General features: G+C 67.0%; 61 protein-coding genes, 1 tRNA gene and 1 pseudogene (1 of these 63 only partly in view). 11 read left to right on the forward strand and 52 right to left on the reverse strand.

Annotated features, from left to right (window positions below):
* The 19 genes from Q0Z66_RS04585 to Q0Z66_RS04675 all read right to left on the reverse strand — a co-directional run.
* Window positions 1-278: hypothetical protein (locus tag Q0Z66_RS04585; RefSeq protein WP_298038315.1), on the reverse strand; the 278-nt coding region annotated here is incomplete at its 3' end.
* Entirely contained in the window at window positions 275-634 is a 360-nt protein-coding gene (locus Q0Z66_RS04590) for a hypothetical protein (RefSeq protein ID WP_298038318.1), read from the reverse strand. The genes Q0Z66_RS04590 and Q0Z66_RS04585, both read right to left, overlap by 4 nt.
* A gap of 1 nt (window position 635) precedes the next feature.
* Window positions 636-1,919 carry a hypothetical protein gene (locus Q0Z66_RS04595; RefSeq protein ID WP_298038321.1) on the reverse strand — a complete coding sequence of 428 codons (1,284 nt, stop codon included), beginning with the start codon at window positions 1,917-1,919 and terminating at the stop codon, window positions 636-638.
* Complete coding sequence (locus tag Q0Z66_RS04600; protein WP_298038323.1) at window positions 1,912-2,427, reverse strand: hypothetical protein; 516 nt, start codon at window positions 2,425-2,427, stop codon at window positions 1,912-1,914. Before Q0Z66_RS04600 ends, Q0Z66_RS04595 begins: the two co-directional genes overlap by 8 nt.
* A gap of 15 nt (window positions 2,428-2,442) precedes the next feature.
* Entirely contained in the window at window positions 2,443-2,853 is a 411-nt protein-coding gene (locus Q0Z66_RS04605; RefSeq protein ID WP_298038326.1) for a hypothetical protein, read from the reverse strand.
* A gap of 2 nt (window positions 2,854-2,855) precedes the next feature.
* A complete protein-coding gene (locus Q0Z66_RS04610; protein WP_298038329.1) occupies window positions 2,856-3,245 on the reverse strand; it encodes a hypothetical protein in 390 nt (129 codons plus the stop codon).
* The gene (locus Q0Z66_RS04615) at window positions 3,245-3,598 is read right to left on the reverse strand and encodes a hypothetical protein (RefSeq protein WP_298038330.1); all 354 of its coding nucleotides are present in this window, start codon (window positions 3,596-3,598) and stop codon (window positions 3,245-3,247) included. The genes Q0Z66_RS04610 and Q0Z66_RS04615 overlap by 1 nt, the downstream gene beginning before the upstream one ends.
* A 69-nt stretch (window positions 3,599-3,667) precedes the next feature.
* Window positions 3,668-5,347 carry a hypothetical protein gene (locus tag Q0Z66_RS04620; protein WP_298038333.1) on the reverse strand — a complete coding sequence of 560 codons (1,680 nt, stop codon included), beginning with the start codon at window positions 5,345-5,347 and terminating at the stop codon, window positions 3,668-3,670.
* Window positions 5,348-5,351: 4 nt separating this feature from the next.
* Window positions 5,352-6,410 (reverse strand): hypothetical protein, encoded by a 1,059-nt coding sequence (locus Q0Z66_RS04625; RefSeq protein ID WP_298038336.1) that lies wholly within the window; start codon window positions 6,408-6,410, stop codon window positions 5,352-5,354.
* 28 nt (window positions 6,411-6,438) lie between these two features.
* Entirely contained in the window at window positions 6,439-6,663 is a 225-nt protein-coding gene (locus Q0Z66_RS04630) for a hypothetical protein (RefSeq protein ID WP_298038337.1), read from the reverse strand.
* Entirely contained in the window at window positions 6,660-8,288 is a 1,629-nt protein-coding gene (locus tag Q0Z66_RS04635) for a hypothetical protein (RefSeq protein WP_298038339.1), read from the reverse strand. The genes Q0Z66_RS04630 and Q0Z66_RS04635 overlap by 4 nt, the downstream gene beginning before the upstream one ends.
* 86 nt (window positions 8,289-8,374) lie before the next feature.
* A complete protein-coding gene (locus tag Q0Z66_RS04640; protein ID WP_298038340.1) occupies window positions 8,375-8,671 on the reverse strand; it encodes an HNH endonuclease in 297 nt (98 codons plus the stop codon).
* A complete protein-coding gene (locus Q0Z66_RS04645) occupies window positions 8,668-9,105 on the reverse strand; it encodes a hypothetical protein (protein ID WP_298038341.1) in 438 nt (145 codons plus the stop codon). Before Q0Z66_RS04645 ends, Q0Z66_RS04640 begins: the two co-directional genes overlap by 4 nt.
* 4 nt (window positions 9,106-9,109) lie before the next feature.
* Window positions 9,110-9,418: a hypothetical protein gene (locus Q0Z66_RS04650; protein WP_298038343.1), complete on the reverse strand. Its 309-nt coding sequence runs from the start codon at window positions 9,416-9,418 to the stop codon at window positions 9,110-9,112.
* Entirely contained in the window at window positions 9,418-9,663 is a 246-nt protein-coding gene (locus tag Q0Z66_RS04655; RefSeq protein WP_298038346.1) for a hypothetical protein, read from the reverse strand. The genes Q0Z66_RS04650 and Q0Z66_RS04655 overlap by 1 nt, the downstream gene beginning before the upstream one ends.
* Window positions 9,660-9,836: a hypothetical protein gene (locus tag Q0Z66_RS04660; protein ID WP_298038348.1), complete on the reverse strand. Its 177-nt coding sequence runs from the start codon at window positions 9,834-9,836 to the stop codon at window positions 9,660-9,662. Before Q0Z66_RS04660 ends, Q0Z66_RS04655 begins: the two co-directional genes overlap by 4 nt.
* A complete protein-coding gene (locus Q0Z66_RS04665; protein WP_298038350.1) occupies window positions 9,833-10,153 on the reverse strand; it encodes a hypothetical protein in 321 nt (106 codons plus the stop codon). The genes Q0Z66_RS04660 and Q0Z66_RS04665 overlap by 4 nt, the downstream gene beginning before the upstream one ends.
* The gene (locus Q0Z66_RS04670) at window positions 10,150-10,716 is read right to left on the reverse strand and encodes a helix-turn-helix domain-containing protein (protein WP_298038353.1); all 567 of its coding nucleotides are present in this window, start codon (window positions 10,714-10,716) and stop codon (window positions 10,150-10,152) included. Before Q0Z66_RS04670 ends, Q0Z66_RS04665 begins: the two co-directional genes overlap by 4 nt.
* The gene (locus Q0Z66_RS04675; RefSeq protein ID WP_298038354.1) at window positions 10,713-10,868 is read right to left on the reverse strand and encodes a hypothetical protein; all 156 of its coding nucleotides are present in this window, start codon (window positions 10,866-10,868) and stop codon (window positions 10,713-10,715) included. The genes Q0Z66_RS04670 and Q0Z66_RS04675 overlap by 4 nt, the downstream gene beginning before the upstream one ends.
* A 107-nt stretch (window positions 10,869-10,975) precedes the next feature.
* On the opposite strand from Q0Z66_RS04675, the gene Q0Z66_RS12495 reads away from it, so the two are divergent.
* Window positions 10,976-11,275: a helix-turn-helix transcriptional regulator gene (locus tag Q0Z66_RS12495; RefSeq protein ID WP_366938970.1), complete on the forward strand. Its 300-nt coding sequence runs from the start codon at window positions 10,976-10,978 to the stop codon at window positions 11,273-11,275.
* On the opposite strand, the gene Q0Z66_RS04680 is transcribed toward Q0Z66_RS12495, so the two are convergent.
* The 5 genes from Q0Z66_RS04680 to dusB form a co-directional block, all read right to left on the reverse strand.
* Window positions 11,237-11,309, reverse strand: a tRNA-Asn gene (locus tag Q0Z66_RS04680). The genes Q0Z66_RS12495 and Q0Z66_RS04680 overlap by 39 nt on opposite strands.
* A 97-nt stretch (window positions 11,310-11,406) precedes the next feature.
* Window positions 11,407-12,183, reverse strand: coding sequence for an ATP-binding cassette domain-containing protein (locus tag Q0Z66_RS04685; RefSeq protein WP_298038356.1), 777 nt, complete (start codon window positions 12,181-12,183; stop codon window positions 11,407-11,409).
* A 37-nt stretch (window positions 12,184-12,220) separates the two neighbouring features.
* Window positions 12,221-14,080, reverse strand: coding sequence for a DNA primase (dnaG, locus tag Q0Z66_RS04690; protein WP_298038358.1), 1,860 nt, complete (start codon window positions 14,078-14,080; stop codon window positions 12,221-12,223).
* Window positions 14,080-15,462 (reverse strand): deoxyguanosinetriphosphate triphosphohydrolase, encoded by a 1,383-nt coding sequence (locus Q0Z66_RS04695; protein ID WP_298038359.1) that lies wholly within the window; start codon window positions 15,460-15,462, stop codon window positions 14,080-14,082. Before Q0Z66_RS04695 ends, dnaG begins: the two co-directional genes overlap by 1 nt.
* Entirely contained in the window at window positions 15,452-16,606 is a 1,155-nt protein-coding gene (gene dusB / locus Q0Z66_RS04700; protein WP_298038361.1) for a tRNA dihydrouridine synthase DusB, read from the reverse strand. Before dusB ends, Q0Z66_RS04695 begins: the two co-directional genes overlap by 11 nt.
* A gap of 60 nt (window positions 16,607-16,666) precedes the next feature.
* On the opposite strand from dusB, the gene Q0Z66_RS04705 reads away from it, so the two are divergent.
* Window positions 16,667-17,161, forward strand: coding sequence for a glutathione peroxidase (locus Q0Z66_RS04705; RefSeq protein WP_298038363.1), 495 nt, complete (start codon window positions 16,667-16,669; stop codon window positions 17,159-17,161).
* 12 nt (window positions 17,162-17,173) lie between these two features.
* On the opposite strand, the gene Q0Z66_RS04710 is transcribed toward Q0Z66_RS04705, so the two are convergent.
* Window positions 17,174-17,848 carry a DsbA family oxidoreductase gene (locus tag Q0Z66_RS04710; protein WP_298038366.1) on the reverse strand — a complete coding sequence of 225 codons (675 nt, stop codon included), beginning with the start codon at window positions 17,846-17,848 and terminating at the stop codon, window positions 17,174-17,176.
* A gap of 53 nt (window positions 17,849-17,901) precedes the next feature.
* On the opposite strand from Q0Z66_RS04710, the gene Q0Z66_RS04715 reads away from it, so the two are divergent.
* The gene (locus Q0Z66_RS04715) at window positions 17,902-18,453 is read left to right on the forward strand and encodes an AAA family ATPase (RefSeq protein WP_298038367.1); all 552 of its coding nucleotides are present in this window, start codon (window positions 17,902-17,904) and stop codon (window positions 18,451-18,453) included.
* 7 nt (window positions 18,454-18,460) lie between these two features.
* Here the strand turns inward: Q0Z66_RS04715 and Q0Z66_RS04720 are convergent, their stop codons facing one another.
* From Q0Z66_RS04720 to lepA, 19 genes and pseudogenes are all read right to left on the reverse strand, one after another.
* On the reverse strand, window positions 18,461-19,258 hold the full coding sequence (locus tag Q0Z66_RS04720; protein ID WP_298038370.1) for an isoprenyl transferase: 798 nt from the start codon (window positions 19,256-19,258) through the stop codon (window positions 18,461-18,463).
* The gene (gene recO, locus Q0Z66_RS04725) at window positions 19,255-19,998 is read right to left on the reverse strand and encodes a DNA repair protein RecO (protein ID WP_298038373.1); all 744 of its coding nucleotides are present in this window, start codon (window positions 19,996-19,998) and stop codon (window positions 19,255-19,257) included. Before recO ends, Q0Z66_RS04720 begins: the two co-directional genes overlap by 4 nt.
* 99 nt (window positions 19,999-20,097) lie before the next feature.
* Entirely contained in the window at window positions 20,098-21,852 is a 1,755-nt protein-coding gene (gene leuA, locus Q0Z66_RS04730; RefSeq protein WP_298038375.1) for a 2-isopropylmalate synthase, read from the reverse strand.
* 179 nt (window positions 21,853-22,031) lie between these two features.
* Window positions 22,032-22,493, reverse strand: coding sequence for a zinc-binding dehydrogenase (locus Q0Z66_RS04735; protein WP_298038377.1), 462 nt, complete (start codon window positions 22,491-22,493; stop codon window positions 22,032-22,034).
* Between the two features lie 250 nt (window positions 22,494-22,743).
* Window positions 22,744-22,839: pseudogene (locus Q0Z66_RS04740) on the reverse strand (NADP-dependent oxidoreductase); the annotation flags it as partial.
* Window positions 22,840-22,957: 118 nt separating this feature from the next.
* The gene (era, locus tag Q0Z66_RS04745; protein WP_298038380.1) at window positions 22,958-23,854 is read right to left on the reverse strand and encodes a GTPase Era; all 897 of its coding nucleotides are present in this window, start codon (window positions 23,852-23,854) and stop codon (window positions 22,958-22,960) included.
* Window positions 23,844-25,124, reverse strand: a complete 1,281-nt coding sequence (locus tag Q0Z66_RS04750) for a hemolysin family protein (RefSeq protein ID WP_298038382.1) — start codon at window positions 25,122-25,124, stop codon at window positions 23,844-23,846. Before Q0Z66_RS04750 ends, era begins: the two co-directional genes overlap by 11 nt.
* The gene (ybeY, locus tag Q0Z66_RS04755) at window positions 25,121-25,582 is read right to left on the reverse strand and encodes an rRNA maturation RNase YbeY (protein ID WP_298038448.1); all 462 of its coding nucleotides are present in this window, start codon (window positions 25,580-25,582) and stop codon (window positions 25,121-25,123) included. Before ybeY ends, Q0Z66_RS04750 begins: the two co-directional genes overlap by 4 nt.
* Window positions 25,576-26,595, reverse strand: coding sequence for a PhoH family protein (locus Q0Z66_RS04760; RefSeq protein ID WP_298038450.1), 1,020 nt, complete (start codon window positions 26,593-26,595; stop codon window positions 25,576-25,578). The genes ybeY and Q0Z66_RS04760 overlap by 7 nt, the downstream gene beginning before the upstream one ends.
* Window positions 26,596-26,641: 46 nt before the next feature.
* Window positions 26,642-26,989, reverse strand: coding sequence for an HIT domain-containing protein (locus Q0Z66_RS04765; RefSeq protein WP_298038385.1), 348 nt, complete (start codon window positions 26,987-26,989; stop codon window positions 26,642-26,644).
* A gap of 202 nt (window positions 26,990-27,191) precedes the next feature.
* Window positions 27,192-28,211 (reverse strand): transglutaminase-like domain-containing protein, encoded by a 1,020-nt coding sequence (locus Q0Z66_RS04770; protein ID WP_298038387.1) that lies wholly within the window; start codon window positions 28,209-28,211, stop codon window positions 27,192-27,194.
* Window positions 28,208-29,116, reverse strand: coding sequence for a hypothetical protein (locus Q0Z66_RS04775; protein WP_298038390.1), 909 nt, complete (start codon window positions 29,114-29,116; stop codon window positions 28,208-28,210). Before Q0Z66_RS04775 ends, Q0Z66_RS04770 begins: the two co-directional genes overlap by 4 nt.
* A complete protein-coding gene (locus Q0Z66_RS04780) occupies window positions 29,043-29,270 on the reverse strand; it encodes a DUF2510 domain-containing protein (protein ID WP_298038393.1) in 228 nt (75 codons plus the stop codon). Before Q0Z66_RS04780 ends, Q0Z66_RS04775 begins: the two co-directional genes overlap by 74 nt.
* A 58-nt stretch (window positions 29,271-29,328) precedes the next feature.
* Window positions 29,329-30,057, reverse strand: coding sequence for a 16S rRNA (uracil(1498)-N(3))-methyltransferase (locus Q0Z66_RS04785; protein ID WP_298038396.1), 729 nt, complete (start codon window positions 30,055-30,057; stop codon window positions 29,329-29,331).
* A complete protein-coding gene (gene dnaJ, locus Q0Z66_RS04790) occupies window positions 30,057-31,166 on the reverse strand; it encodes a molecular chaperone DnaJ (RefSeq protein WP_298038399.1) in 1,110 nt (369 codons plus the stop codon). Before dnaJ ends, Q0Z66_RS04785 begins: the two co-directional genes overlap by 1 nt.
* Window positions 31,167-31,206: 40 nt before the next feature.
* Window positions 31,207-32,241 (reverse strand): heat-inducible transcriptional repressor HrcA, encoded by a 1,035-nt coding sequence (gene hrcA / locus Q0Z66_RS04795; protein WP_298038400.1) that lies wholly within the window; start codon window positions 32,239-32,241, stop codon window positions 31,207-31,209.
* A 55-nt stretch (window positions 32,242-32,296) separates the two neighbouring features.
* Window positions 32,297-33,523 carry a radical SAM family heme chaperone HemW gene (gene hemW / locus Q0Z66_RS04800; RefSeq protein ID WP_298038403.1) on the reverse strand — a complete coding sequence of 409 codons (1,227 nt, stop codon included), beginning with the start codon at window positions 33,521-33,523 and terminating at the stop codon, window positions 32,297-32,299.
* Complete coding sequence (locus tag Q0Z66_RS04805; protein ID WP_298038405.1) at window positions 33,523-34,176, reverse strand: DUF1990 family protein; 654 nt, start codon at window positions 34,174-34,176, stop codon at window positions 33,523-33,525. Before Q0Z66_RS04805 ends, hemW begins: the two co-directional genes overlap by 1 nt.
* A 62-nt stretch (window positions 34,177-34,238) precedes the next feature.
* On the reverse strand, window positions 34,239-36,089 hold the full coding sequence (lepA, locus tag Q0Z66_RS04810; RefSeq protein ID WP_298038409.1) for a translation elongation factor 4: 1,851 nt from the start codon (window positions 36,087-36,089) through the stop codon (window positions 34,239-34,241).
* A gap of 235 nt (window positions 36,090-36,324) precedes the next feature.
* Between lepA and Q0Z66_RS04815 the strand changes: the two genes are divergently transcribed.
* The 5 genes from Q0Z66_RS04815 to rpsT all read left to right on the forward strand — a co-directional run bounded on the left by Q0Z66_RS04815 (window position 36,325) and on the right by rpsT (window position 42,474).
* The gene (locus Q0Z66_RS04815) at window positions 36,325-37,308 is read left to right on the forward strand and encodes an ABC transporter permease (RefSeq protein WP_298038412.1); all 984 of its coding nucleotides are present in this window, start codon (window positions 36,325-36,327) and stop codon (window positions 37,306-37,308) included.
* A 2-nt stretch (window positions 37,309-37,310) separates the two neighbouring features.
* Window positions 37,311-38,252 carry an ABC transporter permease gene (locus Q0Z66_RS04820; protein ID WP_298038413.1) on the forward strand — a complete coding sequence of 314 codons (942 nt, stop codon included), beginning with the start codon at window positions 37,311-37,313 and terminating at the stop codon, window positions 38,250-38,252.
* Window positions 38,249-40,177, forward strand: a complete 1,929-nt coding sequence (locus Q0Z66_RS04825; RefSeq protein ID WP_298038415.1) for an ABC transporter ATP-binding protein — start codon at window positions 38,249-38,251, stop codon at window positions 40,175-40,177. Before Q0Z66_RS04820 ends, Q0Z66_RS04825 begins: the two co-directional genes overlap by 4 nt.
* 132 nt (window positions 40,178-40,309) lie before the next feature.
* Complete coding sequence (locus tag Q0Z66_RS04830; RefSeq protein ID WP_298038417.1) at window positions 40,310-42,010, forward strand: ABC transporter family substrate-binding protein; 1,701 nt, start codon at window positions 40,310-40,312, stop codon at window positions 42,008-42,010.
* 203 nt (window positions 42,011-42,213) lie between these two features.
* Entirely contained in the window at window positions 42,214-42,474 is a 261-nt protein-coding gene (gene rpsT, locus Q0Z66_RS04835; RefSeq protein WP_298038419.1) for a 30S ribosomal protein S20, read from the forward strand.
* A gap of 78 nt (window positions 42,475-42,552) precedes the next feature.
* Here the strand turns inward: rpsT and Q0Z66_RS04840 are convergent, their stop codons facing one another.
* The 6 genes from Q0Z66_RS04840 to pabB all read right to left on the reverse strand — a co-directional run bounded on the left by Q0Z66_RS04840 (window position 42,553) and on the right by pabB (window position 51,240).
* Entirely contained in the window at window positions 42,553-43,227 is a 675-nt protein-coding gene (locus Q0Z66_RS04840) for a histidine phosphatase family protein (RefSeq protein ID WP_298038421.1), read from the reverse strand.
* A 30-nt stretch (window positions 43,228-43,257) separates the two neighbouring features.
* Window positions 43,258-44,295: a DNA polymerase III subunit delta gene (gene holA, locus Q0Z66_RS04845; protein ID WP_298038423.1), complete on the reverse strand. Its 1,038-nt coding sequence runs from the start codon at window positions 44,293-44,295 to the stop codon at window positions 43,258-43,260.
* 10 nt (window positions 44,296-44,305) lie between these two features.
* Window positions 44,306-46,636 carry a ComEC/Rec2 family competence protein gene (locus tag Q0Z66_RS04850; protein ID WP_298038425.1) on the reverse strand — a complete coding sequence of 777 codons (2,331 nt, stop codon included), beginning with the start codon at window positions 46,634-46,636 and terminating at the stop codon, window positions 44,306-44,308.
* Window positions 46,633-47,259 carry a ComEA family DNA-binding protein gene (locus Q0Z66_RS04855; RefSeq protein ID WP_298038427.1) on the reverse strand — a complete coding sequence of 209 codons (627 nt, stop codon included), beginning with the start codon at window positions 47,257-47,259 and terminating at the stop codon, window positions 46,633-46,635. Before Q0Z66_RS04855 ends, Q0Z66_RS04850 begins: the two co-directional genes overlap by 4 nt.
* A 97-nt stretch (window positions 47,260-47,356) precedes the next feature.
* Window positions 47,357-49,834, reverse strand: coding sequence for a leucine--tRNA ligase (gene leuS / locus Q0Z66_RS04860; protein ID WP_298038428.1), 2,478 nt, complete (start codon window positions 49,832-49,834; stop codon window positions 47,357-47,359).
* A 113-nt stretch (window positions 49,835-49,947) separates the two neighbouring features.
* Window positions 49,948-51,240, reverse strand: coding sequence for an aminodeoxychorismate synthase component I (gene pabB, locus Q0Z66_RS04865; protein WP_298038430.1), 1,293 nt, complete (start codon window positions 51,238-51,240; stop codon window positions 49,948-49,950).
* A 42-nt stretch (window positions 51,241-51,282) separates the two neighbouring features.
* Between pabB and Q0Z66_RS04870 the strand changes: the two genes are divergently transcribed.
* From Q0Z66_RS04870 to Q0Z66_RS04880, 3 genes are read left to right on the forward strand one after another with little or no spacing between them, the layout of a single operon-like run.
* Window positions 51,283-51,960 (forward strand): DedA family protein, encoded by a 678-nt coding sequence (locus Q0Z66_RS04870; protein WP_298038431.1) that lies wholly within the window; start codon window positions 51,283-51,285, stop codon window positions 51,958-51,960.
* A gap of 5 nt (window positions 51,961-51,965) precedes the next feature.
* The gene (locus tag Q0Z66_RS04875; protein WP_298038432.1) at window positions 51,966-52,997 is read left to right on the forward strand and encodes an App1 family protein; all 1,032 of its coding nucleotides are present in this window, start codon (window positions 51,966-51,968) and stop codon (window positions 52,995-52,997) included.
* Window positions 52,994-53,929, forward strand: a complete 936-nt coding sequence (locus Q0Z66_RS04880; RefSeq protein ID WP_298038433.1) for a 3-methyladenine DNA glycosylase — start codon at window positions 52,994-52,996, stop codon at window positions 53,927-53,929. Before Q0Z66_RS04875 ends, Q0Z66_RS04880 begins: the two co-directional genes overlap by 4 nt.
* Here the strand turns inward: Q0Z66_RS04880 and Q0Z66_RS04885 are convergent.
* Both Q0Z66_RS04885 and Q0Z66_RS04890 read right to left on the reverse strand, forming a co-directional pair.
* Window positions 53,851-55,008: a glycoside hydrolase family 3 N-terminal domain-containing protein gene (locus Q0Z66_RS04885; RefSeq protein ID WP_298038436.1), complete on the reverse strand. Its 1,158-nt coding sequence runs from the start codon at window positions 55,006-55,008 to the stop codon at window positions 53,851-53,853. The two genes, Q0Z66_RS04880 and Q0Z66_RS04885, sit on opposite strands and share 79 nt — an antisense overlap.
* Window positions 55,009-55,013: 5 nt before the next feature.
* Window positions 55,014-55,638: the 3' portion of an SDR family oxidoreductase gene (locus Q0Z66_RS04890; RefSeq protein ID WP_298038438.1), read on the reverse strand. Its footprint extends 32 nt past the window's final position; 625 of the gene's 657 nt are visible here — the last part of the coding sequence; its start codon lies off the right edge, out of view — the gene reads right to left on this strand; its stop codon occupies window positions 55,014-55,016.

Consider the following 55,638-nt stretch of genomic DNA (forward strand, 5'->3'; position numbering starts at 1 on the left):
AGACGGACGGTTACGCGGGCGTCCTCCCGGTTCGGGGTGACTTCGCGGATGCCGAGGTCGAAGGATCGTCCGCCGGCGTCGATGACGATGCGGCGGGAGTCGCGCGGGTCGAGGTCGTCGAGCACGGATGCTTCTGTGATCGACAGGTCTACGGTCGCTTCGATGTGCGGTGCGCGGGAGCTGTCGAGCGTGATGCGGCCGGAGTCCTCGACGAGCGCGATGGGGACGCCCGGTGCGTCGACGATGCGGGCGGCGTAGGTGGGCGCAGTGACGGTCACTGGATCACCTCTTGGAAGGGAATCTCAACCCACCACACGTCGCGCGTCTCGTCGTCGAGCTCGACGCTGATGTCTCCATCCGCGACCACGAAGGACATGACGATGCCTGGGCGGTCGTCGTCGGCGATGGTGAGCACCTGCGGGGTGCGGAACACGGCGAACGCTGCGACGGCATCCGCTTCGACCGGGAACAGGCAGCGAAACGAGCCGGTGCGGAGACCTGGCGCGCGGAACGTGATGTCCGGGTTCGACCGGTTCAGGATCGGGTGCACGATGGTTCGTGCTTCCGAGGACGCCTGGTAGCCGTCGACGAGCTGCGGCGTGATGACGCCGGCGTCATGCGTGATGGTGGTCATGTCAATCCCACTTCAGGTTTCGAATCTGCTGGATCGCATTGTTCGCGGCGGCGATCGCCTGGCCCGTGGCTGCGCTGATGTCGATCGTCGCGGACATACCGTTGATCTGATTCACGGCGTTCTGTGCTGCGCTGATCGCGTCCCGGGTGGTGATGTCGAGCTTCATCTGGCGCCCGTTCACGTGATCAATCACGCCGTCAGCGTCGTCCTGGAAGGCATCGAGGTCTGTCGTCGCCTGCCCGGTCTCGGCGCTGATCATGACCTGACGCCCGTCCGGGAGCGTATAGACGACGTTCCCGAGCTCGTCGACTTCCTTCGTCGCTTCCGATGCAGACGAAACGATCTTCTTGAGACTGTCGGAGTACTGCCCGGCGATCGCCTGGCCTTCGGACATCTCGCCGGTGAGGTCGTCGAGCGCCTTCTGCCCGGTCGATGCTTCCTCCCGCATCGTGCGGTATTCGTGGTTCAGTCCGCGGATGTTGCCGCCGACTGCCTCGATCTTCTCGGAGACCGCGGCCGACTTGTCCGCGACGTTCTGCTGTGCGACCTCGATCGCGGTGAGGTCGCCGGCCATAGCGTTAGCTGCGTCGCTGACGCTCACTCCCCAATTCTTCGCGTTCTCTTCGGCTTGGGCGTACTTCTCGGAGTCGGTGTAGATCGCTTCGACCGCGGCGAAGTCGGCGACTGCTTCGGTCATCTTGCCGAGGCTGCCGATATAGGTTGCGGCCCATTCGGAGACACGTTCCTTGCGTTCCTCTTCCTGCTTCTTCATCTCCTCGAATCCGGCGACGGCGAGGCCGATTGCGCCGGCGACGCCTGCGAGCCCGAGGGACGCGGTGAGCGAACCGGCCGAACCGGCGAGCCCGCCGAACACGTCCTGTGCGATCTGTGGGAGGTCCTCGAGGTCGCCGCGGAAAGACGAGAACGTCTCGCCGAGGTTCTGGCTCAGCTCGTCGCTGACTTCGCCGGTCGCGTCACCGAACCGGCGCATGTCGTCGGAGCTGTCCCGCATGCCCTTGCCGATGTCGTCACCGGACTTCTTGCCCGCGCGGCCGGCTTTGTTTAGCTCGTCGCGAATCTTGCGAATCTCGTCGCCGGCGTCGTCGGTGCGGCGTTGCGCATCGCGCATGCCGTCCTCGAGCTTGTCCGTTGCCTTGTCGCTGTCACGCCCGACGTCCTCGAGAATCTCGGAGACGTCCTCGAGCGGGTCTATCAGGCCACGACTGATCGCGGACATCGCCGAGCGGGTGTCCGCGGCGATCGCGATATCAATGCCCTTAGCCATTGCTCTTTCCTTCGAGTGCTTCGTGGATCGCGCGTAGGAACGTCTGCGTGTACATGGCGAGCACGCGGGGCACTACGGATGCGATGGACGGATAGACGACATACCCTTGACGGTTCGGGCGCTTGAACGGCCGGTGGGGGTCGCGCCGGCGGGTGAACGTGCCGCCCTTGCGGGATCGCACCTGCTCGGTCGCGTTCGGCAACGGGTTCGCGCCGAACTCGACCGGGCCGTAGTGCGCTGATGGGCTGAGCCCGCCGGAGAGCTTGCGGGACAGCGACGCCGACTTGAGCCGAACGTTCTGGTCCGAGATCGCGACGCGGGCCGTGCTGACGAGCATGCGCGTCTCGAGGGCGGTGTTCGCGTGCTGCGCGAGAGTCTGCTGCCATGCCTGCTGAACCATCCCCTTGAGGCCTTGGCGCAGGTGCTTCTTCGTCTCGCGGTCGAGCTGCCGGAGCCCGCGGAGCACCGTCAGCAGTTCCCTGCTGCTGTAGGCACTAACGCGGAGCATCCGGCAGCTCGATGCTCAAGCGCCGGCGAGCGTGCGCGTCGGCTTGCCCTGCACGGGCATGGTGACGGATGCGGTGCCGAACGAGTCGACCTCCGCTCCGATCGTCGCGGCCTGCACGACGAGCGATCCGCTGAAACCGGTGCCGCCGGCGATCGGCTCGAGGCTGAACGGCACGGTCTCGCCCTCGTTGTCGTAGAGGTAGTTCGACAGGCTCGTGGAGAGCTCGTGGTCCTGGCCGACGTTCACCGTGAGCACCCACGTCGCGAGGCCTCCGCCGGTGAACACCGATCCCGGCTTGAGTCCCTTCCACGTCGCGCTCGAGGACGAGGGGACGAGCGTCGCGCCGGAAATCTCCGCGGCGAAGTCGTTCGCCCCGTCGCCGAGAGTCAGCTTCGATTCGGTCATGTAGAGCGGGTTGAACGGCATGATCAGTTCTCCTTCTTCTTGATTGCTGTGAGCGCCTCGAGCTGGATGTCATAGGCGGTGTACCTGGTCTGGAATGCGACCTTCTCCGCTCCGCGGAACGCGACCCACGGGACTTTCTGCAGCGGCTCGAGCAGCTCGTCGAGCAGGGCGTCGAGCGCCTCGTCAGCCTGCCCGGGGTCTTGGTTCTCACAGACGAGCGTGAGGACGAACGTTGCCATGAGCACGCCCTGCGCGCCGGGGTGCCGGATGACCGATGCGAGCTTGAGAATCAGGGTCGGCTTCGAGGGTCGGTCGATCTTCGTCTGAACGGGCACCCAACGGAACCGGCCAGGCTCGATCTGCTCGAGCAGGTCGTTCTCGAGGCGGGCGCGAAGCTCCGCGTACCCGGCCATTACGCGGCCTCGTCGGGTGCGTTGTGGCCGGTCGCGGGGACGCCGCCGCGGGGCGGGCGCATCATGCGTCGTGCTTCACGGGCGAGCCACGGCGGGTTGAAGTCGAAGCCGGCGACATCCATGCCGCCGTCCTCCCCCGCTATCGCGTCGTTCCACAGGCCACGGATGAGCGTGAGCTGCGCGAGGCGGATCGTCCGGTCACCGGGCCGCTCGGGGTCGTCCTCGGCGGGTGCCCATGCCTCGCATGCGTCCCTCGCCGCTTCGAGCATCCCCTCGAGCACGTCCTCGTCGATGCCCTCGGCGGTCTCCCACATCGCGGGGAGTTCCTCGGGTGTGATCCATTCGACAGCCACGGCTTGTCCTCTCAGGTGATGGGGTGCGACCCGCGCAGGGGGTGTGGGAGCGCGGGCCGCACCGGTCGGTTAGCCCTCGGTGTCGGCGGTGCCGATGTGGACGATCGCCTCGGGACGAGCAACGAACGTCTGCAGGTAGCCGTGAACGGCCTTGTCGATGCCGCCCTTCGCCAGCTCGAGCGCGTCGACGTGCAGCGGCCCGCCGGCGAGCTCGTCGAGCTCGATCGCGTAGTCAGCGCCGACGATCACCGAGGCGGTGTCCTTGATGCCGGTGTCGGCGTTGATGACGTGGACCTTGCCGTCCGCGGTCGCGGTGCCGTCGGTGTTCACGTCGAACGACACGAACTCGGGGATAAGGTCCTTCGGCGTGTAGATCAGCTCCTCGTACGCGGCGTCGTTCGCGATCGCGAACGTCGGCGTGTCCTTGCGTCCGTCAGCCTTGCGGCGCTTGACAGCGAGGATGCCCTGGATCAGCTGGCCCATCGCGCCGGCGTAGTCGTGGCCGTCGACGCCGGGGTACACGGTGGGAGCGACCGGGGTGCCGGCGTGCTGCACGATGAGCGCGAGCGCCTTCGCGTCGGACCACTGCGCGTGGTCGATCACGAGTTCGCGCAGGTACGCCTCGATGACTTCCTGACCGCCGGGGAGGTCGAAGAACTCGCGGCCGATGTCAGCGCCGCGGGCGTAGCGGAGCAGCGCGGACTCGACGGTGGTCGTGAAGCCGACACCGGAGTTGATCTCGGTCTTGTTGCCGGCCCACGTGCCGTCGCCCCAGGTGGGGTTGCCGGAGGTGCCGCGGTTGAACTTGAAGGCCTTCTTGCCGCCGGCGTGGATGTCGGTGCCGGTCTTGAGCAGCGGGACGACCTCACGCACGAACGGGGTGCCGAGCTCGAGCTGGCCGAGCCAGTTGGGCTGCAGGACGCCGGCGGCGGGCAGAGCACCGGTGCCGGTGAGCTTGATGTCAGACAGCGCGGCGAGCACTTCGCTCGCGCCGGCGTCGAGGGGGTTGCGGCGAAGCGTCGCGATGGACGCGAGAATCTCCTGGCCGGACGGGCCGCGCGGGGCGGTCTTGCCGGGGGTCTTGGGCAGCTGCACGGTTGCGGACACTTCGGTCTCCTGTTCGGTCTCGACCTCGGCGTCTGCGTCGGTCTCTTCCTCGGTGATGGTGGTAACGGTGGTGGTCTCGGTGCCGGCTTCGGTCTGCTTCTCCGTCGTCTCGGAGTCGTAGGCGCGCCGGTAGGTCTTGCCGTACTCGTTGGTGTAGACGGTCTCGGTGTGTTCCTCGGCGATGGTGTCGCCGTCCTCGTCCTCGGGGGTGTCCTCGGCGAGAACCTCGGCGGACGGGAACGCGCCGCGGACGACCTGCGCTGCGGCGGCGAGCACGCCACCGGTGGAGCGGCCGTCCTTGATGCCGGTCTTGAACTCGGCGGACAGGCACCGGCGGGTGCCGGCGGCGATCTCCTCGAGGGCTCGGTCACCTTCGGGAGTGCGGCCGATGCTGAACGTCGCCATGATGCCCTCGCGTTGCTCCCAGATTCGGGTCGCGCGGCCGATCGGCTGGAAGCGGTCGTGATCGACGTTGAGCGAGACCACGGACGGATCAGCGGGGATCGCGATGTCACCGGCCATGACCTTGAATCGGCCGGCGTTCGTGCGGCCTTCCTCGCCGTACGGCAGCAGCAGGCCGGTCATGCTGCGTTCGTCGAGGTCGGCGAGAATCTCGCCGCCCTGAATCTGGATGTCTCGCATGGTGTCAGTCCTCCATCGGTGTCCCGGTCTGAGCCGGGGTGCTGCTTGCGAAGTCGAATCGGACGCGGACACCGGCGGGCACAACGTCGTCCTGAGACAGCCGGTGCTCGAGCGGTGCCGTCCAGAACGACATGCGGTCGGCGAGCTCCTGACGTTCGGTCTCCTGCGTCTCGTAGGTGAGCGACGACTGCGGCTTGGAGCCGTCGAGTGCCGACGCGTTGAGGTTGAGGAAGTTCGCGATGTCGATGCGCACCGAGTTGCGGGCCTCGGTGAGCACGTCCACGCCGCTGTTCTCCTCGAGGCGCAGGTTCACCTTGTACGGGGCGAATATGACCGTGCCGTCCGGGGTGCGGGTCGCGGCGGCGATCTGCTCGACGTACTTCTGCGCTTCCTTCTTCGTGAAGCCGCCCTCTTCCTTCTCCTCGGCGATGATCGTTGGTGAGGGGTTACGGACTCGCGCGGCCCACGCCCGCTCGATCGCCTTCGCGCCGCGGATCGTGTCGGCGGCGATGTTCAGCAGACCATCGAACGGGCCTTCGAGGACGAGGCAGCTTTCAGCGGCGACCGGGGTGCCGTCGATGAATACCGTTCCGTCCTCGTCCTGCTGCCACCGGTGGAAGGGCACGCGGCGGGCATCGGTGATGATGCCGTGCGCCTGACCCTCGGCCGGCGCTTCGCGGGCGACGAGCCAGAGCGCGACGCCGTAGAAAATCTGGTCGTCGAGCGTGTGTGCCATGCGCTGCCAGGCGGTCTCGTCGACGTCGGTGCGGTACAGCCACGGGTGCTCGGTCGTGATGTCCTCGGCGTTGTCGAGCGCGCGAAGCGGACGGTCTGCTACCGCGACGATGCGGTGCCGGCCGGATGCCACGGCCGGCACGCTCATCGCTTCCTTGCGTGTGACGGGTGCGTTCTCGACTCCGAGGATGTCGGACCACACGAACTGCTCGAGCTGCCCGTCAGACCACGGCGACGCGATCCCGGTCGTGCTGGCCCCGCCTTTGATCGGGCTGAGCCGGCCGCGGTCGAAGCGGTCGATCAGTGCGAGAGTCCGGGAGAGTTTCACGTCTCCTACGATCCACAGAGGGTGTGACTTATCCGGCGGGTTCGGCGTGTCGAGATTCGGCCTTGCGGCGTGCGACGCTCGCGGAGCGGGCGTCGAAGCCGTGCACGTTGATCAGGTGACGCTCGCCGGCGGTGTACGCATTCTCGACCGTCCACGTGAACGCGTACCAGTACCCGCACTCGGAGCAGACCGAGTGCACGTACCGGACTTCGCCGGCCTCGCGGGTGACTTCCCGCTTGATGGTGGCGCTCATGCTGCCACGATCCCGGTCTCGTCACTGCGGCTCTTCACGTCGTAGTGCTGATCCCAGTTGCGGAGAGCACGTACGGCGGCGTCGAGACACGTGATGTCGTCGCCGCGCTCCATCGGCGTGAACAGCCACACGCCCTGATCGTTGCGTGTCTCTCGTTTCGCTGCGCGCTCGACGGCGACGTCGAGGCCGGTCTGCCCGGTGAAGTGGATGAGCGTGCCGCGCTCGAGGTCGCGCAGGAACTGGATGCAGCCGGCGGCGGTCTCACGGTACGTCTGCATCCGTAGGCGTGGCTTCGGGCGCAGGCGTGCGGCCTCGGTCGCGGTGGCCTTGCCCTCGGCGATGTCGTCGAACGCGATCGTGGAGCCGGGGTAGCTGCGGGAGAGCTCCTGCAGGCGCTTCGGGAGCCAGAGTGTGCCGGTGCGGTGCTCGACGACCTCGAGGACGGCACGCTTCTTCTGGTCGCGGTACGCGGCGACGATCGCTGCGACGCCTCCACCGGGCTTGATCGCGACGCCGAACGCGACGCGGCGCGGGAGCGGCGGGCGCTTGCCACGCTCGGTCGCGGCCCACCATTCACCGGGCACGGCGCGTTCGCCGTAGGTCTCAGGCCAGAGCGAGAGATACTCGCGTGCCCACTCGGGGCGCGGGATGCCGTGCCAGCGCTCCCGCATGCGCTCGATCGTGGTGAGCGTGCCCACACCGGGGTGCACGGTCGCGAGCAGCTCCATCGCGGCGTCGACGTTCTCGACGATGCTCCACGGGGTGTCCTCGGCGGCGGCGTAGTCGATGCCGCCCATGCCGGGTTTACCGGCGCGGAGCTGCTCGAGGAACGTCCACAGCACGCCGGCGCGCTGCTCGCCTGCGGTGCCGGAGACGATGATCTTGGAGTCCGGGCGGGTGTCCTGCAGCGGGAGGATACCGGCGAGCAGCGCGGCTCCGTCCTCGGGGTCGATCTCCTGCGCCTCGTCGATCCACGACACGTCCGCGGCCTTGCCTCGGTACGCCTTCGCCTCGGGCCGCACGACTTGGAAGCTCGAGCCGTTGTCGAAGTAGACGCCGGCCTTCGTGTTGCCGCGGAGCACGCGGAAGCCGCGGCCGTACGTGGTCGGCTCGTCGAACGGCACGGCGTCGAGACCGAACAGCGCTTCGGCGCGTGTCTGTGCTGCGGGCTTGCGCTTCACGCCGCGGAGCCACGGCGGGATGCCCTCGTCATCGGGCGGCGCGATCCGGTCGAGTCCGTCGCGTGCCCACTCGTCGAGCGCGGAGACACCGGCCATGCCGGTTTGCGCGGAGAACGTCACCTTGTAGCGCGGGCGGGACGTGCAGCGGCCGAGGCACCAGCTGAGGATCGTGGTCGTCTTGGTGCCGCGGCGCGGAACCTCGACGACAGCGCGCGGGTCCGGGCCGTTGAGCACGTCGGCGATGAGCAGCTGATGCGGCTGCAGCGGCTCGAGCGCGGGGTCTTGCGAACGGACGGCGGCGACGGCCTCGGCGTCGTCGAGATCGACGAGGACGTAGCCCATCATCGCTGCGCCGGCGAGGAACTCGGCGCGGAGTTCGTCGCTGTCGTTGAGTCGTCCGCACCACGTCGGCTCGAGCGCGCGCGCTCGCACCTTCTCCCACACTTGGGGAGAAAAACTTGTGCTGCCCGCTAGCGGAGGTACAGCCGCCGACTCAAAAGACGAGTCGGACAGCGCGAGCGGCGTGCCGTTCACCATGTTCTGATCCCTTCGCGTGCGTTGCCGGATGCTCGGCGACGACTGTTGGTCTGCTGGGCGGCGAGCTTGCCGCCGGCCTTGAGGTTGCACATCGCGTGTGCGGCGCCGGTGTTCTGGCGTGTGGTTCGTCCGCCCTTCGATGCGGGCGTGAGGTGGGCGACGTGCCAGCGCTGGCCCTTCTCGACGGGGCGTCCGCACTCGACGCATGGCAGCGGTAGGCGGGCCTCGAGTTCGGGGCGCAGGTGATAGGTCGCGCTCGTGTGCTTGGTCGCGCGGTGGTGCTTGCTCATGCCGTGGTCTCCATCCACTCCGCGCCGAGCAGAGCGAACAGGTCGACCTCGACCGCGGGCACGACGTACTCATCGACGAGCGCGAACGTGATCGGCCGGTCCTCGTCACCCGTGAACGGCAGGTAGTAGTCGCTCGGGCGCGATGGGTTCACGAGCCTGTAATGGGTCCAGCCTCGCTCGTCGTCGTGCCAGATGTTCTCGACGCGAAGCGGCCCGTTACCGATGATGAGGCCACGCCATGCGGCCGAGTAGACCACGAGGTCTCCGAGCTTCGGGACGACCTCGTGCGCGGCGGCACGGTGCTGCTGCACGGCGTCCGCGTTCTGGCCTAGCGTCCGCTCGCGGTCGTCGCGCCAGTCGAGGTAGAAGTCACGCACGAACGACGACACGTCCTCGCCGCAATCCGGGCAGACCGGCTGCAGGATCGTGACCATCTCGTCATTCACCGTGACCACCAACCTCGACATTGGCCCGCGCGCGGCGCATGCGGCGGCGCTGATCGACCGCGCGGCACAGCCGGTCGTGTGCTCGGCGGGTCGGCATCATCAGCGGCAGGACGACGCCCTGCATGACCGTCTCTCGGCCCGTCTCCCAGAGGTGGTTCTCGTCGCGCGCGATCTTCCGCTCGGCGCGGTCGCGGGAGTAGCTGCGCCGAGCGAAGCGACTGTGCTGCCCGTCGATCTCGGCCATCCACCGCGTCACGCCGAACACGTTCGGGGTCACCTTGTAGCTCGTGATGGGGTACATCAGTCCTGTCTCCGAATCTCGTGGATGCCAGTCATGCACGCGCCGCGAAGCTTGCCCTCGGAGTCCCATGCCTCACGGCAGTCGAGCCCGCGACCCGCGTCGGGTCCGTGATTATGCACGCGGTAGGACTCCACCTCGTGGCGCTCGGCCTCGACGATGAGGTCGATGAGCTGCACCTTCGTGAAGCGGGCGAGCGCGCGCCGGCGGTGCAACTCCTCGTCGCGGATCATGGCGTCCCAGGTCATCGCGTGGCCTCGCTGTTCTCGGGGGTCGGAACGGGAGCGTGCACGCTCCCCACGGCGGCCCCAGCCGCTCCCGTTCCGGGCTTGTGTGCTGCGCGGTACTCGACGATGAGCACGAGCAGCCAGAGAATGATCGTGAGCGGGATGCCGACGATGGGGTCGATGTAGTCGATCACTGGTCGTCCTTCCGCTCGACGTTGGGCAAGTGCGAGAGTCCGTCGAACAGGCGACGTGCTCCGACGACGTACTCACTGAGCATCCTCGCTGCATCCCTGAACGCTTCCGCCTTGCGGAAGTCGGCCGCTCCTGAGATCACTCCACGTGCGATCTGTGCGAGGGTGCGTGCGACGCGTACGCACTCGTCATGTGCGGCCTGTGGTGTCCAGAGCACGGCTTCCATAGCGAATCGCTCGGAGAGCTCGTAGAGCTCGTTGCTGAGCGCGATGCGGTCGACGTCGAGGATCGGGTCGGGCTTGGTGCGGTTGCGTGTCATGCTGTCTCTCCTGTGACGAGGGCGACGCGGCATCCGCGTTCGCAGTGACGGTCATCGATGAGCGCGTGTCCGCACGCGCTCGCGCGTTCAGGAACGTAAGAAACCTCTTTGTCCCTAGTTGTTTGGTTAGAGGGTGGTTTGGGTGACGTGGGCGTCACCCCCGGGGTGACGTGGGTGTCACCGGGTGACGTGGGTGTCACCCCTGTGGATAACTCATCTATGGGCAGCTCGACGACGCTCTGAGTGCGCGTGCGATGCTGGCTCGTGCGGTCGCAATCGGGCGGGCACGTGAGCAGGAACTGGTAGCGGTTCGGGCGCTGATGCTCTGCCACGCGGTGATCGCCGCCGGCCTGCACGAATCGACGCACCTCGTGCAGCTCCTCGAGCTTGCGAACCGAGCGCTGCACCGAGCGCGGGTCGACGCCGGCGTACTTCGCGAGCTTCTCGACGGACGGCCATGCTCCCCCGTCGCCGTCGTGGTTGGCGATCCCGATCAGCACGAGCTTCGTCGCGCCGGTGGCGCGAGAGTGGTGCAGGGCGATCGCCATTGACTCGATGCTCACGCCGACTGCTCCTCGACCACCTTGGGATCGAACAGGAACGCTCCGCGCAGGCCCGGCAGCTTCGTCACGGGCACGAGGTCGCCGCGCTCGACACGGCGGGCGACTTCGCGCGTCGTGGTCTGCAGAGCGTCCGCGACTTCGCGCGTCGTCATGAATCTAACGTTGGACATAGGTCTAACCTAAGTCATAAGTTAGACCTATGTCCAGCATCTACACAGGTGCTCGAGTGAGTCAGGTTGCTAAGGTTAGACACATGAGCATGAATGTCGAGATTGGTGAAGTCCCCCAGTGGACGATCGCTGACCGCCTGCGCAAAGCGCGCGAGAGCGCCGGGTTCGAACAGCGGGACTTCGCCGCGCGTACGTCTATGTCGCGCGCGACGATCTCCGCGGCCGAGAACGGCCACCGCGTGCCGTCGAAGGCGAACCTAAAGCTGTGGGCACTCGCGACGGGCGTGCCGTACACCTGGATCCTTAACGGCGAAACCCCGCCCACAGGGGGCGGGGTTTCTAGTGTGTTGCTCCCCGAGTTGGACTCGAACCAACAACCTGCCGGTTAACAGCCGGCTGCTCTGCCAATTGAGCTATCGGGGATTATTTCCTCGCAGTAGAGGCAACTCCTCTAGCTTAGCAAACCTCCAGGCCTCCTCGTCACATCGAGGGGCCTCCTCGGGCGTGTCGCCGCTGGCGGTCAGCGGCTGCGCGAATCAGCCTCGGCGTTCGGCACCCAGAGAAGGTCTTTTCCAACGCCCCGCGCGACGACGTGGCCACCGCGCAGCATGAGCGTCTCGGCATTGAGCTCGCGGATGAACGCCGCGTCATTCGTGACGAGGAGGGCCCCCATCCCCTGCTCCTTGCGGCGCCGGGTAATCGCGTCGAAGACGACCGGGCGCACCTCGAGGTCGAGGTTCGCGAGCGGCTCATCCGCGATCAGCACCGACGGTTCGAGCACGAACGCCCGAGCGATGCCGACGCGCTGGCGCATACCCGCGCTGAGCTCGTACGGGAACCTATCGGCGGTGCCCAGCGGCAAATGCATCTCATCGAGCAGCGTCGCCACCCGGATCGACAGGGCCTTGGTGTTCACGCGCTTCTCACGGATGAGAATGGGCTCGGCGATGACCTCGCCGACCGTCAGCGTCGGCGGAAGACCCGCCCCGGCCCCCTGCGGGATGAATCCGGTCTGATAGGTGAGCTCACGGTGCCGGCGACCCGGCTTGCGCACGTTGACGCCACAGACCTCTGCCCGTCCGCCGACGATCTTCACCGACGGATCGGTCGAGCCGGCGAGGGCCGCGACGAGCGTGGACTTTCCGGATCCCGTGGGGCCGGCGACGCAGATGAGCTCCCCCGGAGGCAGCTGGAACGAGACGCCATCGACAGCGCGGGTCGGCAGTCCATGCCCGATGCGATCCACCACCAGATCAGAGCAATCGATGGCGAAGGAGGAGGAAGAGCGGCGAGACATGTCCTCCATCCTCCCCCGAAGGCGGTATACCGACCGGTTACGACTCGGTGAACCGCTGACGCTCGATATCGAGATCGCGCAGACGCACGCGCAGTGCGCGTCCGCCGTCGGAATCGGCGGGCACACGCTGCACGGCGGCCAGAAGCTCGTTCTTCTCCCGATCGAGCGTGCGCAGGATCATCCGGCGGGCGAGATCGGCGGTGGATGCCACGGCTCCGGCTTCGTCCTTGGCCGGGAACGGGCTCATCAGCAGTTCACCGGCGAGCGAGCGGTACGGCTCGCGCACCGCGTTCACAGCATCCATCGCCCACCCGACACGCGTTCGATCCGGAACCGCCACGATCACCTCGCGCACGGCTTCGAGTGCCGGATGCCGGAAAGGCTCCGCAAGAGCCCGCGAGAGCGTGGCCTGATCGATCTGATGCCCGTACTGTAGCGCGCCCATGAGCGCTCCCCGCTCCATCGCGACATCCGCGGTGCGCGGCAGGCTCGCCATCGTGACGGCGACGGCCGCCGGCGCCCCGACGGGATCGTCCGCCGGGCGCTGTTCCGCTTCGCGGCGCGAGGCGCTCGCGCCCCCGCGTGCCGCGCGCTCGACCTCGCGGCGCACGTCCGTGGGATCCATTCCCAGCCGTCGTGCCAGCACCCTTTCGTATCCCGGTCGCAGCAGACGGTCACGGATCTCCGCGACGATGGGCGCGGCAGCCCGCAGCGCACCGACCTGCCCCTCGACCGTCGCCAGGTCGAACCCCGCGAGCTTTCGATCGATGGCGAACTCGAACATGGGAACCTTGGCGTCCATGAGGCTGCGCACCGCCGCATCGCCGCGCTGCAGGCGCAGATCACAGGGATCGAGGCCGTTGGGCGCCACAGCGACGAACGTCTGGGCGTTGAAGCGGTCGTCCTCCGTGAAGGCGCGCAGGGCCGCCTTCTGCCCGGCCTCGTCTCCGTCGAAGGTGAACACGACCTCACCGGAGGCCGAATCATCGCCCATGACGCGGCGCAGCACCTTGATGTGATCGGCCCCGAACGCGGTGCCGCAGGTCGCCACAGCGGTCGTGAGTCCCGCGAGGTGGCAGGCCATCACATCGGTGTATCCCTCGACGACGACCACCCGACGCGGGTCCCCGCGCGAGATGTCGCGCTTGGCGAGATCGAGCCCGTAGAGAACCTGTGCCTTCTTGTAGATCGGCGTTTCGGGGGTGTTCAGGTACTTCGGCCCCTTGTCGTCGTCGAACAGCTTGCGCGCGCCGAAGCCGATCGTCTGGCCCGTGACATCTCGGATCGGCCACACCAGGCGGCCGCGGAAGCGATCGTAGACGCCCCGCTGCCCCTGCGAGACCAGTCCCGCGGCGAGAAGCTCGTCGCGGGTGAAGCCCTGCGCCGTGAGGGCCTTGAGCATGCCGTCCCAGCCGCGCGGCGCGAAGCCCACGCCGAAGTGCGCGGCGGCGCCGGCGTCGAAGCCCCGTTCGCCGAGGAAGCGGCGTCCGGTCTCCGCGTCGGCCGTGAGCAGCTGCCCGCGGAAGTACTCCGACGCCGCCGAGTTCGCAGCGAACAGACGTGTCCGCCCGCTCGTCTCCGGCGCGGCTCCGCCGTCTTCGTAGTGCAGTGTGTAGCCGATGCGGCCGGCAAGACGCTCGACCGCCTCCGTGAAGCTGACGTGGTCCATCTCGCGCAGGAACGAATAGACGTCGCCGGACTCTCCGCAGCCGAAGCAGTGGTAGTACCCCACCTGGGGGCGCACGTGGAAGCTCGGGCTCTTCTCGTCATGGAACGGGCAGAGGCCCTTGAGCGATCCGACACCGGCGGATTTCAGGGCTACGCGCTCGCCCACGATATCGGCGATATTGGTGCGGGATTTGACCTCGTCGACATCCGCCTGCCGAATCAGGGGCATCAGCGCACCGGTTCCGGGGCGCGCGCCGGAGCGTGCGGGCGCGCGGATGCGGTGCGCGGGGTCCAGATGCCGACCTCAGCCGGGTCGATGTCGCCGACGAGCCGGCTGTGCCAGTCGAGCGCCGTCTGATCGGTGAGGCTGGCGATCTGGTCGACGACGACGCGCGCGCGCTGAGCGTCGGACTCGGATGCCAGGAAGTCGGCCGCGAACGCCGGTTCGAGCACATCAGCACCAGCAGTCCAAAGCGTGTCCGTCGACCAGAGCGCGTCGGCCAGTCGTGTGAGAACGCGGCGCTGCTCCCGGTAGACGCCCTTGCGCGCATCGATCGTGACGATGGCCTGTCCCATGATCCCCTTGAGCACGGCGATCTCGGTCTCGACGACCCGGGGCACGATGACATGGGCGTTGTACCGGGCCAGCGACGGACCGCTGTAGGCCTCGCGGGTGGCGGTCACCGCGGCCCGCGCGAAACGGCCGATCAGGTCGCTGGTGAGGTTCTTCAAGCGTGCGAGGTCCTGACGGGAGCGGTCGAAGGACTTCAGCCACATCGGCTGACGCGTGAGCCGGTACAGCGCATCCGCGAGCTCTTCCCGCGTGAAGTCGTAGCCCACCCACTGCTGGATGCGGCCCACGAGCGCATGGTGCTCGGCGGGGTCAGAGAGTTCCGCGACATCGAGATAGCCGTTGACGATCGCGTCCTCGAAGTCGTGCACCGAGTAGCCGATGTCGTCCGAGAGGTCCATGATCTCCGCTTCGATGCACCGCAGGCGCCCAGGAGCACCCTCGCGCATCCAACGGAACACCTCTTCGTCCTCGGGGTAGACGCCGAATTTGAGGCGTCCGCCCGGGTCGGGCATCGGGCTGTCCACCGTCCACGGGTACTTGCACGTCGCATCCAACGTCGCGCGCGTGAGATTGAGCCCGACGGAGTGCTGCTCATCATCGAGCACCTTGGCCTCGAGCCGTGTCAGGATGCGCAGCGACTGCGCGTTTCCTTCGAAGCCGCCGATGTCCTCGGCCCAGTCGTTGAGCGCTCGCTCGCCGTTGTGACCGAACGGCGGGTGTCCGAGATCGTGGCTGAGACAGGCCGTGTCGACGACATCCGCGGAGACGCCCAGCGCGACGCCGAGCTCTCGGCCGACCTGCGCCACCTCGAGTGAATGCGTCAGGCGGTTGCGAGCGAAGTCGGCCGTGCTCGCCGGGCTCAGCACCTGCGTCTTCGCCGCCAGGCGCCGCAGCGCTGCGGAATGCAACACCCGAGCCCGATCCCGTGCGAAGCCATCGCGCTCGGACCGGTGCTTCTCGCTGAAGAAGCGTTCCGTGTCGCGCGCTTCATAACCGGCCAGCACGTTCTCGGCACCGGTCGAATTCTCAGCCGCCACTGTTCTCGATCTCCGCTCCACGCATCATCTCACCGGCTCCCGCCGCGAGTTCCTGGGAATCCAACCAGCCCTCGGGAAGGTGCGGCCGCTTCGGCCGGCCCGCGCGACCGCGCTGTCCCTCGGCATCCGCGCCCGGATAGGGTGCGTCGTGATCGAGCTGGCCGAGAAGATCATCGATGTGGGCGAGGCTCTGCGCCGTCGCGAGTCCCGTGCGCACATCACTGCCGACCGGGTAGCCCTTGAAGTACCAGGCGACGTGCTTGCGGATGTCGCGACAGCCGTGGTCCTCGCTGTCGAAGAACTCCACGAGCAGCTCCGCGTGACGGCGGAAGGCATCGGCGACGAAGCCGAGCTTCGCATCGACTTCCCGCCCCTGACCGCCGAACGCGTTCGCCAGCTCGCCGAACAGCCACGGGCGGCCGAGGCATCCGCGCCCCACGACGACGCCGTCGCAGTCGGTCTCGGCCATCATCCGCACCGCGTCCTCGCCCGACCAGATGTCGCCGTTCCCGAGCACCGGGATGCTCGTCACCGCCTGCTTGAGCTCGCCGATCGCATTCCAATCGGCGTGGCCCGAGTAGAACTCATTGGCCGTTCGCGCATGCAGTGCCACGGCCGCGGCCCCCGCATCCTCCGCGGCGCGACCCGCATCGAGGAAGGTCAGGTGATCCGGGTCGATGCCCTTGCGCATCTTCACCGTCAGCGGGATGTCTCCCGCAGCCTTCACCGCGCGGTCGACGATGTCGGCGAACAGCTTCGTCTTCCACGGCAGTGCCGCTCCCCCGCCCTTGCGGGTGACCTTGGGCACGGGACATCCGAAGTTCAGGTCGATGTGGTCGGCGTGATCCTCATCGACGATGACCTTCACAGCATCCGCGATGGTCTTCGGGTCGACGCCGTACAGCTGGATCGACCGGGGCGTCTCGCTCTCATGATGCTGGATCAGGCGCATGGTCGTCTCGTTGCGCTCGACGAGCGCGCGCGAGGTGATCATCTCGCTGACGTACAGGCCCGCACCGTACTCACGGCACAGACGCCGGAAGGCCGTGTTCGTGATTCCTGCCATGGGGGCCAGGACCACGGGCACGTCGAGGGAGATCGGGCCGATGCGCAGCGCGCGCGCGGGAGCAGAAGCAACAGTCATATCCCTCCCATTCTCCCATCCTCCGGCCGCGCGCGCCGCATGTCGGCATAGCATGTGCATATGACCGATTCCGCCGTGCGCCAGATCCCGTTCACCGATGCTCAGGGAGCCGAGAAGACCCTGGATGACGTCGGCGCCGATGTGATCCTCGTGGTCAACGTCGCCTCCAAATGCGGGCTCACCCCGCAGTACGAGCAGCTCGAACAGCTCCAGCGCGCTTACGGCGATCGCGGGTTCAGCGTGATCGGCTTCCCGTCGAACCAGTTCATGGGACAGGAACCGGGGTCCATGGATCAGATCCTCGAGTTCTGCTCCACGACCTACGGCGTCTCCTTCCCGGTGAATGAGAAGGTGAAGGTCAACGGCCGAAACGCCGTCGAGCTCTACAAGGCGCTCAAGCAAACGCCGGATGCTGCGGGCAAGGCCGGCCGCGTCGAGTGGAACTTCGAGAAGTTCCTCGTTCTTCCCGACGGATCGGTGAAGCGCTTCCGTCCGAAGCAGAAGCCGGACGCCCCCGAGATCGTCGAAGCGATCGAGAGCGCCCTGCTCCGCTGATCCGCCTCCGGGTCAGGCAGAGGCGTTCTCGCCGCGCTTGGCCCACAGGTCGCGCAGGACGGTCTCGAACGTCGATGCGGGCTGAGCGCCCGAGATCCCGTACTGGCCGTCGATGACGAAGAACGGAACGCCCTGGATGCCGTAGGCACGTGCCTGCGCCTGATCCTGGTGGACGGCCGGCAGGTACGTGTTCTCCGCAAGGGCGGCACGCGTCTCATCGGCGTCGAGACCGACCTCGACACCGAGCTCGACGAGATCGTCGATGCGTCCGACGTGCTTTCCTTCCATGAAGTACGCCGTCATGAGGCGCTCCTTCATCTCGTGCTGCAGCCCCTTCGCCTTTGCATGGTGCAGCAGCTCGTGGGCCTTGACGGTGTTGGTGTACTGCAGCAGATCGAAACGGTACTCGAGCCCGGCGTTCCTCGCGACGCCGGTGACCTGCTCGAGCATCTGCTCGATCTGCTCACGGCTCATGCCCTTGCGCTCGATGAGGAAATCGACCTGCGTTCCCGGATAATCGACCGGGGTATCGGGAGAGAGCTCGAACGAGTGGAAGGTGATGGTCACCTGCGGGGCATCCTCATCGGCGGCGATCGCTTCGAGACCCTTCTCGAGATTGCGCTTGCCGATGAAGCACCACGGGCAGGCGATGTCGGACCAGATATCGATGGAGATGGGTTCAGTCACATCATGATTCAAGCGCATCCTGACGCGGAATATTCCGTTGGTAGCATCTTCGGATGCTCACTTCCGGAAACGTGCTCCCCTCGGCCCCGCAGCGTGTGCTGATCGCCGGTGTCACCGGCGCAGGGAAGACCACGCTGGCACGGCGCATCGCCGATCGCTTCGGCCTCGTGCACCACGAGATCGACGCCCTGCACCACGGGCCCGACTGGACCGTCCGACCGGAGTTCCTCCACGACGTGCGCGCATTCGCGGCGACGGATCGTTGGGTGACCGAGTGGCAGTACACGTCGAAGGGCGCCGATTCGATCCTCGCACCGCGCGCGGACCTCGTCGTGTGGCTGGACTACCCGTGGCACATCGTGCGCCGGCGTCTCATCGCGCGCACGTTGAAGAGGCGGATGCTGCGCACGAGACTGTGGAACGGCAACGTCGAACCACCGCTGTGGAGCCGAGAAGCCTGGAACGGTGACAACGACATCCTGGGCTGGCAAACAGGCACCCGTCACAAATGGGACGAGCGGATGCCCGGCGTCCAGGAGTTCTATCCGCACCTGACAGTCGTCCGCTTCCGCCATCCGCGCGAAGCCTCCCGCTGGCTGCGCTGAGGGCGGGTCAGACGGCGGGCTTATCGATCGCGCCACCGAAGCGGCGGTCGCGCGAGACGTAGACCTCGATCGCGCGCCACAGCTCCTCGCGGGAGAAGTCGGGCCAGAGCGTGTCCAGGAAGACCATCTCGGCGTAGGCCGACTGCCAGAGCAGGAAGTTCGACGTGCGCTGCTCGCCCGATGACCGCAGGAACAGGTCGACGTCGGGCATGTCGGGCACGTAGAGATTACGGCGGATCATCTTCTCGCTGATGGCGTTCGGCTTGACCTTGCCGGCGGCGACGTCCGCGGCGATCGAGCGCATGGCGTCGACGAGCTCGATGCGTCCGCCGTAGTTGACGCACATGGTGAGCGTCAACGTATCGTTGCCCTTCGTGAGCTCCTCCGCATACTGCAGCTCTTTGATGACCGAGCCCCACAGGCGCGGCTTGCGGCCCGCCCAGCGCACCCGCACGCCCCACTCGTTGAGCTGGTCGCGACGGCGGTGCAGCACGTCACGGTTGTACCCCATGAGGAACCGCACCTCTTCGGGAGAGCGCGCCCAGTTCTCGGTGGAGAACGCGTAGACGCTGAGGTGCTTGACGCCCGCTTGGATTGCTCCGGCGACGACGTCGAGCAGCACCTCTTCCCCGGCCTTGTGGCCCTCGATGCGGTTGAAGCCGCGCTTATTCGCCCAGCGGCCGTTGCCGTCCATGACGATCGCGACGTGCTCGGGCACCTTCGCGAAGACCGGCGGGTGGATCCCCGTCCAATCCAGCGGGCGGTAGGCAACGGCATCCTTGTGCGTGTAGGGCTGGGGGCTCAACGGATCGCCTCTCGGGACGGGTCGGAGACATGGGCGAGCGAGCGGATGCCGCGCTCCAGGTGGTACTGCGCATACGCGGAGACGAGGCCGGATGCTGCGGCGGTGTCCGACGGCGAGGCGGCATCGATCGCACCCCACTCACCGCGGATCAGAGATCGCAGCAGGCGAATCGTGCCGTCGGCGATCTTCGGGCTGCCGGCCGGGGCGCACGACGTGCAGACGAGACCGCCCAGCTGGCCGACGAAGTGGGTGTGCGGGCCTGGCGCCCCGCACCGGGCGCAGTCGCCGAGCGACGGCGCCCATCCTGACAGCGCCATGACGCGCAGCAGGTAGGAGTCGAGGATGCTGCGCGCCGCGTGCTCGCCACGGGAGAGCGCGCGCAGGCCGCCGACGAGCAGCAGGTACTGCTCGGGCGTCGCCTCCGCGTCGTTGAGCCGGTCGGCGGTCTCGACCATGGCGCTCGCTGCGGTGAAGCGCTCGTAGTGCACGGCGATCTCGCTGCCGTAGGAGCCGAGGGTCTCGGCCTGCTGGACGATGTCGAGAGATCGGCCCTGGTACAACTGCACATCGGCGACCATGAACGGCTCGAGCCGTGAGCCGAACTTCGACGAGGTGCGTCGCACGCCCTTCGCGACCGCACGGATCTTGCCATTGCGCCGCGAGAGCATGGTGACGATGCGATCCGCCTCACCGAGTTTATGGGTGCGCAGGATCACCGCTTCGTCTCGATAGGTGGGCACGGTTCGATTATCCTCCGCCGGAATGGGAAAACGCGCACAGGCTCGGGCGAGGCAGAAGCGGCCTCCGCACATCGCGGAGGCCGCTTCGAACGCGACGGATCAGACGGCCGCCAGCTGCGTCTGCCGCGTGCGGATCGCCCGGTTCACTCCCGAGACGATCGCCTTGAGGCTCGCGGTGGAGATGTCGCCGTCGATGCCGACGCCCCACAGGCGCTGGTCGTCGACCTGCAGCTCGACGTAGGCCGCGGCCTGCGCGTCGCCGCCGGAGCTGAGCGCGTGCTCGACGTAGTCGTAGACCGTGATGTCGAAGCCCTGACCGCGCAGCACCTCCACGAAGGCGGCGACGGGACCGTTGCCCTGCGCGGTCACCGAGCGCTCCTCGTCACCGTCGCGCACAACAGCATCCAGGACGACCTCGCCCGACATGTCGCTGCGGGTCTGCGTGCCCAGCAGCTCGAACCGCCCCCACTTCGCCTCGGCGTCGTCGGCGGGCAGATACTCATCCGTGAAGATGGTCCAGATCTGCTCGCTGGTGACCTCTCCGCCCTCGGAGTCGGTCGTGGACTGCACGACGCCCGAGAATTCGATCTGGAGTTTGCGGGGCAGATCCAAGTTGTGGTCGGTCTTCAGCAGATAGGCGACGCCACCCTTGCCGGACTGAGAGTTCACGCGGATGACCGCCTCGTAGGAGCGGCCCAGGTCCTTCGGGTCGACTGGCAGGTACGGCACGGCCCATTCGATCTCATCGATGGTCTTGCCCTCGGTGACCGCGCGGGCCTCCATCGCCTCGAAGCCCTTCTTGATGGCATCCTGGTGCGATCCGCTGAACGCCGTGAACACGAGATCGCCGGCCCACGGGCTGCGCTCGGGGACGGGCAGCTGGTTGCAGTACTCGACGGTGCGCTTGACCTGGTCGATGTCGCTGAAGTCGATCTGCGGGTCGATGCCCTGCGTGAACATGTTGATGCCCAGCGCGACGAGGTCGACGTTGCCGGTGCGCTCGCCGTTGCCGAACAGGCATCCCTCGATGCGATCCGCACCCGCCATGTAGCCGAGCTCGGCTGCGGCGACGCCGGTGCCGCGGTCGTTGTGCGGGTGCAGCGACAGGATGACGTTCTCGCGGTGGGCCAGGCGGCGGCTCATCCACTCGATCGAGTCGGCGTAGACGTTGGGAGTGGCCATCTCGACCGTCGCCGGCAGGTTGATGATGACCTTGCGCTCGGGCGTCGGGCCGAAGGCCTCGATCACCTGGTTGCAGACGTCGAGGGCGAACTCCAGCTCGGTGCCGGTGTAGCTCTCGGGCGAGTACTCGTAGAAGACCCGCGTCTCGGGGATCGTCGCCTCATACTGCTTGCACAGGCGCACACCCTCGAGGGCGATGTCGATGATGCCCTGCTTGTCGGTGCGGAAGACGACCTCGCGCTGCAGCACGCTCGTGGAGTTGTACAGGTGAACGATCGCCTGCTTCGCACCGGCGATGGCCTCGTAGGTGCGGGCGATGAGGTGCTCACGGGCCTGGGTCAGAACCTGGATCGTCACGTCATCCGGGATGGCGCCGTCGTCGATCAGGTGACGGACGAAGTCGAAGTCCGTCTGGGAAGCGGAGGGGAATCCGACCTCGATCTCCTTGTATCCCATGCCCACGAGCAGGTCGAACATGACGCGCTTGCGCTCGGGCGACATCGGGTCGATGAGGGCCTGGTTGCCGTCGCGGAGGTCGACCGCGCACCAGCGGGGTGCCTCGGTGATCCGCTTCGCGGGCCATGTGCGGTCGGGGATGTCGACCACGATCTGCTCGTGGTACGGACGGTACTTGTGCACCGGCATCGTCGAGGGGCGCTGGGTGTTCTGCATGATGGGCTTCTTCTCTTCGTCAGGATGATCGGGCCAACACAAGCGCCGCGACGAGGAAGGCCCTTGCTCTCAGGACTCGTCGCGGCAGCTAAGAAGAAGCAGACCGCCGAATGGCATGCGTTCAGAGTACACCCGTCAGCGCGCGGGTCGCCAAATCAACGGGGTGCCGGGTCGGCGGGCTACGGGATGAGTGCGAACTTGCCGCCGGCGTGCCCGGTCGCGAGCATGCGGGTAGCGGCGATCGCCTCAGCGAGCGGGAATATGCCCGCGATCGGCACCTCGAGCTCCCCCGCACCGGCGAGGGCGATGAGATCCGCGCGGATGCTGTCGCGGAAGGCCGCGCTCTCGGGCTGCGATCCGGCGATCGCCCGGAAGCCGTCGGCAGCGGCGCGCGCGGGTGCGGCGACCGTCACGATCCTCCGCAGGTCCTCGACGAGCTCGAGCGATGCGTCGACGGCATCCGACGTGCCGACCGTGTCGAGGGCCACGACGATGGGGGCATCCGTCACCGCGCGCACGCGATCTTCCAGCGCCGCGCCGTACGAGACCGGGATGCCGCCGAACCGGCGCACCTCGTCGAAGCGCGCCGCGCTCGCGGTGCCGATGACGCGGATGCCGCGCCGTCGTGCCTGCTGCAACACGCTGATACCGACGGCGCCGGATGCGCCGTGCAGGAGGATCGTCTCCCCCGCGGCCGCCCCGCTGATCGGCGGCCGTCGTGCCCGCCAGCAGCAGGTTCGCCGCGGCGGCGTGCGGCAGAGATGCGGGCTTCGCGAACGCCTTCGACGCGGGGATCGTCACCTCGTCGGCGTAACCGCCCTGCACTCGGAAGGCGATGACCTCATCGCCGATCGCCGCGGGCCCCGAGCCGATCGTCGTGTCCGGGCCGATCGCGACGATCTCGCCCGAGATCTCATAGCCGATCGCGACGGGAAGGACGGCGCCCGGTCGGGCTGCGGCGACGTGCTTGTGGTCTGAGGGGTTCATCCCGGCGGCGCGCACGCGCACCGTGGCCTCCCCGCCGCCGGAGCCGGCACCGGATGCTCGACGAGACGCCAGTCCTCGTACGATCCCCAGTGCTCGGCGACCCAGCGCTGCGCCACGCTCAGAACCCGAGGCGTCCGAGCTGCTTCGGGTCGCGCTGCCACTCCTTGGCGACCTTCACGTGCAGTTTCAGGAACACCCGCGTGCCGAGCAGCTCCTCGATACCGGTTCGGGCCTCCGCGCCGACATGCTTCAGGCGCGATCCCTTGCGCCCGATGATGATGGCCTTCTGGCTGTCCCGCTCGACGACGATCGAGGCGTGAACATCCGTGAGGTCGCTGTCCTCGCGCTCGGCGATGTCATCCACGACGACGGCGATCGAGTGCGGCAGCTCGTCGCGAACGCCCTCGAGCGCTGCTTCGCGGATCATCTCGGCGATGCGGTCCTCGGTGGACTCGTCCGTCGTGATGTCGTCCGGGTAGAGCGCCGGCCCTGCGGGCATGAGCGCCAGCATCTCGTCGGTGAGCACATCCAGCTGCACGCGGGTGAGGGCGGACAGCGGGATGACCGCGGCCCAGTCCTCGCGCAGGGAGTCGACCTCCATGAGGCGCTCCGTGATCTGGTCGCGGTCCGCGGCATCGGTCTTCGTCACGATCGCGATCTTCTTCGCACGGCCGTAGCCGTCGAGCGATGCGGCGATACGGCGATCGCCGGGGCCGACCTTCTCCGTCGCCGGTACGCAGAAACCGATCACATCGACGTCGCCGAGCACCTGCTCGACGAGGTCGTTGAGTCGCTCGCCGAGAAGCGTTCGCGGCTTGTGGATGCCGGGTGTATCGACGAGCACGAGCTGACCGCTCGGCCGGTTGACGATCCCACGGATCGCACGCCGGGTGGTCTGCGGCTTCTCGCTCGTGATCGCGATCTTCTCGCCGACCAGGGCATTCGTCAACGTGGACTTGCCGACGTTCGGCCGCCCCACGAAGGTCGCGAATCCGCTGCGGTTCTCATCGGTCATCGTCTGTCTCCTCTGCTGCGCCCGCGGCGCGCTCCACGAATACCGTGGCGATTCCCCGTCCGCGGCCGCGCGAAGCACCGCCGGTCAGGACCAGTCCGTCGATCGTCGCCGTGACCCCGGGCTGCGGGATCTGGTCGACAGCTTTTCCGAGCAGCCCGCCGATCGAGTCCACGTCCTCATCGTCGAGGTCGATGCCGAACAGGTCTCCCACGTCGTCCAGCGACAGGCGGGCGCTGACCCGGTAGCGGCCGTCGCCGAGATCGACGACCTCGGCAGCGGCGCGGTCGTACTCATCGGAGATCTCGCCGACGAGCTCCTCGATCAGATCCTCCAGAGTGACGAGACCCGCGATGCCGCCGTGCTCGTTGACCACCAGGCACACGTGAACGGCGTCGCGCTTCATCTGCTGCAGAAGGGTCTCCGCGCGCATGGACTCCGGCACGAATGTCGCCGGTCGCGAGATCGAGCGGATGGATGCTCCGCGCCAGGCGGTCTCATCCCGATATGCGAACTGCACGAGGTCCTTCAGATACAGCACGCCGACCACGTCGTCGGCCTCATCGTCGACCACCGGCACCCGGGAGACGCCGCGATTGAGGAACAGGGACATGGCCTCATCCATCGTCGCCTCGGCATCGACGGTGACCATGTCGGTGCGCGGGACCATCACGGCGCGCACGAACTGGTCCGTGAAGTCGAAGACGGAGTGGATGAGGTCGCGGTCGTCCTCTTCGATCAGGTCGTTGGACGCCGCTTCGTCGACCATGCTGAGCAGCTGGTCCTCGCTGGCGAACGAACTGCGGCCCGTGCCGGGCGTGACACGGTTGCCGATCACGACCAGGCCCTGGGCGAGGGGGCCCAGGATGAGTCGGAGCCCCCGCACGATCGAGGCCGTGCCCCGGATCATCCCCTCGGCACGACGACGGCCGAAGGAGCGCGGGCTGGCACCGACGAGAACGAAGGTGATGCCGGTCATGAGGATCGCGGCGGCGAGCATCGCCCACCAGATGCTCTCGAACATGATCGTGAACGCGGCCGTGACGAGCACGGCTGCGGTGACCTCGACGAGCACGCGGATGAATGACACCGCATTGACGTGGGCATCGAGGTCTTCGCAGATCCGCTTGAGCGCCTTCGCATTGCGCCCCTCGTCGGCCATCTCTTCCAGGTCGGCTCGCGAGGTCACGCCGTAGGCTGCGTCGATGGCGGCGCTGAGCCCGCCGAATGCCACCAGGAGGATGGCGGCGACGATGAGGAGGATCTCGGTCATCGGGTGCGTTCGGCCTGCGCGAAGCCGAGGATCAGCTCCTTCTGCAGACCGAACATCTCACGCTCCTCATCGGGTTCCGCGTGGTCGTACCCGAGCAGGTGGAGCAGTCCGTGCGTGGTGAGCAGGATCAATTCGTCCATCAGGGTGTGTCCGGCAGCCTGCGCCTGGGTCTCGGCGACCTGGGGGCACAGCACGATATCGCCGAGCAGTCCCGGAGGGGTCGGGCGGTCTTCGGTTCCCGGACGCAGCTCGTCCATGGGGAAGCTGAGCACATCAGTGGGGCCGGGCTCGTCCATCCACTGCACGTGCAGGGCCTCCATGGCACCCTCGTCGACGAGGACGATCGCCACTTCGGCATCCGGGCTGACGTGCAACTGGGCGAGGTTGAAGTCGGTGAGGCGCTGCAGCACCGTCTCGTCGACGTCGATGGCGGATTCGTTGTTGATCTCGATCATGATGAGTGTCCTCGTCTCGGCTGCCGATCGCGCGGCATACCGGCTCGTCGGTCGGCACGGTTGGCGAATTCTCGGGCCTGCTCGCGCTCGTGGCGGGCAACCGTGCGCTGCTCGTCATACTCGCTGTAGGCGTCGACGATGCGCCCGACCAGGGAATGGCGGACGACGTCATCGCTGGTGAGCCGGGCGAAGTGGATGTCTTCGATGTCTTTCAGCACCCGGGTCACCAGGCGCAGACCGGATGCACCCTGGGGCAGGTCGACCTGGGTGATATCGCCGGTGACCACCATCTTCGTACCGAAGCCGAGGCGGGTGAGGAACATCTTCATCTGCTCGGGCGTCGTGTTCTGCGCCTCGTCGAGCACGACGAAGGAGTCGTTCAGTGTGCGCCCGCGCATGTACGCGAGCGGGGCGACCTCGATCGTGCCGCTGGCCATGAGCCGCGGCACGATGTCGGGGTCCATCATCTCGTTGAGCGCGTCGTACAGCGGTCGCAGATAGGGGTCGATCTTGTCGGTGAGGGTGCCGGGAAGGAACCCGAGCCGCTCGCCCGCCTCGACCGCCGGGCGCGTGAGGATGATGCGGGTGACCTCTTTGCGCTGCAGCGCCTGCACGGCCTTCGCCATCGCGAGGTAGGTCTTGCCCGTGCCGGCGGGACCGATGCCGAACACGACCGTGTTCTCCTCGATCGCGTCGACGTAATCCTTCTGGCCGAGCGTCTTCGGGCGGATGACCCGGCCGCGGGTCGACAGGATCGCTTCGCCGAGCACCTCGCTCGGACGCGGACCCTCGTCCCGGCGCAGCATCCGAGCCGAGTTCTCGACGTCTCCGGGGGCGAGATCGACGCCGTCGCGGGTCATGGTCATGAGTTCCTCGACGAGTCTCTTCGCGGAGCGCACGGGTTCCGGCTCACCCGTGAGGGTGATCTCATTGCCGCGGACGAGGACCTGCACCGCGGGATGCTCCTTCTCGAGCATGCGGAGAAGGCGGTCCTGCGGTCCGAGCAGCTGCACCATGGCGACACCGTCGGCGAGGAGCCGCTCGGTGACGAGGTCGTTTTCGTCAGAAGCCAATGAGCCGGTCCTCCGGAAGATTGCCGAGCACGTGCGCATGCACGTGGAAGACGGACTGGGCGGCGCTGGCGCCGTTGTTGAAGATGAGCCGGTATTCGCCGTTCGCATGCTCCTCGGCGATGCGCTTCGCCGCGGCGACCATGTCGGCCATGAGCGGTGCGTCTCCGGCGGCGAGCTCGGTCACGTCGCGGTACTGCTCGGTCTTGGGGATGACGAGCACGTGCAGCGGCGCCTGAGGGTTGATGTCGCGGATCGCGAACACCGTCTCGGTCTCGAGCAGGATCTCACCGGGGATGTCACCGCGCAGGATGCGGGTGAAGATCGAAGGTTCCGTCATGGTCCCAGTCTAGGCGACCGCCGTCCGATCACTCGGTGGCGTAGTCCTCCTGGAACATCTCGGGATGCCATGCGTCGTTGATCGTGCGCTGCGCCATCCCGGTGAAGTCCGATTCGTCGATGAGCAGATAGCGGGTCGAGTCCGCGCCGTCGTTCCACGTCGTGTCGATGGCTTTCCATCGCCAGTCGATCAGGACGTGGTTCTACGCATGGGCGCCGCCGACCGTATTACCGGACACGTACACCGATTCCAGGCCCGCCTCGCGGGCGAGGAGGTTGAAGGCGTCGGCGTATCCTCCGCAGACCACCAGTCCGTCGATCAGCGCGCCGTGCGAGTCCCATGCCCTCCATTGGTCACCGACCGGTTCCGCCAGGATGCTGTTCGACGAGACTTCTGTGTAGGTCTCGTAGTCGTATTCGATGTTGTCGACCATCCAGGCGTTGATGGCGCCGGCTTTGTCGGCATCGCTCATCTCGGCGTCGACGATTTCGGCGATGATGCCCTCCGCCAGGGCGCTCAGCCGGGACTGGATCTTCTTCACCGCATCGGCATCTTCGCGATAGGTGACGTAGAGGATCTCTTTCTCGATGACGGCGCTGTCCACGACCGCGCTGATGAGCGGATTCTGGATGTAGGCCGTTCGGTACGCATCCGCCGGAGCGGGGAGACCCGGTTTCCCGGCGTAGGCGCTCAGATCGACCGCCTGTTCGCTGGCGGCGAGGTTCGCGGCGATGTACCGGGTCAACTCGTCCGTAGCGAAGAGCTCGTACTCGCTCACCGGTGCGACGGTCGACGGAGTCACGTTGTTCGGGGATCCGGTGAGATCCGCGAACGTCGTCACCGCTCCCGTCTTCGGCATCTCCATGGACGCTCTTTCGTTGTACGCCGAGACGTAGTCGGCCATGCGTGCCGGCCAATCCGCTTCCGAAACGCCGTCCGGCTTGAGCGTGTAGAGGGTCACCCGGAAGTCCGTTCCCGGTACCGCCCCCTTCACGAGGCCGGTCATCTGCGCGTCTTCATCGCCCGAGAGGAACATCCCGAGCGTCACGACGTGCGGGGAGATCGTCGTCGGGTCCAGACGCAGCGGCATCGTGATGGTGTCGCCGTTGAGCGTCGTGACCGGATACTGCGTCGGGGTCGCACTGAAATCACCGTTATCGCTGAGATCGAACATGTCGCGATAGGCGTTGTATGCGCTGTCGAAGGGCACGGCTCCGATCACGGAGTTCGCGTCGATATAGCTGATCCGCGAGTGCTTGCCGCCCCGACGGCGACGACCGCCATGTGTGCGAGCGGCTCCGGCTCCTCGTAGGTGAACAGCGACCCGCCGGTCTCGTCGACGGAGAAGCCCGAGAACAGGCTGAACGTTCGTTCCGGAGCCTCTCCGTGCGTCGGCGGTTTCGAGGTCCAGCTCGTCTCTGTCGTGGATGCGACGACCGAGGGGCCCGTGTGCCCGCCGTAACCGATGTCGCTCTTGATGAGGAAGTATTCGGTGCTGTCATCGGCACCTTCCGGCGCATTCCAGGTGGCCTTCACGCTGCCACCGGTGCCGACCATCGAGAAGGTCGGCACGATGGTGTCGAAGAACATCTCGTGGTCGGATGAGCGCACGGTGTGCACCAACGGGGTGTCGCGGAGCTCGCCATCGCGGTCGTAGTACTGCACGACGTAATAGGTCTCATAGCTCATCCACGACGCGCGGATCCAGTCGTCGGCGTCCTCGAGCTCCTCAGCGACCGGATCGAAGTAGGGCACACTCGTCGTTCGCAGCAGCTCAGGCAAACCGCTGCTCACACGAAGCTCGGCGTCCTCCCACGGGCGGATCGCGACCGTCTGATCCTTCTCGCTCCAGAGATCGTTGTGCGGCAACGAATCTGTCAGAGCACTGTCGAAGAAGATTGCGAAGACGCCGTCCTCATCGCCATCCGGCAATGTGCGCGGGTCCACGCGCATCGGCACCTCGAGCGATTCCTCCGCTGCCAACTCCACCACGGGCGCCCAGGCGTAGCCGCCGGCGATCACCGTGCCGCTCGGATCCCGGCCTCCGATGGCCTCAGCGACGACGAGTCCTCCCGCGATCAGCGCGATCACCGCGGCGATACCGATGCCGGCGATGCCGTCGCACACGGCGCTGCCGCTCCTCCAGCGCGATGGCGGGCGCCGATTCGACGGCTTCTTCCGCGTCGCTCGTGGACTCGGTCCACTGCGTGCCGTCCCAGTAACGGTACGACGCCGCTCCGGCCGGATCGTCATACCAGCCCGGTGCTGCGGCTTCCGTCATCGCTGTCCCTTCACAGGCGCATCGGCGCACCCGTCGTCACTGTTGGATTGTGTCGCCGCTACCAGCGCTCGAGCGCGACCGAGAGCACGGCGATGGCCGCCGGCCCCGCGGTGGATGTACGCACGACCGTGTCACCCAGCAGCACCCTCTCGGCCCCGGCCTCGTCGAACTTCGCGAGCTCCTCCGGAGCGATGCCGCCCTCGGGCCCCACGATCAGGACCATGTCGCGCTCATCCGCCCGGATCTGTGAGAGCTTCGTCGTCGCCGTCGGATCGAGCACCAGCATCCGCCGCCCCTCGGATGCCGCGATCAGCTGACCGGTCGTCACGGGCTCCGCCACCGGCGGCACCCAGGCGCGGTGCGCCTGCTTCGCTGCTTCACGCACGATGGTCGCCCACCGCTCGCGTCCCTTGACGGCTTTCGCACCCTCCCAGCGGGAGATGCTGCGCGTGGCCTGCCACGGGATGACACCATCGATGCCGAGTTCGCAGGAAGTCTGCACCGCGAGCTCGTCACGGTCGCCCTTTGCGAGTGCCTGCGCGAGGAAGAGACGTATGGTCGGAGCGTCCTGTGCGCGGCGTCCCGTGACCTCGACGTTCACCAGCGACGCGGAGACATCGGTCACGACTCCCTCGAGCCAGATGCCGGCCCCGTCGCCGAGCGTCACCTGCTCCCCCACCCGCAACCGGCGCACGACGGCCGCGTGCTTCGCCTCGGCTCCCGTGAGCGCCACGATGTCGCCGATGCGCGCATCGGTGCAGGTCGGGGCGAGGAAGTGCAGTGCCATCAGCCGCGGAACTTGTCGCGCAGCTTCGAGAACAGTCCCTGCTGGAACTGGGCCAATTGCGGTGCCGGTGCCTTCTGCTTCTTGGCGAAGTCCTCGATGAGCTTGCGCTGCGCCGAGTCGAGCTTCGTCGGGGTGACGACCTGAACGGCGACACGGAGGTCGCCGCGCTGCGTGCCGCGCAGCGGAGTCACGCCGCGCCCCTTGATCGTCAGGATGTCGCCGGATTGCACACCCGAGCGGATCTCCAGATCGACCTGGCCATCGAGGCCCTGGATCGAGGTCTGGGTGCCGAGGATCGCATCGGCCATCGAGACCTCCAGCGTCGCCAGCAGATCGTCGCCGTCGCGGCTGAACGCGGCGTGCGAGGCGACCGAGATCTCGACGTAGAGGTCGCCGTTCGGACCACCGGCACGGCCGACCTCGCCGGATCCGGGCAGCTGCAGGCGCAGCCCGGTCTCGACGCCCGCGGGAATGTCGAGCGAAACGGTGCGGCGCGAGCGCACACGCCCCTCGCCGTGGCACGACCCGCACGGGTGCGGGATGACGGTTCCGTAACCGGAGCAGCTGCCGCAGGGCTGCGAGGTGACGACGTTTCCGAGGAGGCTCCGCACCTGGCGCTGCACATGTCCGGTGCCATGGCAGATGTCGCAGGTGGCGGGCGAAGTGCCCGGCTGCGTGCAGGCGCCCTGACAGGTCTCGCAGAGCACCGCGGTGTCTACCTCGATGTCGCGGTGCGCGCCGAAGATGACGTCGCCGAGCTCCATCGTGACGCGCACGAGCGCATCCTGTCCGCGCTCCTTGCGCGAGCGCGGGCGGTTACCGCGCCCTCCGCCCTGGCCGCCGAAGAACGTCTCGAAGATGTCCCCGAAGCCGCCGAACCCTCCGAAGTCGCCGCCGGCGCCGTCCCCGCCGCCCATGTCGTAACGACGACGCGAGTCGTCATCGCTGAGCACGTCATAGGCGTGCGTGACGAGCTTGAACCGTTCGGCCGCATCCTCCCCCGGGTTCACATCGGGATGCAGCTGCCGAGCGAGCTTGCGGTACGCCTTCTTGATCTCATCCGTCGATGCGTCCTGGGAAACTCCGAGGACTTCGTAATGGTCCGCCACAATCACCTTCCTGCGTGTGCGTGCACACGCGCGTACCGCTTCAGCGGCGCGCCTCGTCTTCGTCGAGCATGCGCGAGAGGTAGCGGGCCACAGCCCGCGCCGCCGCGAGATTGCTCGGGTAGTCCATCCGGGTGGGACCCATCACGCCGACGCGCGCTGTTCCTCCCGGAGTCAGATAGTTGCTCGCGACGATGGATGCCTCGGGCAGCCCGAACGGTTCGTTCTCGGCGCCGATGCTCGCCGCGAGACCATGCTCGTCGGTCACCATCTCGCTCATCAGCCGCAGCAGGGTCACCTGCTCCTCGATTGCTTCGAGGAGCGGGTGGATGCTGCCGCGGAAGTCCTGTTCGCGTCGCGCGAGTGTCGCGGCTCCCGCCATCACGAGCCGCTCCTGGCGGAACTCGGCGAGCTCCTCGCCGATCACGGACGCCAGCGCACGGGCCGCGACATCGATGCGCGAAGGCTCGGAGCCCTTCTGCAGCGCCTGCACGCGGTCGGTCGCCTCGCGCACCGTCTGGCCGGTGAGCAGGGCCGACAGCCGTGCCCGCACGACGGCGACCTCGGCGTCGTCGAGATCCAACGGCAGCCCGGTGATCCGTTGCGAGACTCCACCGGCATCCGTCACGAGCACGACGAGGAGGCGGTTCGGTGCGAGCGCCACCAGCTCGATATGCGTGAGGTGCGCGCGGGCGAACGACGGGTACTGCGCGAGAGCGACCTGGCCCGTCAGGCGGGTCAGCACACGGACCGTGCGCGCCATGAGGTCGTCGAGGTCGGCGGGATCCGTGAGGAAGCCCTCGATCGCATTGCGCTGCGCCGAGGACAGAGGGCGCAGTTGCGCCAAATGGTTCACGAAGACCCGGTAGCCCTTGTCCGTCGGCACGCGACCGGAGGAGGTGTGCGGAGCCGTGATGAGTTCTTCGTCCTCGAGCTGGGCCATGTCGTTGCGGACCGTCGCGGCCGAGACGCCGAAGGAATGGCGGTCGACGATCGACTTGCTGCCGACCGGCTCACGCGTCTCGACGTAGTCCTGGACGATGGCCTGAAGAACTTGAAGTCCTCGCTCGGTGACCATGTCGCGCCTCCCTTCTGGCACTCAGATACCCGGAGTGCCAATTCTACCCCGGTGCTCAATCCGTCAGCTCGCGCACCACGGCATCCGCGAGCAGCCGGCCCTTCAGCGTCAACCGGATCCGGCCACGAAGGGCTGCCGGAGCGTCCACGAGCCCATCTGCGATGAGCCCGGCAACGCGGGTGCGATTCGCCTCCGGAAGATCGACGATGGCCATGCCCTCCGCCAGGCGGGTCTCGAGGAGAACCCGCTCCAGAAGATGAGACGCCGCATCCGGGCGCTCGGTTCCCGCTGCCGGGGACTCGGATACCGCGAGCCGCTGCGCATAGGCTGCCGGATGCTTCACATTCCACCAGCGCAAACCCGCGACATGGCTGTGCGCACCGGGGCCGAATCCCCACCAGTCGTTCCCCCGCCAGTAGGCGAGATTGTGGAGTGACCGGTGATCGGCGTCCGGCACCGACCTCGCCCAGTTGCTGACCTCGTACCACTCGAAGCCGGCCGCGGCCAGGCGGGAATCCACCGTCTCGTACATGTCGGCCTGAAGATCATCATCAGGGCGCGGCACCTCGCCGCGACGGATCTGACGGGCGAGCTTCGTGCCGTCCTCGATGATCAGGGCGTAGGCGGAGATGTGGTCGGACTCGAGCGCGAGCGCAGCATCCAGCGAAGCCTCCCAATCGGCGAGGGACTCCCCGGGGGCGCCGTAGATCAGGTCGACACTAACCTCGAGGCCCGCGCCCTTCGCCGCTGCAACCGCTGCGCGGACGTTCTCGGGCCGGTGCGTGCGGTCCAGCGCCGCCAGCACATGCGGCACGGCCGACTGCATGCCGACCGAGAGCCGGGTGACTCCGGCGTCGGCGAGCGTGCGCGCAACCTCATCCGTCACCGTGTCGGGGTTCGCCTCGACTGTGACCTCGGCGCCCTCACGGATCCCGAAGGCGTCGATGGCCGTTTCGAGCATCCGTGCGAGATCGCCCGCCGGAAGAAGTGTCGGCGTGCCTCCGCCGAAGAAGACCGTGTCCATCGGGCGCAGCGCTCCCGCATCGCCCAGAACCCGCTTCGCGAGCGCGATCTCCGCCCGGAGCGTGTCGGCGTAATCGTCCTGACGGGCGCCGCGCAACTCGCTGGAGGTATAGGTGTTGAAGTCGCAGTAGCCGCACCGCACACGGCAGAACGGGATGTGCAGATACGCCGAGAATGGAACCTGCGCATCGATCGGCAGATCAGCGGGCAGACGACCATCGCTCGGAGCAGGATCCCCGAGCGGCAGAGCACCGGCCATCAGAGCGGCGTCGCGTAGAGCGGGGAGATCGCACGCAGATAGCGGTCGAACAGCTCCTTGCGCCGCCGCTTCACGAGCCCCGGAACGAAACGGTAGAGCACGGACACCGGCGCGTCGAATGCGCGCACGGTGAACCAGACCTCATCCGTGTCCTCGCGCCAGTCGATCTCGAAGAGCTCCTCGCCGCTTACGACGGAACCGCCCACCGTGCCCAGCACGAAGCCGATCCGACGGGGCTCCTCGTTCACCGAGATGACCCGCAGCTCGGCATCCGCGCGCATGCCGGAGACGCGGCCGCGCAGCGTCAGGGTCATGCCCGGGCCGACGAAGGGCGTCCCCTCGGCGTCGAAGCGTTGCTCGACTTCGCGCTTGCTCGGCGCAACCGGGTTTCCCTCGGCGTCGAAACTCACGCCCGCGTAGGTAGGACCGGCGGCAGGGCGCACATCTTCGACGTGCAGACCCGCGGCACGCTGAGCCGTCCAGGACAGCAACGCATCTCCGGCGGTTCGGAAACGCTCCTCGCCGCTGCCGATCCTCCAGGAGTTCTCCGCCGGCACGCTGCGCTCCGGCGGATACTGCATCAGATCAGGGGCGTGTGTTGCGCCGACCGCTGCGTAATCGACCGTCTCGTCCCGGAATGTCCCACGCCGCATGACACCCAGACTACTGGGACGGTCCTGGACGAACACCCCCACACGCGATGAGGATGCCACGCCTACTTCTTGTCCTTGCCCTCGACGTCACCGGAGAGCGCGGCGATGAACGCCTCCTGGGGGACCTCGACGCGACCGACCATCTTCATGCGCTTCTTGCCCTCCTTCTGCTTCTCGAGCAGCTTCCGCTTACGGCTGATGTCACCGCCGTAGCACTTGGCGAGCACATCCTTGCGGAGGGCGCGGATCGTCTCGCGGGCGATGATGCGCGCGCCGATCGCCGCCTGGATCGGCACTTCGAAGTTCTGGCGAGGGATGAGCTTGCGCAGTCGCTCGGTCATGAGCGTTCCGTATGCGTAGGCCTTCTCACGATGGACGATGGCGCTGAACGCGTCGACCTTGTCGCCCTGGAGCAGCACGTCGACCTTCACGAGATCGGCGGTCTGCTGGCCGGCGGGCTCGTAGTCGAGGCTCGCATAGCCCTGCGTCTTGGATTTCAGGTGGTCGAAGAAGTCGAAGACGATCTCGCCGAGGGGCATCATGTAGCGAAGCTCGACGCGCTCCTCGCTGAAGTACTCCATGCCCAGCAGCGAGCCGCGGCGCGACTGGCACAGCTCCATGACGGCGCCGACATAGTCCTTGGGCAGGAGGATCGCGGTCTTGACCATGGGCTCTGCGACCGAGGCGACCCGGCCATCGGGGTACTCGCTCGGGTTCGTGACGGTGACCGTCTCGCCCGTATCGGTCGTGACCTCGTAGATCACGCTCGGCGCGGTCGTGATCAGGTCGAGTCCGAACTCACGGCTGAGGCGCTCGGTGATGATCTCGAGGTGCAGCAGACCCAGGAATCCGCATCGGAAGCCGAAGCCGAGCGCCACGGAGGTCTCGGGCTCGTACTGCAGCGAGGCATCCGACAGCTTGAGCTTGTCGAGCGCTTCGCGCAGATCCGCGTAGTCGCTGCCGTCGATCGGGTAGATGCCCGAGAACACCATGGGCTTCGGGTCGGTGTACCCGGCCAGCGGCTCGGCAGCCGGCTTGCGAGCGGTCGTCACCGTGTCGCCGACCTTGGAGAGGCGGACGTCCTTCACGCCGGTGATCAGGTAGCCGACCTCGCCGACGCCGAGGCCCTTGGAAGGAATCGGCTCCGGACTCGAGACGCCGATCTCCAGCAGCTCGTGCTGCGCATTGGTCGACATCATCTGGATGCGCTCACGCGGAGTCAGCGCTCCGTCGATCATGCGCACATAGGTGACCACGCCGCGGTAGGAGTCGTAGACCGAATCGAAGATCATCGCGCGCGCCGGAGCATCCGCATCACCGACGGGAGCAGGGATCTCGCGCACCAGACGGTCGAGGAGGTCCTCGACGCCGACGCCGGTCTTGCCCGAGACGCGCAGGACGTCTTCCGGGCGGCCGCCGATCAGGTCGGCGAGCTCCTTGGCGAACTTATCGGGATCCGCCGCCGGCAGATCGATCTTGTTCAGCACCGGGATGATCGTCAGATCATTCTCGAGCGCGAGGTAGAGGTTCGCGAGCGTCTGGGCCTCGATGCCCTGCGCCGCATCGACGAGGAGGATGGCGCCCTCGCAGGCGGCAAGCGACCGCGACACCTCGTAGGTGAAGTCGACGTGACCGGGGGTGTCGATCATGTTGAGGGCGAACGTCTCGCCCTCGATCTCCCAGGGCATGCGCACGGCCTGGCTCTTGATGGTGATACCGCGCTCTCGCTCGATATCCATGCGATCGAGGTACTGCGCACGCATGTCGCGATCGGCGACCGCGCCGGTGATCTGCAGCATGCGGTCGGCGAGCGTCGACTTGCCGTGGTCGATGTGGGCGATGATGCAGAAGTTTCGGATCTGCGAGGGCGGCGTCGCGGAAGGCGAAAGCGGTTTCAGGGCACGTGGAGACATGTCCCGTCCAGTCTACGGTCAGGGGCGCCTAATGTTCGATTCCTCGACTGCGGTGATAGTCTCTCGAGGTTGCTCTGTACGAATCCGTGACACTCGGTGCCAGCGGAAACCCGACTCCGTACCAGTCGTTGAATGGTGAATCGGTCGCGCAACCGAGTCGAAGATGTTTGACTGAATCTCGACTCAGCGCCTCCCGGCCGATCCCGAATGCGCCTGCAAAGAGAAAGACACGAACTTGATCAAGTATCTCCTGCGCCGCACCCTCGGCTGGCTAGCGATGATCGTGGTCGCGACGAACATTACCTTCTTCTTGGCGTGGGGGTTCCTCAACCCGCGTAATAATTTCGTCGGCCGCCGTCCCCCGCTGAGCGAAGAGCAGATCGTCAAACTGCTCGAACCCCGGAATCTCAGCGACTCCGTGCCCATCTGGGAGCGCTGGTGGAACTGGTTCAGCGCCATCCTCTTCCGCTGGGACTGGGGCGTGAGCCCGACCGGCGGCTCGATCAACGAGCAGATCGCCTACCGCATGTGGGTGAGCGCCGAGCTCGTCCTCGGCGCGACGATCATCATGACGGTCATCGGTGTCGCGATCGGTGTCTACACGGCATCCCGGCAGTACAAGCTCGCCGACCGCATCGGTCAGGCGACCTCGATCATCACGATGAACATCAACGTGATCGTGGCCGCCCTCGGAATCGTTCTGCTCGCGATCGCGCTGAACGACCTCGTCGGGACCCGCATCTTCTATGTCACCGGCTCGTCGAGCAAGGGCGTCGAGGGGTTCTTCCCGGTACTCATAGACAAGTTGCAGCATGTGACTCTGCCGACCATCGCGCTCGTCATCACCGGCTACGCGGGCACCCACTTCCTGCAGCGCTCGCTGCTGCTCGACAACATCAACGCCGACTACGTCCGCACCGCGCGTGCGAAGGGCCTGACGAAGCCGCAGGCGATTCGCAAGCACGCGCTGCGGACTTCTCTGATCCCCGTCGCCACGCAGGTCGCCTTCAGCATCCCCGGCATCTTCACCGGTGCGATCCTGACGGAGACGATCTTCGCCTGGAACGGCATGGGCAAGTACTTCATCGAGACCATCACGAAGAACGACATCAATGGTGTCGTCGCCGTGGCCGCGTTCGGAGGCGTCATGGTCGCCATCGGCGCCGTGCTCTCGGACATCATCGTCGTGGTCCTCGACCCGCGAGTGAGGGTGAGCTGAACATGAGTGAAATGATCGACCCCCTGGCCTCACCCATCCCCGACCCCGCGGTCGAGGAATCCCGTGAGGAGCAGACCACCGGCAAGCCCATGTCGAAGTGGACGCTGTACTCGCGCCGTTTCTTGCGGAACAAGCCCGCAGTCGGCGGCATCGTGATCTTCGTTCTGCTGGTGCTTTTCGCCATCATTGCGCCGCTCGTCGCGAAGTATGACCACATCGAGCTCGACTTCCTCGCTCTGAGCAGCCCGCCTTCTCCGGAACACTGGTTCGGCACCACGCCGTCCGGAAATGATGCGTTTGCGCAAGTCGCGATAGGCCTGCAGCGCTCTCTCATGATCGCTGTCAGCGTCTCGCTCGGCACGACGGTCCTCTCCGCGATCATCGGCACGGCCGCAGCCTACTTCGGCGGCATGACCGAAAAGATCACACTCATGGTGATCCACTTCATGATGGTGATCCCCAGCTTCCTGATCCTCTCGCTGCTTTCGAACAAGTCCGGCGGCGACTGGCGTGTGATCGCGCTGATCATGATCTTCGTGACCGGCTGGTACTTCCCCGCCCGTGTCGTCTGGACAACAGCCCTCTCCCTGCGCGAGCGCGAATACGTGCACGCCGCTCGCTACATGGGCGTGGGCGGTTTCCGTATCGTCCTGCGCCACCTCATCCCGAACATCGGCTCGCTGCTCATCATCAACTTCACGCTCGGCATCGTCAACGCAGTGATGGCGGAAACCGGACTGTCGTTCATCGGCTTCGGCGTGAAGATCCCCGATGTCTCTCTCGGCTCCCTGATCGGTTCCGGCGCGAACATCATCACCAGCGCACCTTGGCTGTTCTACTTCCCCGCTGCAGCCCTGACGCTGCTCACGGTGTCGATGGCACTCGTCGCCGACGGTCTGCGCGATGCCCTCGATCCCACCTCGGCGGCTGGAGGTCGCGCATGAGCAACATCATCTCCGTCCGCGATCTGAAGGTCAGCTTCGCCTCCGAGGCCGGCCGGGTGGATGCCGTGCGCGGCGTCTCCTTCGACCTCGAAGCTGGGAAGACCCTCGGCATCGTCGGTGAATCCGGCTCCGGCAAGTCCGTGACATCCCTGGCGATCATGGGTCTGCTCGATGAGAATGCCAAGGTGTCCGGCTCGATCGTCTACGACGGGCAGGAGTTGCTCGGCAAGACAGATAAGCAGATGTCAGTCATCCGTGGCAACGGCCTCGCGATGATCTTCCAGGATCCGCTGACCTCCCTCACCCCGGTATACACGATCGGCGATCAGCTGATCGAAGCTCTGACGATCCACCGCGGCATGAGCCACAAACAGGCATGGGACCGGGCAGTCGAGCTGCTCACGCTCGTCGGAATCACCCAGCCCGAGAAGCGCATGAAGGGCTTCCCGCACGAGTTCTCGGGCGGCATGCGCCAGCGCGTCGTGATCGCGATCGCGATGGCCAACAGCCCGAAGCTGATCATCGCCGATGAGCCGACCACCGCGCTCGACGTCACGATCCAGGCGCAGATCCTCGACCTCATCGAGAAGGCGCAGCAGGAGACGGGCGCCGCGACCATCATGATCACCCACGACATGGGAGTCGTCGCCCGCATGGCCGACGATGTCATGGTCATGTACGCGGGGCGCCCGATCGAGCACGCACCGGTCGGGGAACTCTTCCACCACACGCGCATGCCGTACTCGATCGGTCTGCTGGGAGCGATCCCGCGCGTCGACAAGGCCGAGAAGGAGCCCCTGGTCCCGATCAAGGGCAACCCGCCTCTGCTGATCGATCTGCCCGACGCGTGCCCCTTCGCCAACCGCTGCCCCATCGTGCAGGACGCCTGCCTCACGCGCGAGCCCGACCTCGCACCGGTCGCCACGGGCACGGGCGCCGAGCACACGGCCGCGTGCATCCGTGCGGGTGAGATCACCGACGGCGGTCTCCTCGGCGGCCTCCCGGTCTACCCGGTTCCCGCGGCCCCGGAGAGCGACCTCACCCGCTCTCCCCGCGAAGAACGTCCCATCACACTGGACGTACGCAACCTCAATAAGAGCTTCCCCCTCATGAAGGGAGCCTTCCTCAAGCGCAAGGTCGGCGAAGTTCACGCCGTCAAGAACGTCACCTTCGACGTGCGAGAGGGCGAGACGATGGCGATCGTCGGCGAGTCGGGCTCCGGCAAGACGACGACGCTGCTGCAGATCATGGATCTCGTCAAGCAGAACGACGGCGACATCGTCATCAACGGCACGAGCGTCAACGACATCACCAGCCGCAAGATCGAACGGCAGGTGCGGCGCGACATCCAGATCGTTTTCCAGGATCCGATGGGCGCGCTCGACCCGCGCATGACGGTGGCCGATGTCATCGCCGAGCCGCTGCGCGCGATCGGCACTCCGGCCGACGAAGTCTTCCCCCGCGTGCGAGAGCTCATGGACCTCGTGGGACTCAACCCCGCGCACATCGACCGCTTCCCCGGAGCGTTCTCGGGTGGTCAGCGTCAGCGCATCGGCATCGCCCGGGCTCTGTCGACCAACCCGAAGATCATCGTCCTCGATGAGCCGGTCTCGGCCCTCGACGTATCGATCCAGGCCGGTGTCATCAACCTGCTCGACGAGCTCAAGGTGAAGCTCGGCCTGTCGTACCTCTTCGTCGCGCACGATCTGTCGGTCATCCGGCACATCGCCGATCGCGTGGCCGTGATGTACCTCGGCGATTTCGTCGAGCACGGCGATGTCGACGAGATCTTCGAGAACCCGAAGCACCCGTACACCCAGGCGCTTCTCTCGGCGATTCCCGTGCCGGATCCCGACATCGAACGCACCCGCAGCCGCCTGATATTCAACCCGGAGACCGGGCAGACGGAGCCCGTCCGCAGCTGAGTTTGTTAAGGGCCGGTAACGCTCGATCACCGTCCGATAACAGTTAGCCATGATTCACCGTACCCCGACGCGATAGCCCCGCATCACTACTATTCTCGTGCTTATGAAACGCCGAAAGGCGAAAGGAGCACCATGAAGCAGCAGAAGCTGATGGGGGCTATCGCGATCAGCGGAGTCCTCGCACTGGCCCTTGCCGGCTGTGCAGCCGATACCGGCTCGAACGACGGCAACACCACTCCCACCGAGACCAAGGCCTCGGACTACAACCCGCAGCCCCGCGAGAACCTCCAGGTCGGCGGCGAGGTCCGATTCCCGATCGCCGAGATCCCCGAGCAGCTGAACAGCTTCAACGGCGATGCTTCGGCCGACACCGCCCGCGTCGCGGCCTGGTACATGCCGCAGATCCTCCTCCAGAAGGACGACGGCACCCCGTACAAGCACGATGCGTACCTCGACGCGTGGGACATCGACACGGTCGATGGCAACACCCAGATCACGTTCACCTTCACGGATGACGCGCACTGGAACGATGGCACCGACATGGATTGGACCGCCATCGACGCCACGTGGAAGGCGAACAGCGGCAAGGACGAAGCCTTCAACCCGAACGCCACCGACGGCTACAAGCAGATCGCTTCTGTCGAGCAGGGCGACACCGCGAAGACTGCGATCGTCACCTTCGACGGCGAGTTCGCCTGGCCCGAGATGCCGTTCCTCACGGGCATCATCCACCCCGCGCTGGCCGACGCCGAGACCTTCAACACCGCGATGATCGATGACCCGCATGCTGAGTGGGGTGCAGGCCCCTACACGATCGACGAGTTCGACCCGAACTCCGACTACGTCTCTTACGTCCCCAACCCCGAGTGGTGGGGCGACGAGCCGCTGCTGGAGAAGGTCTCCTTCCAGGGCCTCGACTCCTCGGCATCGATCAACGCGTTCAAGGCTGACGAGATCGACACCGTCGAGGTCACCAGCAAGGACCGCCTTGAGCAGGTCAAGGGCATGGACGGAATCGAGCTGTACCGCGCCACCCAGACAGCCAGCACGCTGATCCAGGTCGACGCAGAGAAGCCGCAGTTCGAGGACGTCAAGGTCCGCGAGGCATTCTTCAAGGCGATCAACATCGACCAGCAGAAGGAGATCGCCTGGAACGGCCTGGACTACGAAGAGGAGCCGGCCGGTTCGCTCACGCTCTTCCCGTTCCAGCCCGGTTACTCCAACGCCCTCGCCGAGGCCGGCTGGGAGTACAACCCGGACGCTTCGAAGGAGCTCCTTGAAGAGGCCGGCTGGACCGAGAACACCGACGGCATCCGCGAGAAGGACGGCGAGACGCTCACGGTCGTTTACCCCGTCTGGAACGACAGCCCCACCAACGAGGCTCTCGCCAAGGCTCTGCAGGCGCAGATGAAGGAGGTCGGCATCGACCTTCAGATCGACATCCGCCCGCCGTCCGACTTCTCCGATGACTACAACTCGAAGAACTGGGACGTCTCGTCGCTGCGCTTCACCTCGTCCGACCCGTTCGGCGCCGCTTGGTTCTGCCAGCTGTACTGCATGGACATGGGCCTGAACCTCTCCGGCGTCCAGAACGCCGAGATGGATCAGCGCATCCACGACGAGGTCGAGTCGCTCGCGACCTCCGATGAGCAGACGGCCGCGGCCATGAAGCTCGAGGCCGAGATCTTCCAGGACTGGGGCATCATCCCGCTCTACAACGGTCCGATCATCACGGCCGCGAAGACGGGCCTGGCGAACCTCACGCCGGAGTCGTACGTCGGCATGGATGGCTTCGGCGTCCAGCCCGTCGAGAACGTCGGCTGGGAGAAGTAATCACTTCTCCCTCCGCGAGGCGGGGTCGCAGGTTCTTCCTGCGGCCCCGCCTTTCCCATCTCGTCGAATCGTGTTAACCGTCGAAAACCTGGTAGACTTGGTTCTTGGCTTGCGTGTGGGTTCTTCCCTCACGAACGTCGGAAAGCAGCCCTCTTCCTGCTCACGACAACATCCCATCCATCACTGAACGAAAGTTTCCACGCGTGGCAAACATCAAGTCGCAGATCAAGCGCATCAAGACCAACGAGAAGGCTACGGTCCGCAACAAGGCCGTCAAGTCCGAGCTTAAGACCGCTGTTCGCAAGACCCGTGAGGCCATCGCCGCCGGTGACAAGGTTGCCGCCGAGGCGACCCTGAAGGTTGCGTCGAAGAAGCTCGACAAGGCCGTCAGCAAGGGCGTCATCCACGAGAATCAGGCTGCGAACCGCAAGTCCTCGATCGCCAAGCAGGTTGCCGCTCTCTGAGCCAACCGCTGAGTGAAAGGGCCCGTCCGATTCGGACGGGCCCTTTCGCGTTTCCCAGCGCTTGTTCCGAGTCGGCTCTCAAGCCGTCGCTTCAGCGGCCGTGTCGCCGGTGACGTCATTCGCCGCGGGATCTTCGAGCGCGTGCCCGCCCAGCGGGTCGCCGTGCCAGGTGACGAGATCCCATCCGGAAAGCGGATCGCCTTCCAGCGCGCACATGCCCGTGTTGTGCAACCAGCGCTGCACCGCCTGCACGGTGTCGACGTTGCGCGCGCGGTGAGCGGCCCACATGCGGATCGCCGCCCCATGACTGACGACGGCGGCCGTCTCACCGGCATGGTTGTCGACGATCGATGCGATAGCGCGGTCATATCGGCCGAAGAAGTCCTCGCCGCTCTCCGAACCCGGCATGGCGTAGGCGAGGTCGCTCTGCGCCCATCGGGTGAGGGTACCGACGTAGCCGGCCACGGCCTCCTCATCGGTGCGCATCTCGAAGTCTCCGGCCTGGATCTCCTCCAGGCCGTCGAGCACCTCGATGTCGTATCCCGTGGAACGGGCGAGCGGTGTTCCCGTGAGTTGAGTGCGTGTCAGCCTCGATGCGTAAACACCGCGAATGTCTTCATTCGCGAGCACGCCGGGGATCGCCGCGGCCTGGACCGAGCCGAGGGGCGTGAGGCCCGCACCGGGGAAGGCCGTGTCGAGTGCACCTGCGACATTGTTGGGGGTCTGTCCGTGTCTGATCAGCAGAAGTCTCATCGGGCTCCACCCTAGGCCAGCCCGTTGTGTTTACTCTCCGAATGGCGCGCGTGTGGCGACGACCGTGACCATGCGCTCGAGGGCGAAGATCGGATCGCGGGCGGCACCCTTGACCTCCGCGTCGGCACGGGCCGTGGCTTGGATCGCCAGGCCCAGGGATCTCTCGTTCCAGCCACTGAGGTCGCGTCGTGCACGGTCGACCTGCCAGTCCTTCATGCCGAGCCTTTGCGCGAGGCTACGATTGTTCTCACGGTTCCCGGCGACGCGCGCCATCGTGCGCAGCTTCATCGCGAAGGCCGCGACCATCGGGACCGGGTCGGCCCCGGAGTCGAGCGCGTGGCGCAGGGCGATGAGCGCTTCGCCGTACCGCCCGGAGATCGCCGTGTCGGCGACGACGAATGCCGTCACCTCGACGCGGCCGCCGTAGTACTTCGTGACGGTTTCTTCCGTGATGTCGCCCTCGACGTCTCGGATGAGCTGCTGGCAGGCCGCCGCGAGTTCGGTCAGGTCGTCGGCGAAGGCCGAGACCAGCGCGCGCAGTGCGGCCGGGGCGATGCGTCGCCGCGCCGCGCCGAATTCTCCCGCAGCGAAGTCGGCCCTGTCGCTGTCGCGCTTGATCGTGGGACATGCGATCTCGATGCCGCCGCCGGTTCCTGCACGGATGCCGTCGAGCAGCTTCTTGCCGCGGACGCTGGCCCCGGTGTGGCGCATCAGGACTGTGGCCCCCTCCTGGGGGTTGTCCAGGTAGGCGACGGCCTCCTTCAGGAAGGCGTCGGAGCATTTTTCGACGCCGGCGATCCGGACGAGTCGGGGTTCTCCGAAGAGCGACGGCGAGGTCAGGGACAGAAGCGTGCCCGGTGCATAGTCGTCCGCACGCACGTCGCTAACTTCGAGGGCCGGGTCCTCGGCACGCAAATAATCGCGCACACCGGCGATCGCGCGCTCCGCGCAGACCTCTTCGGGACCGGAGACGAGCACGATCGGTGCCGGGCGCGGTTCACGCCACGAGACCTGGGGGATCTTCGTCGCCTTCGCGCCGCCACGGGCGGAGGAACGGGGTGCGGCCATGACTACGAGCCTACTCGGGCTCGTCGAGATCGGCCGCGTCGCGTACGCGTTCCGTCCAGGCGAGGAGCTCGCCATTCTCCTCCGCGAGCAGAATGCGCCCCTGCAGGTCTGTGCGCAGCGTGATCGCGCCGGAAACCTCGGTCACACCGATGATCTCGCGCCGCGGATGCCCATAGGAGTTGTTGATGCCGGCGCTGTACAGGGCGACACGGGGAGAGATCTGCGCATACAACTCCGGATGCTGATCGGCACTGCCGTGATGGGCGACTTTGACCACCGCGTATCGTCCGCGAAGCTCAGGCGCGAGCATGCGCTGCGGCTGCGCTCCGAGGTCGCCGAGGAACAGCGAGCGGGGCACCTCTCCCCCGCTGAATTCCAGCACCACGCTGCCATCGTTTCCTCCGGGGAAAGCCGCTGAGCCGGCTCGCGGCCACAGGACTTCCCAGCGAGCCCCACCCAACGCGCCGCGCATGCCGGCGGATGCTTCCACAACACGAGCGCCGCCGACTTCCAATGCTTGCAGCAGTCGCCTCTCCTCCTCTGTTCGTACCGGCCCGTGCAACACGGTTCCGATGCGACCGGCGAGGCTCGCGGCGGCGCCGGCATGATCCGCGTCGAAATGGGTGATGACGAGCAGGTCGATGCGCGAGATGCTCAGCCCGTTCAGGCAGTCGGCGATCGGTTCATCTTCCATCCCCGTATCGATCAAGGCGATCTGATGCTGCGAACGAACCAGCAGTGCATCGCCCTGGCCGACGTCGCAGGCGGCGATGGACCACCTGCCCGGCACTGTGAGAGGAGCGAGAGGACCGCCGAGGAGCATCCGGCCTCCGAGAAGCGCGACGGCGATGACGAGCGTCGCGTGCGAAAGGCCGCGGATGAGTTGCGAGCGAGCCAGCCCGTCAACGCTCAGCACGATCCCGACAGCGGTGCTGAGCAGGGCGACCGCCGAGGCTGCGAGCAGCCCGGGGACGACGGCGATGATCCCGCCGGGCACGGCCGCCGAGACGTGTGCGGTCGTCGCGATCCAAGCGGCGGGCAGCCACGCCGATGCGGCCAGGAGGTCGGCGAGCATTGGGATGGGCGCGGCAAGGCAGGCGAGCAGTCCCACGACCGTGGCGATCGGGGCCGCGGGCTCGGCGAGCATGTTCGCCGGGATCCCGATCAGAGACTGCTGTTCGGAGAACAGCGCGATGATCGGCCCGCAGGCGAGCTGCGCGGCGAGAGGGATAGCCAATGCCAAGGCGATCGGCGGCGGCATCCACCGCGCCATACCCCGCGCGAGCGGGGGCGCCAAGACGATCAGCGCGGCTGTCGCTGCCGCCGATAGAGCGAAGCCGGGCGTGGTCGCGAGCCAGGGGTCCGCGACGAGGATCCCCACGACCGCCAGGCACAGAACCCCGACCCCGGCGCCGGGACGCCCGCACAGCAGTGCCATCATGGCGAGCCCCGCCATCACGCTCGCCCGGATCACACTCGGCTCCGGCGTCACGAGCACGACGAAAGCGGCCAGCGAACCGAGGGCGAGCACAACGCGGAGCCCCCGCCCGCCCCCGCAGATCGAGACGAACCAGAAGACCGCGCCGCAGACGATGGCGCAGTTCGCCCCGGACACCGCGGTCAGATGACTCAGCCCCGAAAGCAGCATCGCCTCGTTCAGCTCGTCCGAGACGGCCCGGGTGTCGCCGACTGCGAGACCCGGGAGCAGCCCCGCACCGGGTTCGGGAAGACGAAGCGCACGGGCGACGAAGTCCTCGCGGACGCCGGCGGCGATGCCGAAGAGCCCCTCGGCGGGGCGCAGGATCTCCACATCGGTCCCGAATACGACGAGCGCCGCACGCTCGCCGGCCTCGGTCGCCATTGCCTGGCCCCTCACACGGATGACGGCGCCGAGCTCAAGCCCCGGGACCCGTTCGACTCCGATGCGCACCGGTGCTCCCGCGGGAACATCCCCCTCAGCGGGCGTGCCGGCGAGCGTCTGTGCATCGAACCAGGCTCGCCCATCGCTGCCCGTCGAGGAGGATGAGGAGATCGTTCCCCTCACCTCGATGTTCCGTCCGTCGAGCTCGATGGCGCGCTCTCGAGCAGGGGTCGCGAAGACGACCGACAGCGCCGCGGCAGCCATCGTCACCGCGATGACGGCGGGTAGACCTGCCCGCGAGCCACCCTGACCACGACTGCTCGCAATCAGCGCCCCGAATGATGTCAAAGCGGCGAGCACGAGCACCGCAGTGCACCACGCGGCGGCTCCGGGAGCATAGACGCACAGCAGCGCCGTCGCCCAGACGAGCAACGCGAGCGGCACGAGACGGAAATCGCGTACCCGCGTCGTGCCGTTCACACCCGCACCAGATCGCGAAGCCCCTCGAGCATCTTCTCCCCGATGCCCGAGACGGCCAGCAGGTCATCGACGGAGCGGAAGCGCCCGTTCTTCTCTCGCCAGTCGATGATTCGCTGAGCAAGCGCAGGTCCGATGCGCGGCAGTGTCTCCAGGGCCGCGCTGTCGGCGTTGTTGAGATCGACGCGTCCATCGCCGATCGGCGCGGCTCCCCCTCCAGCGGCGGTGTCCTCTACCGCGCCGATCATCGGCACCATGAGCTGCTCTCCATCGCTGAGCTCACGCGCCAGATTCACCGCCTGCAGATCGGCGTCCTCGAGCGTGCCACCGGCAGCCGCCAGCGCATCGACAACGCGAGCATCGCGGTCCAGCACGTAGAGCCCTGGTGCCGCGACCTGTCCGAGCACGTGCACATACAGCTCGCCGCCGCTGACGGCTTTCTGCTCGGAAAGTGCCGGATCCTCGTCGAAGGCGATCGCCTGCATCGGCGCGGCCTGCCCGCGCATGATCCCGAGACCCACCGCGCCCGAGAGCACGACGAGCCCAAGCACCACCGCGGCACCGATGCTCAGCCGGAGGCGCGCACGCCCATCCGGACGCTCAGATTCAGAATCGCTCGTTGTCACCCCGCCACGCTAGGCCGCCGCGACCGAGACGAAAGCGCCCAGTCGCCCGCTTCTGTTGAGAAACGGACGACCGGGCGCCCGGTGCAGAAGAAGAGCCTCAGCCCTTGACGGCGAAGTTGACCAGCTTCGGCTCGCGGACGATCACCTTGACGATCTCCTTGTCGCCGATCGCACGGATCACGCGCTCATCGCCGCGGGCGAGGGCTTCGAGCTCCTCCGCGGAGATCGTCGCGGGGACTTCGAGCTGGGCGCGGACCTTGCCGTTGACCTGCGCGACCGCAGTGATGGTGTCCGCGACCATGAGCGCCGGGTCCGCCTCGGGCCAGGTGACCAGCCCGACGGACGGCTCGTGCCCGAGTGCCTCCCACATCTCCTCCGCCGTGTGCGGGGCGATCAGGTCGAGCATCATCGCGACGGTCTCGACGGCCTCGCGCACCGCGGGATCGGCAGCGCCGGCGTCCGAATCGACCGTCTTGCGCGTCGTGTTGACGAGGTCCATGAGTCGGGCGACCAGAACGTTGAACTTGGTCTGCTCGACGAGGCCCGGAGCATCCGCCAGCAGGCGGTGCGTCACGCGGCGCAACGCTGCCGCACCGCCTGTTCCGTCGGTCCCCACGCGCGAGGCGACCTCATGGCTCAGACGCATCGCACGGGACAGGAACTTCTGGGCGCCCGTGGTGGAGACATCGGCCCAGTCCTTGTCGTCCTCCACAGGGCCGGCGAAGGCGAGACCGGTGCGCAGCGCATCGGCGCCGTGCTTGTCGAGCTCCTCCTGGAAGAGCACGAGGTTGCCCTTGCTCTTCGACATCTTCGAGCCGTCGAGGATGATCATGCCCTGGTTGATGAGACTCGAGAAGGGCTCGGTGAAGTCGACCAGGCCCATGTCGAACAGCACCTTCGTGATGAAGCGCGCGTACAGCAGGTGCAGGATCGCGTGCTCGACACCGCCGATGTACGAGTCGACCGGAGCCCAGCGCTTGGCCTCATCGGTGTCGAAGGCGACCTGGTCGCTGTTCGGCGAGAGGAAGCGCAGGAAGTACCAGGAGCTGTCGACGAACGTGTCCATCGTGTCGGGGTCGCGCAGCACGGGGTCGCCCGAGACCGGGTCGACCGTGCGGACCCACGACTCGGCCGCGCCGAGGGGCGAGGAGCCCTTGGGCTTGAGGTCGAGGCCCTCGACGCTGGGCAGCTTGACGGGGAGCTGCTCGGCGGGGACAGGGCTGACCGAGCCGTCCTCGTGGTGCAGCATCGGGATCGGCGTGCCCCAGAAGCGCTGCCGCGAGATCAGCCAGTCGCGCAGACGGTAGTTCTTCGCCGCGCGCCCGGTGCCGCGCTCTTCGAGCTGCTCGATGGCGCGGGCGATCGCCTCGGTCTTGGGGAGACCGTCGAGGTCGCCGGAGTTGATGAGCACGCCCTCGCCGGTCAGCGCCACTCCGGTCTTCGCCGGGTCGAGGTCGTCGAGGGTCTCTTCGGCGTCGGCCGCGCGAGTGTTGACGACGACCGTGACGGGCAGGTCGAAGGCGCGGGCGAAATCGAGGTCGCGCTGGTCGTGCGCGGGGACCGCCATGACGGCGCCGTGGCCGTAGTCGGCGAGCACGTAGTCGGCCGCCCAGACGGGCAGCTTCTCGCCATTAACGGGGTTGATGGCGTAGCGCTCCAGGAACACACCGGTCTTCGGGCGGTCGGAGGCCTGACGGTCGATGTCGGTGGTCTTCTGGACGTTCTCGAGGTACGTGCGGAACTCGTCGCGGACCTCATCGGATGCTTCGGCGACGAGCTCTGCGGCGAGGTCGGCATCGGGGGCGACGACGAAGAACGTCGCGCCGTGGAGGGTGTCGGGACGCGTCGAGAAGACCGTGACCGGCTCGTCGCGACCCTCGATGCGGAAGTCGACGTCGGCGCCGATGGAGCGGCCGATCCAGTTGCGCTGCATCTGCAGCACCTTGTGCGGCCAGTGGCCCTCGAGCTGGTCGAGGTCGTCGAGAAGGCGATCGGCGTAGTCGGTGATCTTGAAGTACCACTGGGTGAGCTTCTTCTTGATGACCTCGGCGCCGCAGCGGTCGCAACGCCCGTCGACGACCTGCTCGTTGGCGAGCACCGTCTGGTCATTGGGGCACCAGTTGACCGGGCTCTTCTTTCGGTAGGCGAGGCCGCGCTCGTGCATCTGCAGGAACAGCCACTGGTTCCAGCGGTAGTACTCGGAGTCGGACGTGTGCAGCTCACGCGTCCAGTCGAAGGAGACGCCGTAGGCCTGGAAACCGACCTTCTGCTGGTCGATGTTCTGGTACGTCCACTCGCGGGGGTCGGCGCCGCGGCGGATGGCCGCGTTCTCGGCGGGCAGGCCGAAGGAGTCCCAGCCGATCGGGTTCAGGACGTTGTGCCCCCGGTGGCGCCAGTAACGCGCGACGATGTCGGAGTAGAGGTAGTTCTCGGCGTGCCCCATGTGCAGGTCGCCCGAGGGGTACGGGAACATCGCCAGCACGTACTTGCGCGGGCGCGCGTCGTCGGCATCGCCGGCGACGAACGTCTCGTTCTCTGCCCAGTACTGCTGCCACTTGGCCTGGATGTCATGCACCGACGTAGTCTCGTCGGCGGCGTCGGTGGGTGTGGGCAGGTTTTCAGACAACGAACGGCCAATCTCAGGAAGCGGACTGCACAAAAGTCGGGCGCTTCCAGGATATCCGATGACTATCCGCGCCAGGTGTCGGGCAGCTCCGCTCCGAGGGCTGCCAGTGGCGCCCGTGCCTTGGTCGCGACCTCGGCGACCTCGTCGGCGGCGAGCGATCCCCAGGTGATCCCTCCCCCTGCTCCGACGACCGCCCCCTCCGTATCGATGACGATGCTCCGGATCACCATCGCCAGATCGACAGCCCCGTCCACGCCGATATAGCCGAAGCATCCGCTATACACACCGCGCGGTGCGCGCTCGAGCCGGTTCAGGACCGTCATGGCCGACAGCTTCGGGGCTCCCGTCATGCTGCCGGCGGGGAAAACCGCCCGCTGCAGCCGCCGCACCGTGGTGCCCGTGGCAAGCCGGCCGCTCACCGTGCTCACGAGCTGGTGCACCGCAGGGTACGACTCGATCTGCCAGAGTCCGTCGACGCGGACCGTTCCCGGCTCGCAGATCCGCGAGAGATCATTGCGCATCAGATCGACGATCATGACGTTCTCCGCGCGTTCCTTGGCGCTCGCGAGCAGCTCTTCGGCGAAGGCGATGTCGGATGCTGCGTCCCGGCCCCGCGGCCGGGTGCCCTTGATCGGGCGGGTGACGATACGGTTGCCTTTCGTCCGCAGGAACGTCTCCGGGCTGGCGCTGAGCAGAGCGCGCCCGCCGATCCGTAGGAAGCCGCCGTGGTGACTGGGGCTCGCTCGACGGAGCCGCCGGTAGACCGCAGCCGGGTCGTGCGCGCCGGGCACGCTGAAGCGCGTCGTCAAGCACAGCAGGTAGGCGTCTCCGGCGCGGATCGCGTCACGGCAGTCCTCGATCAGCGCCGCGTATTCGTCGGGTGCGTGCCGCGCCACGGCGACGCGTACAGCCTCGGACTCCGACCTTGCCTGCGCGGAATTCTGAGCGGATGCCGCGATCCATCCGTCGACCGTCTGCCGATCGCCGAGGGCCCAGATCTCTCCGGACGCATGATCGACGGCTATCGCCGCGCGCAGGCGCACCCAGGCCGGAGCATCCGCGCTGTCCGAAACCGGTGCGCCTGAGACGGCGGCGCCGCTCTCGTAGTCCAACCAGCCGACCCACCCGTCGCACAGCGGGGGCCCGGCTCCCGCCTCGGGATCGCCCAGCACCACCGCACCGGGGCCATCCGGATCCGCATATCCGACCCCGAGGAAGCTCCATCCCTCCCCGGCATCCGTTCCGGCGTCCAGCCAGAAGAGGTCGTCCTCGCCGTCGACGAGGACGAGGAACAGCGCTTCAAGATCGAGCGGCGGATCCGTGGCGCGGCGGATCACGCAGGCGGGGTGCGGCACCCTCTCAGCGTAAAGCGCACAAGACACCGTATTCTCGGGCGGGTGGATGACTTCCTTCTCTGGCTGTTCGACCTCGTCCAGGCGGTCGGCCCCCTCACCCGCACGCTGATCGCCGGCGTCGCGGTGATGCTGGAGACGAGCATCCTCATCGGGCTCATCGTCCCCGGGGACACCATCGTCATCATCGCTTCCCTCGGTGTCGAAGGATTCCCCCAGGCGATCGCCATGATCATCGCCGTTGTGATCGGCGCACTTATCGGCGAGAGCATCGGCTTCTGGCTCGGACACTGGCTCGGCCCGCGCATCCGGCATTCCTGGGTCGGTCGCCGCATCGGCGAAGGAAATTGGCAGCGCGCCGAGAACTACCTGCAGCGCCGCGGCGGCGTCGCGATCTTCCTCTCGCGCTTCCTGCCCGTCCTGCACTCGCTCGTTCCGCTGACCGTCGGAATGAGCGCCTACTCCTACCGTCGGTTCCTCGCCTGGACCGCCCCCGCCTGCCTGCTCTGGGCCGGAGCGTATGTGAGCGTCACCTCGCTCGCCGCCGGTGGATTCCGGGAACTCGTCGACCGCGTGCACTTCGCCGGATACATCTTCGTCGCCGTCATCATCGTCTTCCTCCTCGTGATCTGGCTCGGTAAGAAGCTCCTCACCCGGTGGGAGGCCCGACACATGCACACCGCGGACTCGGCAGAGAGCGCCGCTCCGAGCATGAAAGACTGAAGGGGATGTCCGAAGACAGCGTAGCCAAGCCCCGGATCCACTGGTTCGCGCGCCTCGAACACCGCCTGCACGCCTGGCGGGAGCGTTGGGCGCGACGCCGGGGGCGTTCGGCGACCATTCTCCCCTTCCCCGGCTACGGCGGAACCGGGTGGGTTCGAGTGGTGGGCCGCGTGCTCATCGTGCCGCCGCGCCGCCGCACGGAGAACGGGGAGTACGCGAGCGTGCGCGGGTGGCGCAGCTTCGTCGGCATCCCGATCGGCTTCGCGAAGGCCCAGGTCACGATCTGCGGCCAGACCCACGAGGTCATCGCCGATCGTGGCGGCGTCATCGATGCTGTGATCCCCGCCGAGCTCGCCCCCGGTTGGCAGAGCTTCACGATGAGCGTCGAGGGCCAGGAGCCCGTCGACGCCACAGCATTCATCGTCGCCGACGATGTCGGGTTCGGCGTGCTCTCCGATATCGACGACACCGTGATGGTCACGGCGCTGCCGCGTCCTTTCGTCGCCGCATGGAACTCCTTCGTCATCGACGAGCATGCCCGTCAGCCCGTCCCCGGTATGGCCGTCCTGCTCGACCAGCTCATCCAGCAGAATCCCGGCTCGCCGATCATCTACGTCTCGACCGGCGCCTGGAACGTGGCACCGACGCTGACCCGGTTCATGAGCCGCCATCTCTTCCCCTCCGGCGCGATGCTGCTGACCGACTGGGGCCCCACGCATGATCGGTGGTTCCGCAGCGGGCGCGAGCACAAGCTCACGAACCTGCGTCGCATCGCCACCGAGTTCCCCCATATGAAGTGGCTCCTCATCGGTGACGACGGTCAGCATGACGAGGCCATCTACGGCGAGTTCATGCAGGAGCACCCCGAGCTCGTCGCCGGAGTGGCCATCCGTCAGCTCTCCACCGCGGAGGCGATGCTCGCCGGCGGCCGAGCGGCCTCCGACGATCACTCCGATCTCACTGCGCCCTGGGTCGCGGCATCCGATGGCGCGGGGCTCCGCGAACGCCTCACCGACGTCGGCATCCTGCGCTCATGACCCGAGCAGCACCCCTCTCCCGCACCGACTGGCAGGCGCGGGAGGGCGCCCATCAGGATCGCGCTGATGCGCTCACCGCCGAGCACCGTGATCGCGCGACGCGGGGCGAGAAGCATCCGGTGTGGGACTTCCTGTTCACCTACTACTCGTACTCCCCCGCCCAGCTGCGTCGCTGGCATGCCGGAGCCGGAATCCAACTGAACGATGCATCCGAGCGCGCCGACTGGCGCTGGTATTCGCCGGGCTCCGAGCCCGGATCGGTCGTTGCGGACGCCGCTGATTTCGCGGAGCAGAAGGCCCCTCTGGCCGGCCTCATCGAATCCATCCTGCGTCGCACGGCCTCCCGCCCGGGACAGTTCGGATGCTTCGGCCTGCACGAGTGGGCGATGGTCTACCGCGACGACGAGCACCGGCACAGCGCCCCTCTCCGGCTCGGACAGGCCGGAACCGATGCGGTCGTCGACGCGCACGACCTGCGCTGCACGCACTTCGATGCTTTCCGATTCTTCACGCCCGACGCCATTCCGCGCAATCGGCAGGCGCTGACGCGAGCCGATCAGCCTGTGCTCGAACAGCCCGGTTGCCTTCATGCCGGCATGGACATATACAAGTGGGCCATGAAGCTCGGCCCGATGATCCCCGGTGAGATCCTCCTCGATTCCTTCGAGCTGGCCCGCGATATCCGTCTGCTCGACATGGAGGCCGCACCCTATGACCTGTCTGGCTGGGGAGTCATCCCCGTGCCGATCGAGACGAGCGAGGGCAAGGCCGAGTACGTGCGCCGCCAGCGCAGATTCGCCGAGCGCGGCAATGCGCTACGGGCACGGATGCTGGAAGCCTGGCTCGGACAGGATCAGTCGGCGGGCGACCAGACGGCGGCGGATGCCGCACGCTCCAGCCGCAGCGTCATGACGCGCTCCGCGGCATCCTGAAGCCGTTCCTCGTCGATGACCCCGTTCTCCACGGCCGTGACGATCCCCTGCGTGATGTCGACAACGGTCTGCGGGGTCGAGTGCGCGATCGTCAGCACGAGGTCGTTTCCCGCGGCGACTGCGGCGACCGCGTTGGCGACCGGGTCGGCATAGGCCGCGATTCCGCTCGACTGCAGCATGCCGAGATCATCGGTCACGATGACCCCGTCGAACCCGAGGTCGTCGCGGGCGATGGCATGCCACGTCGCCGACATCGACGCCGGGAGTTCATCGACCGCGGTGTAGGCCAGATGCCCGAACATCAGAAGGGAGGCTCCGGCTTCGATCCCCGCGACGAAGGGCACGGCATCCGTCTCCTCCCACTGCGCACGGGACTTCGATGTCGACGGGATCAACTCGTGGGAATCACCCGGTGTCGCACCGTGCCCGGGGAAATGCTTGAGCGTCGAGGCGGCGAGCGGCTCTTCTGCGGCTACAGCCGCAGCGACGCGTGCTGCCGCCGAAACGGGGTCGGCGCCCAGCGCCCGACCGTAGATGAACGACCCCGTATCGGCCGTCGTATCCGCCACCACTCCGAAGTTCACCGTGGCCCCCGCGCGGGCGACCAGCGCCGCACGCCCGGCGAAAGCGACCTGCGTCTGCTCGACCGGTGCGTTCTTCAGCATCGTCGACGCGGCGAAGTCGTCCCACGGCAGGCGGGAGACCAGTCCGCCCTCCTGGTCGATCGCGACGAGCGCCGGAACAGCGGGGTCGGCACTGAGCGCTGCCGTGATCCGCTGAAGCTGGCCTTCGTCGTCCGGGATGTTCGCGCCCATGAGGATGAAGCCGCCGATCCCCGTGTCGGCCATGTACTGCGCGAGCACCGCGGGATCCGTCGCGGGGATATGCCCCATGACGATGCTCGCCGCCCGTTCCTGTGTCGTCATCGCCTCGACCAGACGCGTTGCGTGCTGCGCCGGAGCCGACTTCTCGGCGCGCTGCACCATCGTGAGGGCAGGTGCTGCAGCGGCCGCCGGCATACCGATGAGGCCCAGGGCGATCACAAGGGCGGCGGAACCGCGAGCAGCGTTCTTCGCCATCGCGCTCAGCGGCGCAGAGCTGTGCGGATCGGCTCGGTAGAATCTGCCGTGCCGTTGCCGAAGCGGATGGTGCGCCCGATCGTCAACGGCTCGCGCAGCGTCGCGGCGATGACCTCGGCGACGTCGGCACGGGCGACCTCTCCGCGCCCCGCGGGGTCGCGTGCGATCCGGCCGGTCGGCTCGTCGAAGGTGAGGCCACCGGGACCTAGGATCGTGCCCTCGAGATCCGTGCCGCGCAAGTGCTCGTCCGCGGCCCACTTCGCATCCGCATAGGGGAAGAACGAGTCGCCCTCGGGAACACCGTGCTCGGCGGTCGAACCGATCCAGGAGACCATGACGTATCTCTTCACTCCGGCGGCGGAGGCGGCATCCATCGACCGAATCGCGGCATCCCGATCGACCGCATAGGTTCGCTCCGGGTTGCCCCCGCCCGCACCGGCCGACCAGACGACCGCATCATGCCCGCGGAGGATCTCCGCGAAACCCGTGGTGTCGGTCTTCTCGACATCGACGACGAGCGCGGTGGCTCCGGTAGCCTCGACTTCCGCCCGATGATCAGGATTGCGGATCACCGCCGTCACCTGATCGCCGTTCCCCACGAGGAGCGGAGCGAGCAGCAGAGCGATGCGG

The sequence above is a fragment of the uncultured Microbacterium sp. genome, assembly GCF_947632095.1.
Taxonomy (GTDB): domain Bacteria; phylum Actinomycetota; class Actinomycetes; order Actinomycetales; family Microbacteriaceae; genus Microbacterium.

Bases quoted from the DNA above. Each gene is read 5' to 3' on its own strand.
- Q0Z66_RS04590 (WP_298038318.1), bottom strand. From the start codon at position 634: ATGACCACCATCACGCATGACGCCGGCGTCATCACGCCGCAGCTCGTC.
- Q0Z66_RS04595 (WP_298038321.1), bottom strand. From the start codon at position 1,919: ATGGCTAAGGGCATTGATATCGCGATCGCCGCGGACACCCGCTCGGCG.
- Q0Z66_RS04600 (WP_298038323.1), bottom strand. From the start codon at position 2,427: ATGCTCCGCGTTAGTGCCTACAGCAGCAGGGAACTGCTGACGGTGCTC.
- Q0Z66_RS04605 (WP_298038326.1), bottom strand. From the start codon at position 2,853: ATGCCGTTCAACCCGCTCTACATGACCGAATCGAAGCTGACTCTCGGC.
- Q0Z66_RS04610 (WP_298038329.1), bottom strand. From the start codon at position 3,245: ATGGCCGGGTACGCGGAGCTTCGCGCCCGCCTCGAGAACGACCTGCTC.
- Q0Z66_RS04620 (WP_298038333.1), bottom strand. From the start codon at position 5,347: ATGCGAGACATCCAGATTCAGGGCGGCGAGATTCTCGCCGACCTCGAC.
- Q0Z66_RS04630 (WP_298038337.1), bottom strand. From the start codon at position 6,663: ATGAGCGCCACCATCAAGCGGGAAGTCACCCGCGAGGCCGGCGAAGTC.
- Q0Z66_RS04640 (WP_298038340.1), bottom strand. From the start codon at position 8,671: ATGAGCAAGCACCACCGCGCGACCAAGCACACGAGCGCGACCTATCAC.
- Q0Z66_RS04645 (WP_298038341.1), bottom strand. From the start codon at position 9,105: ATGGTCACGATCCTGCAGCCGGTCTGCCCGGATTGCGGCGAGGACGTG.
- Q0Z66_RS04650 (WP_298038343.1), bottom strand. From the start codon at position 9,418: ATGTACCCCATCACGAGCTACAAGGTGACCCCGAACGTGTTCGGCGTG.
- Q0Z66_RS04655 (WP_298038346.1), bottom strand. From the start codon at position 9,663: ATGACCTGGGACGCCATGATCCGCGACGAGGAGTTGCACCGCCGGCGC.
- Q0Z66_RS04665 (WP_298038350.1), bottom strand. From the start codon at position 10,153: ATGACACGCAACCGCACCAAGCCCGACCCGATCCTCGACGTCGACCGC.
- Q0Z66_RS04675 (WP_298038354.1), bottom strand. From the start codon at position 10,868: ATGACGACGCGCGAAGTCGCGGACGCTCTGCAGACCACGACGCGCGAA.
- Q0Z66_RS12495 (WP_366938970.1), top strand. From the start codon at position 10,976: ATGAATGTCGAGATTGGTGAAGTCCCCCAGTGGACGATCGCTGACCGC.
- Q0Z66_RS04685 (WP_298038356.1), bottom strand. From the start codon at position 12,183: ATGTCTCGCCGCTCTTCCTCCTCCTTCGCCATCGATTGCTCTGATCTG.
- dnaG (WP_298038358.1), bottom strand. From the start codon at position 14,080: ATGCCCCTGATTCGGCAGGCGGATGTCGACGAGGTCAAATCCCGCACC.
- dusB (WP_298038361.1), bottom strand. From the start codon at position 16,606: ATGACTGTTGCTTCTGCTCCCGCGCGCGCGCTGCGCATCGGCCCGATC.
- Q0Z66_RS04705 (WP_298038363.1), top strand. From the start codon at position 16,667: ATGACCGATTCCGCCGTGCGCCAGATCCCGTTCACCGATGCTCAGGGA.
- Q0Z66_RS04715 (WP_298038367.1), top strand. From the start codon at position 17,902: ATGCTCACTTCCGGAAACGTGCTCCCCTCGGCCCCGCAGCGTGTGCTG.
- leuA (WP_298038375.1), bottom strand. From the start codon at position 21,852: ATGCAGAACACCCAGCGCCCCTCGACGATGCCGGTGCACAAGTACCGT.
- era (WP_298038380.1), bottom strand. From the start codon at position 23,854: ATGACCGATGAGAACCGCAGCGGATTCGCGACCTTCGTGGGGCGGCCG.
- Q0Z66_RS04750 (WP_298038382.1), bottom strand. From the start codon at position 25,124: ATGACCGAGATCCTCCTCATCGTCGCCGCCATCCTCCTGGTGGCATTC.
- Q0Z66_RS04760 (WP_298038450.1), bottom strand. From the start codon at position 26,595: ATGGTGCAGCTGCTCGGACCGCAGGACCGCCTTCTCCGCATGCTCGAG.
- Q0Z66_RS04765 (WP_298038385.1), bottom strand. From the start codon at position 26,989: ATGACGGAACCTTCGATCTTCACCCGCATCCTGCGCGGTGACATCCCC.
- Q0Z66_RS04780 (WP_298038393.1), bottom strand. From the start codon at position 29,270: ATGACGGAAGCCGCAGCACCGGGCTGGTATGACGATCCGGCCGGAGCG.
- Q0Z66_RS04785 (WP_298038396.1), bottom strand. From the start codon at position 30,057: ATGGCACTGCACTTCCTCGCCCCGACCTGCACCGATGCGCGCATCGGC.
- hrcA (WP_298038400.1), bottom strand. From the start codon at position 32,241: ATGGTCACCGAGCGAGGACTTCAAGTTCTTCAGGCCATCGTCCAGGAC.
- hemW (WP_298038403.1), bottom strand. From the start codon at position 33,523: ATGGCCGGTGCTCTGCCGCTCGGGGATCCTGCTCCGAGCGATGGTCGT.
- Q0Z66_RS04805 (WP_298038405.1), bottom strand. From the start codon at position 34,176: ATGCGGCGTGGGACATTCCGGGACGAGACGGTCGATTACGCAGCGGTC.
- lepA (WP_298038409.1), bottom strand. From the start codon at position 36,089: ATGTCTCCACGTGCCCTGAAACCGCTTTCGCCTTCCGCGACGCCGCCC.
- Q0Z66_RS04820 (WP_298038413.1), top strand. From the start codon at position 37,311: ATGAGTGAAATGATCGACCCCCTGGCCTCACCCATCCCCGACCCCGCG.
- Q0Z66_RS04825 (WP_298038415.1), top strand. From the start codon at position 38,249: ATGAGCAACATCATCTCCGTCCGCGATCTGAAGGTCAGCTTCGCCTCC.
- Q0Z66_RS04830 (WP_298038417.1), top strand. From the start codon at position 40,310: ATGAAGCAGCAGAAGCTGATGGGGGCTATCGCGATCAGCGGAGTCCTC.
- Q0Z66_RS04840 (WP_298038421.1), bottom strand. From the start codon at position 43,227: ATGAGACTTCTGCTGATCAGACACGGACAGACCCCCAACAATGTCGCA.
- holA (WP_298038423.1), bottom strand. From the start codon at position 44,295: ATGGCCGCACCCCGTTCCTCCGCCCGTGGCGGCGCGAAGGCGACGAAG.
- Q0Z66_RS04875 (WP_298038432.1), top strand. From the start codon at position 51,966: ATGTCCGAAGACAGCGTAGCCAAGCCCCGGATCCACTGGTTCGCGCGC.
- Q0Z66_RS04880 (WP_298038433.1), top strand. From the start codon at position 52,994: ATGACCCGAGCAGCACCCCTCTCCCGCACCGACTGGCAGGCGCGGGAG.
- Q0Z66_RS04885 (WP_298038436.1), bottom strand. From the start codon at position 55,008: ATGGCGAAGAACGCTGCTCGCGGTTCCGCCGCCCTTGTGATCGCCCTG.